Annotated in this window: 55 protein-coding genes and 1 tRNA gene (1 of these 56 cut by a window edge); 49 read left to right on the top strand and 7 right to left on the bottom strand. The window is 67.6% G+C overall.

Translation table 11 applies throughout. From position 1 onward, the window contains the following. On the top strand, nt 1-534 hold a 534-nt coding region (locus ASC56_RS30260), incomplete at its 5' end, for a hypothetical protein (protein ID WP_234377115.1). A gap of 198 nt (nt 535-732) precedes the next feature. Here the strand turns inward: ASC56_RS30260 and ASC56_RS40755 are convergent. Then, the gene (locus ASC56_RS40755) at nt 733-978 is read right to left on the bottom strand and encodes a hypothetical protein (RefSeq protein WP_159039723.1); all 246 of its coding nucleotides are present in this window, start codon (nt 976-978) and stop codon (nt 733-735) included. Nucleotides 979-1,405: 427 nt separating this feature from the next. Here ASC56_RS40755 and ASC56_RS30265 point away from each other — a divergent pair, with 427 nt between their 5' ends. The 5 genes from ASC56_RS30265 (at nt 1,406) to ASC56_RS30285 (ending at nt 12,404) form a co-directional block, all read left to right on the top strand. After that, the gene (locus ASC56_RS30265; protein WP_055494779.1) at nt 1,406-2,080 is read left to right on the top strand and encodes a hypothetical protein; all 675 of its coding nucleotides are present in this window, start codon (nt 1,406-1,408) and stop codon (nt 2,078-2,080) included. 549 nt (nt 2,081-2,629) lie between these two features. Next, the gene (locus ASC56_RS30270) at nt 2,630-5,785 is read left to right on the top strand and encodes an FG-GAP-like repeat-containing protein (RefSeq protein WP_159039724.1); all 3,156 of its coding nucleotides are present in this window, start codon (nt 2,630-2,632) and stop codon (nt 5,783-5,785) included. A gap of 798 nt (nt 5,786-6,583) precedes the next feature. Continuing rightward, a complete protein-coding gene (locus ASC56_RS30275; protein WP_055494781.1) occupies nt 6,584-8,155 on the top strand; it encodes a class I SAM-dependent DNA methyltransferase in 1,572 nt (523 codons plus the stop codon). 343 nt (nt 8,156-8,498) lie between these two features. Next, nucleotides 8,499-9,323, top strand: coding sequence for a restriction endonuclease subunit S (locus ASC56_RS30280; RefSeq protein ID WP_159039725.1), 825 nt, complete (start codon nt 8,499-8,501; stop codon nt 9,321-9,323). 3 nt (nt 9,324-9,326) lie between these two features. Then, nucleotides 9,327-12,404: a type I restriction endonuclease subunit R gene (locus tag ASC56_RS30285; protein ID WP_055494783.1), complete on the top strand. Its 3,078-nt coding sequence runs from the start codon at nt 9,327-9,329 to the stop codon at nt 12,402-12,404. Nucleotides 12,405-12,506: 102 nt separating this feature from the next. Here the strand turns inward: ASC56_RS30285 and ASC56_RS30290 are convergent, their stop codons facing one another. Next, the gene (locus ASC56_RS30290) at nt 12,507-14,585 is read right to left on the bottom strand and encodes an AIPR family protein (RefSeq protein ID WP_055494784.1); all 2,079 of its coding nucleotides are present in this window, start codon (nt 14,583-14,585) and stop codon (nt 12,507-12,509) included. 265 nt (nt 14,586-14,850) lie between these two features. Between ASC56_RS30290 and ASC56_RS30295 the strand changes: the two genes are divergently transcribed. Next, nucleotides 14,851-16,296, top strand: coding sequence for an NF041680 family putative transposase (locus ASC56_RS30295; protein ID WP_055494785.1), 1,446 nt, complete (start codon nt 14,851-14,853; stop codon nt 16,294-16,296). A 186-nt stretch (nt 16,297-16,482) separates the two neighbouring features. Beyond that, the gene (locus ASC56_RS30300) at nt 16,483-17,013 is read left to right on the top strand and encodes a hypothetical protein (RefSeq protein WP_055494786.1); all 531 of its coding nucleotides are present in this window, start codon (nt 16,483-16,485) and stop codon (nt 17,011-17,013) included. Nucleotides 17,014-17,255: 242 nt separating this feature from the next. Here the strand turns inward: ASC56_RS30300 and ASC56_RS30305 are convergent, their stop codons facing one another. After that, nucleotides 17,256-17,642, bottom strand: coding sequence for a hypothetical protein (locus ASC56_RS30305; RefSeq protein ID WP_055494787.1), 387 nt, complete (start codon nt 17,640-17,642; stop codon nt 17,256-17,258). Nucleotides 17,643-18,280: 638 nt separating this feature from the next. Here ASC56_RS30305 and ASC56_RS30310 point away from each other — a divergent pair. From ASC56_RS30310 to ASC56_RS40760, 3 genes are all read left to right on the top strand, one after another. After that, on the top strand, nt 18,281-18,517 hold the full coding sequence (locus ASC56_RS30310) for a type II toxin-antitoxin system Phd/YefM family antitoxin (protein WP_055494788.1): 237 nt from the start codon (nt 18,281-18,283) through the stop codon (nt 18,515-18,517). A gap of 3 nt (nt 18,518-18,520) precedes the next feature. Further along, on the top strand, nt 18,521-18,766 hold the full coding sequence (locus ASC56_RS43235; RefSeq protein WP_004983405.1) for a type II toxin-antitoxin system RelE/ParE family toxin: 246 nt from the start codon (nt 18,521-18,523) through the stop codon (nt 18,764-18,766). Nucleotides 18,767-19,527: 761 nt separating this feature from the next. After that, nucleotides 19,528-20,331 (top strand): tetratricopeptide repeat protein, encoded by an 804-nt coding sequence (locus ASC56_RS40760; RefSeq protein WP_159039726.1) that lies wholly within the window; start codon nt 19,528-19,530, stop codon nt 20,329-20,331. 372 nt (nt 20,332-20,703) lie between these two features. On the opposite strand, the gene ASC56_RS42220 is transcribed toward ASC56_RS40760, so the two are convergent. From ASC56_RS42220 to ASC56_RS30320, 3 genes are all read right to left on the bottom strand, one after another. Beyond that, nucleotides 20,704-21,090, bottom strand: coding sequence for a hypothetical protein (locus ASC56_RS42220; protein ID WP_079102795.1), 387 nt, complete (start codon nt 21,088-21,090; stop codon nt 20,704-20,706). Continuing rightward, complete coding sequence (locus tag ASC56_RS30315) at nt 21,087-21,434, bottom strand: hypothetical protein (protein ID WP_055494789.1); 348 nt, start codon at nt 21,432-21,434, stop codon at nt 21,087-21,089. The genes ASC56_RS42220 and ASC56_RS30315 overlap by 4 nt, the downstream gene beginning before the upstream one ends. Before the next feature lie 144 nt (nt 21,435-21,578). Further along, complete coding sequence (locus ASC56_RS30320; RefSeq protein ID WP_234377116.1) at nt 21,579-21,992, bottom strand: ATP-binding protein; 414 nt, start codon at nt 21,990-21,992, stop codon at nt 21,579-21,581. Nucleotides 21,993-22,207: 215 nt separating this feature from the next. On the opposite strand from ASC56_RS30320, the gene ASC56_RS30325 reads away from it, so the two are divergent. The 15 genes from ASC56_RS30325 (at nt 22,208) to ASC56_RS30395 (ending at nt 33,070) form a co-directional block, all read left to right on the top strand. Continuing rightward, a complete protein-coding gene (locus ASC56_RS30325) occupies nt 22,208-22,522 on the top strand; it encodes a putative quinol monooxygenase (RefSeq protein WP_055494791.1) in 315 nt (104 codons plus the stop codon). Then, a complete protein-coding gene (locus ASC56_RS30330; protein WP_234377117.1) occupies nt 22,503-23,741 on the top strand; it encodes a helix-turn-helix transcriptional regulator in 1,239 nt (412 codons plus the stop codon). The genes ASC56_RS30325 and ASC56_RS30330 overlap by 20 nt, the downstream gene beginning before the upstream one ends. 321 nt (nt 23,742-24,062) lie before the next feature. Then, nucleotides 24,063-24,419: a hypothetical protein gene (locus ASC56_RS30335; protein ID WP_055494792.1), complete on the top strand. Its 357-nt coding sequence runs from the start codon at nt 24,063-24,065 to the stop codon at nt 24,417-24,419. After that, complete coding sequence (locus ASC56_RS30340; protein WP_055494793.1) at nt 24,419-25,795, top strand: FtsK/SpoIIIE domain-containing protein; 1,377 nt, start codon at nt 24,419-24,421, stop codon at nt 25,793-25,795. The genes ASC56_RS30335 and ASC56_RS30340 overlap by 1 nt, the downstream gene beginning before the upstream one ends. Nucleotides 25,796-25,879: 84 nt before the next feature. Then, nucleotides 25,880-26,089: a hypothetical protein gene (locus tag ASC56_RS30345; RefSeq protein WP_055494794.1), complete on the top strand. Its 210-nt coding sequence runs from the start codon at nt 25,880-25,882 to the stop codon at nt 26,087-26,089. A gap of 22 nt (nt 26,090-26,111) precedes the next feature. Further along, nucleotides 26,112-26,726 (top strand): DUF2637 domain-containing protein, encoded by a 615-nt coding sequence (locus ASC56_RS30350; protein WP_055494795.1) that lies wholly within the window; start codon nt 26,112-26,114, stop codon nt 26,724-26,726. A gap of 11 nt (nt 26,727-26,737) precedes the next feature. Continuing rightward, entirely contained in the window at nt 26,738-26,929 is a 192-nt protein-coding gene (locus ASC56_RS30355) for a mobile element transfer protein (protein ID WP_055494796.1), read from the top strand. A 10-nt stretch (nt 26,930-26,939) separates the two neighbouring features. Continuing rightward, nucleotides 26,940-27,134: a hypothetical protein gene (locus tag ASC56_RS30360; protein ID WP_055494797.1), complete on the top strand. Its 195-nt coding sequence runs from the start codon at nt 26,940-26,942 to the stop codon at nt 27,132-27,134. 14 nt (nt 27,135-27,148) lie between these two features. Then, nucleotides 27,149-27,394 (top strand): hypothetical protein, encoded by a 246-nt coding sequence (locus tag ASC56_RS30365; RefSeq protein ID WP_055494798.1) that lies wholly within the window; start codon nt 27,149-27,151, stop codon nt 27,392-27,394. Between the two features lie 130 nt (nt 27,395-27,524). Further along, nucleotides 27,525-28,847, top strand: a complete 1,323-nt coding sequence (locus tag ASC56_RS30370; RefSeq protein WP_055494799.1) for a replication initiator — start codon at nt 27,525-27,527, stop codon at nt 28,845-28,847. Beyond that, a complete protein-coding gene (locus ASC56_RS30375) occupies nt 28,823-29,017 on the top strand; it encodes an AlpA family transcriptional regulator (protein ID WP_055494800.1) in 195 nt (64 codons plus the stop codon). The genes ASC56_RS30370 and ASC56_RS30375 overlap by 25 nt, the downstream gene beginning before the upstream one ends. Continuing rightward, nucleotides 29,014-30,387 carry a tyrosine-type recombinase/integrase gene (locus ASC56_RS30380; protein ID WP_055494801.1) on the top strand — a complete coding sequence of 458 codons (1,374 nt, stop codon included), beginning with the start codon at nt 29,014-29,016 and terminating at the stop codon, nt 30,385-30,387. Before ASC56_RS30375 ends, ASC56_RS30380 begins: the two co-directional genes overlap by 4 nt. A 208-nt stretch (nt 30,388-30,595) precedes the next feature. Then, complete coding sequence (locus ASC56_RS30385) at nt 30,596-30,817, top strand: antibiotic biosynthesis monooxygenase (RefSeq protein WP_107309385.1); 222 nt, start codon at nt 30,596-30,598, stop codon at nt 30,815-30,817. 356 nt (nt 30,818-31,173) lie between these two features. Further along, nucleotides 31,174-31,647 (top strand): YcxB family protein, encoded by a 474-nt coding sequence (locus ASC56_RS30390; protein WP_159039727.1) that lies wholly within the window; start codon nt 31,174-31,176, stop codon nt 31,645-31,647. A gap of 820 nt (nt 31,648-32,467) precedes the next feature. Next, nucleotides 32,468-33,070: a hypothetical protein gene (locus ASC56_RS30395; RefSeq protein WP_234377118.1), complete on the top strand. Its 603-nt coding sequence runs from the start codon at nt 32,468-32,470 to the stop codon at nt 33,068-33,070. 225 nt (nt 33,071-33,295) lie between these two features. On the opposite strand, the gene ASC56_RS30400 is transcribed toward ASC56_RS30395, so the two are convergent. Continuing rightward, nucleotides 33,296-33,367, bottom strand: a tRNA-Arg gene (locus tag ASC56_RS30400). Nucleotides 33,368-33,470: 103 nt separating this feature from the next. On the opposite strand from ASC56_RS30400, the gene ASC56_RS30405 reads away from it, so the two are divergent. The 23 genes from ASC56_RS30405 to atpD form a co-directional block, all read left to right on the top strand. Then, a complete protein-coding gene (locus tag ASC56_RS30405; RefSeq protein WP_079102797.1) occupies nt 33,471-34,004 on the top strand; it encodes a response regulator in 534 nt (177 codons plus the stop codon). Between the two features lie 379 nt (nt 34,005-34,383). Then, complete coding sequence (gene nrtL, locus ASC56_RS30410) at nt 34,384-35,547, top strand: ArgS-related anticodon-binding protein NrtL (RefSeq protein WP_055494805.1); 1,164 nt, start codon at nt 34,384-34,386, stop codon at nt 35,545-35,547. A gap of 16 nt (nt 35,548-35,563) precedes the next feature. After that, the gene (gene lysA, locus ASC56_RS30415) at nt 35,564-36,955 is read left to right on the top strand and encodes a diaminopimelate decarboxylase (protein WP_055494806.1); all 1,392 of its coding nucleotides are present in this window, start codon (nt 35,564-35,566) and stop codon (nt 36,953-36,955) included. A 167-nt stretch (nt 36,956-37,122) separates the two neighbouring features. Continuing rightward, complete coding sequence (locus tag ASC56_RS30420) at nt 37,123-38,415, top strand: homoserine dehydrogenase (protein WP_055494807.1); 1,293 nt, start codon at nt 37,123-37,125, stop codon at nt 38,413-38,415. 6 nt (nt 38,416-38,421) lie between these two features. After that, nucleotides 38,422-39,480 carry a threonine synthase gene (gene thrC / locus ASC56_RS30425; protein WP_055494808.1) on the top strand — a complete coding sequence of 353 codons (1,059 nt, stop codon included), beginning with the start codon at nt 38,422-38,424 and terminating at the stop codon, nt 39,478-39,480. 239 nt (nt 39,481-39,719) lie between these two features. Then, the gene (thrB, locus tag ASC56_RS30430; protein WP_055494809.1) at nt 39,720-40,637 is read left to right on the top strand and encodes a homoserine kinase; all 918 of its coding nucleotides are present in this window, start codon (nt 39,720-39,722) and stop codon (nt 40,635-40,637) included. A gap of 407 nt (nt 40,638-41,044) precedes the next feature. Next, nucleotides 41,045-43,039, top strand: coding sequence for a transcription termination factor Rho (rho, locus tag ASC56_RS30435; protein WP_055494810.1), 1,995 nt, complete (start codon nt 41,045-41,047; stop codon nt 43,037-43,039). Nucleotides 43,040-43,352: 313 nt separating this feature from the next. After that, nucleotides 43,353-44,486: an LCP family protein gene (locus ASC56_RS30440; protein WP_055494811.1), complete on the top strand. Its 1,134-nt coding sequence runs from the start codon at nt 43,353-43,355 to the stop codon at nt 44,484-44,486. Nucleotides 44,487-44,634: 148 nt separating this feature from the next. Beyond that, nucleotides 44,635-44,856, top strand: a complete 222-nt coding sequence (rpmE, locus tag ASC56_RS30445) for a 50S ribosomal protein L31 (RefSeq protein WP_043443887.1) — start codon at nt 44,635-44,637, stop codon at nt 44,854-44,856. A 135-nt stretch (nt 44,857-44,991) separates the two neighbouring features. Then, on the top strand, nt 44,992-46,059 hold the full coding sequence (prfA, locus tag ASC56_RS30450; protein ID WP_055494812.1) for a peptide chain release factor 1: 1,068 nt from the start codon (nt 44,992-44,994) through the stop codon (nt 46,057-46,059). Nucleotides 46,060-46,086: 27 nt separating this feature from the next. Then, the gene (gene prmC / locus ASC56_RS30455; protein ID WP_055494813.1) at nt 46,087-46,932 is read left to right on the top strand and encodes a peptide chain release factor N(5)-glutamine methyltransferase; all 846 of its coding nucleotides are present in this window, start codon (nt 46,087-46,089) and stop codon (nt 46,930-46,932) included. Nucleotides 46,933-46,987: 55 nt separating this feature from the next. Continuing rightward, a complete protein-coding gene (locus ASC56_RS30460; protein ID WP_055494814.1) occupies nt 46,988-47,635 on the top strand; it encodes an L-threonylcarbamoyladenylate synthase in 648 nt (215 codons plus the stop codon). Beyond that, nucleotides 47,632-48,309, top strand: a complete 678-nt coding sequence (locus ASC56_RS30465; protein ID WP_055494815.1) for a protein-tyrosine-phosphatase — start codon at nt 47,632-47,634, stop codon at nt 48,307-48,309. Before ASC56_RS30460 ends, ASC56_RS30465 begins: the two co-directional genes overlap by 4 nt. 109 nt (nt 48,310-48,418) lie before the next feature. Further along, nucleotides 48,419-49,660 (top strand): serine hydroxymethyltransferase, encoded by a 1,242-nt coding sequence (gene glyA, locus ASC56_RS30470; RefSeq protein WP_055494816.1) that lies wholly within the window; start codon nt 48,419-48,421, stop codon nt 49,658-49,660. Nucleotides 49,661-49,787: 127 nt separating this feature from the next. After that, on the top strand, nt 49,788-51,125 hold the full coding sequence (locus ASC56_RS30475) for an MraY family glycosyltransferase (protein ID WP_055494891.1): 1,338 nt from the start codon (nt 49,788-49,790) through the stop codon (nt 51,123-51,125). Between the two features lie 297 nt (nt 51,126-51,422). After that, complete coding sequence (locus ASC56_RS30480; protein ID WP_055494817.1) at nt 51,423-51,860, top strand: hypothetical protein; 438 nt, start codon at nt 51,423-51,425, stop codon at nt 51,858-51,860. 273 nt (nt 51,861-52,133) lie between these two features. Next, a complete protein-coding gene (atpB, locus tag ASC56_RS30485) occupies nt 52,134-52,904 on the top strand; it encodes a F0F1 ATP synthase subunit A (RefSeq protein WP_055494892.1) in 771 nt (256 codons plus the stop codon). Between the two features lie 76 nt (nt 52,905-52,980). Next, nucleotides 52,981-53,220, top strand: a complete 240-nt coding sequence (locus tag ASC56_RS30490; protein WP_055494818.1) for an ATP synthase subunit C — start codon at nt 52,981-52,983, stop codon at nt 53,218-53,220. Nucleotides 53,221-53,259: 39 nt separating this feature from the next. Continuing rightward, a complete protein-coding gene (locus ASC56_RS30495) occupies nt 53,260-53,808 on the top strand; it encodes a F0F1 ATP synthase subunit B (RefSeq protein ID WP_055494819.1) in 549 nt (182 codons plus the stop codon). Continuing rightward, on the top strand, nt 53,805-54,620 hold the full coding sequence (locus ASC56_RS30500) for a F0F1 ATP synthase subunit delta (protein ID WP_055494820.1): 816 nt from the start codon (nt 53,805-53,807) through the stop codon (nt 54,618-54,620). Before ASC56_RS30495 ends, ASC56_RS30500 begins: the two co-directional genes overlap by 4 nt. Before the next feature lie 115 nt (nt 54,621-54,735). Then, nucleotides 54,736-56,328, top strand: coding sequence for a F0F1 ATP synthase subunit alpha (atpA, locus tag ASC56_RS30505; RefSeq protein ID WP_055494821.1), 1,593 nt, complete (start codon nt 54,736-54,738; stop codon nt 56,326-56,328). Between the two features lie 21 nt (nt 56,329-56,349). Beyond that, the gene (locus ASC56_RS30510; RefSeq protein ID WP_055494822.1) at nt 56,350-57,267 is read left to right on the top strand and encodes a F0F1 ATP synthase subunit gamma; all 918 of its coding nucleotides are present in this window, start codon (nt 56,350-56,352) and stop codon (nt 57,265-57,267) included. Then, nucleotides 57,267-57,406: the 5' portion of a F0F1 ATP synthase subunit beta gene (gene atpD / locus ASC56_RS30515; RefSeq protein WP_055494823.1), read on the top strand. It continues 1,297 nt past the right edge of the window; the window shows 140 of its 1,437 coding nt (coding positions 1-140); its start codon is at nt 57,267-57,269; its stop codon lies off the right edge, out of view. Before ASC56_RS30510 ends, atpD begins: the two co-directional genes overlap by 1 nt.

Raw genomic sequence — 57,406 nt, forward strand, 5'->3', positions numbered from 1 at the left:
AATGAGCGGATGACGGACACGAGCGCATCCTTGGGACCGTTGGAACTGCTCGACGGTCGCTGGGTGATAGGAGACGCCGGCAAGCGCCATTGGGTGGAATTCCGAAGGGACGGGTTGTACCAGCACGAGCCTGACTCGGAAGGACAGCTGATCCTGTGGCCCCGGATCATGCTGGGCATGAACCTCACCATGGGCAGCAAATCCCCCGCCAGGGGGTCGAACGGCTTCGGGGGGCTCCTCGGCGGCCTGCCCGGCCCCTGGCGGGGGCGCGGCAGCGGCTACCTGCACATGACGCTGCGCCACCCCTACGAGAACTGGATCGCCCGCTTCGACCGGCACCCCCGCTACTATCCCGGTGCCCACCTCGTCTTCCTCCAGGCGCTGACGGTTCAGGTCATCGACGCCGGGCAAGCGCAGCTCCTGGGCGACCCCGAGTGGCTGGGCCGTGTGGTCGCACGGTTGGCGCCGCAGCGGCCCCGGGGTTGGCATGGCATGAGGGAAGCAGTGTCGCGGGCCATGGAGGCGGAGGCATAAGGGCTGCCTGAGACGTAGGACGGGTGGTGGCCGTGTTGAGTTCGACTGGATGCACCGCAGAGGCGCGTCGTACTGCTCTGGTCGGCTGTTGATGAGGAGGTACCGCAACTCGTCGCGCTGCAAGCCGCACGCTGTCCACGTGGTCGGGCACCACCCTTATGGACACCATGATCCGCGCCGGACAGTCCTCCGAGAAGCTCAGTCGATAATCTCGGACCGTTCTCGAACTTGATCGTCCAACTTGCCTTCTTCCAGGTCGCTCAGCGCGGCTGCATATCCGGCCATGACTGCCTCGTGTACGACGTCGTAAGGGTCTACGGGGATCGCGATGGCCGAGCAGACATTCGCGGCTGCGTCGTACGCGGGTCGATAGTGCGCGTCACGGATACCGCCGCCCAAGTGGCTGACAAGACTGCGTAGGTCTTCCCTGTGGTCATCGCTCACGCCGACGTCACTACCCTCGCGCCATGGTCGAGAACCGCACTGCCGTGGGCGCCTCGACCGATCAAGGCTCCGAGCTTGGGAAGCTGCGAGCATTTGAGGCGTCTTCGGGCGCTGAGCTGGGCGAACGGTCGGACTTTGGCCCAGGCGGCGGCGCGCTCTTTCACCGTGATTCCCCGCTGTTCCCCCCTCGATCTGGTGCGGTTGTGGTGCGGGGGTGCCGTACCGCAGGCCTGGTATCCGTCCATGCATGCTCGCCATGGTGTACCACCCCTACGATGGGACGATCACCGTTTGGGCGTTCGCGCTGTCGGTTCTGATCGTGCTGGCACTGGGCTGGTACGTCCGTCATCGCAGATAGCTGTGCTCCTGGCGTCGCCTCCCATACGCTGTGGCTCACGGCACGCCGCCGTCATGGCCAGGGGGGAGCATGATGGAGCAGCTTCGGAAGCTTGTTGTCCGATACGGCGATTGCGAACAGAAGCCCGTGCGCTTCCGTCCAGAAACGTGGCGCTGGCGGTTGGAGTCGCACGGAGCGGCGCACGTACTCGATATCGGCGTTGGATGTGCGAGCGGGCCGAGCGGTGACCGTCTCATCAGCCGGGGCGACCTGGCCCATCTCCGTGACCGCGTTGGTGACGACGATCCCGACAGCCTGCGTGACCTGTTCGTGGCCGTCATGATCTGGGGCTCGGGCACCACGAACGGACGTGGGCCGCGGTACACGGAAGCGGCTCTGTCTGACCCGCGGATGCCTACTGTCCTCCGGACCACACGCCAAGCGGTCCGAGACGGCGACCTGAATGGGGCCTATCAGCAGTTCGTCCTCGCGGGGGTGGGGCGGTCCTTCTTCACCAAGTGGTTCGCGGCCGTGGATGACCGCGACGCAACGTGCGATCGCGCCTTGATCCTCGACGACCGGGTCTTTCATTCGCTCAATGCCCTCGGATGGATCAGTTGGAAGGCGGCCGGCACACGCCACTGGCCCACCCGATACGCCGCCTACGTCAGCTCCATGCACGGCTGGGCCTCATCTCTGGGTGTCACGGCGGACTGGCTTGAGTGGCTTCTCTTCCATCTGAACGGTCGCGTAGACGAGCCCTGAGATTGGGAAGCTGAGGTGATCTAGGGCTCGCTGCTGGGCTGACCTGCGGCGGAAAGGTATCGGCGCCTGGCGGGCGGGTCCGTTGATTCCCCGGTGTTCCCCGCGGTTCCCCGTACGACCTGGCACACGTCTGGCACGACCTGTTCGTCCCGAACTCTCGGCCGGATGGTCATTGCGGTCCACGACGCTGGTCGTGAGGCCATCGACGGGCATTGATCGCCACCTACGGTTGCGGTGGTTGCTGTACTTCGGTGCTGTACCGCAATTGCATCCCGCCCGTGGACAACTCGGCATGAGACCTACGAATCGCGTGGCCTGCGTCGATCGGTGATTGCTTCCCCCAGCGCCGGCCCGTTGTGGCGGGGACCAGGATTTGCGCGTTATCGGACCAAACCGCCCCCACAGGAGCACCGTTGTCCACCTCCGTCATCCCGGCCAGCAGCCGCCGCCCGCTGATGGCTTAAGCTCGCGGCCTACTCCGTGACCGCGGCCCGCGTCGCCGCGACCGGAGCCCGCTGGTTCTTCTTGCAGGACGATGGGGTGGGACACATGACTTTTCGACGGAGGCTCAGATCCGGGTCGGCGGCGCTTGTGGTCGCCGCGGCGATAGCCGGTGCGGTTCCCGGGCACGCGCTGGCGGTGACGAGCGGCTTGCCGACCGAGGTCACGACGCTGCCCGCGCCGCAGCTCGCAGCGTTCCGGGGGGACATGCCGCTGGTGGCGGGTGCGAGTGGCTTCCTGCACCAGGAGCAGGGGCTGCCGGGCTACACGTGGACCGACTACGCGTCCGGGACGGACACCCCGCAGCCGCAGCTGACCGCCGTGCCGCTGACCAACACGAACTTCTTCTCCGCCGGTGGCGACCACGTCGCCTACCAGAACGGCGCGACGTTGGGCGTCGGTGACCCGACCGTGGCCGGCAGCTGGGTCAGCTACGACCTCTCCTCCCTCGGCGGCACCTTGCTGCACACCGTCGTCGCCGTCGGCGCGAACGGGACCCGCGCCCTGGTGCGGGAGACCGGCGGTGCCCATCTGCTCCAGCTCAACGCGGACGGCACGTCCACCGAGGTCGCCATGACCGGCCTGCCGTCGAGCACCGACTACATCAACGACGCCGTCGGGTACCAGAGCGTCGGCGACTACGTGACGGTCCGCAGCACCCCGAAGCCCGGCGTCACCGGCACCACCGCGTTCTACCTGGTGCGACTGGACACGGGCGCGGCAACCGCGGTGACGGCCGTCACCCCGCGCAGCGCCGTGGCCCCGACCGTCCACGGCGACTACCTGACCTGGCCCTCGAACGGCGGCATCTCGCTGGTCACGGTCGCCGACGCCCTCGCGGGGAGCACGGTCACCCCGACGCAGGTCCTGGCACCGGCCGGTTCCGGCATGCTGCTCGACTACGACGTCGTCGGCCAGCAGGTCGTCATGATGACCCGGGTCTCGTCGGGCGCGCTTGTGCTCAACTCCGTCCCGATCGCGGGCGGCCCGGCCACCCAGCTCGACGCCACGGTGACCGAGCCTGCTCCCAGTGCCAGGGTTCCCGACTATCTGCCTAAGGGCCCCGGGGGCGCTCTTGTTGTTGGCGGCACCAGCACCAGCCAGGCCGTGCAGCGGCTCACCGCGGCAACGGACGGAAGCGTGAACGTCACCGTCGTGCGGCAGTTGCCGCCCCCGGCCGAGACCACCGCGACGCTGTCGATGGCGCACGGTCAGGTGCGCCAGGTCCTCACCGTTCCGCAGCTCAACGCCGCCACGCGCTTCGCGATGGCGACCACACCGCTGACCGGCTCCGGCAGCACCATCGGCAAGACGACAACCGGCTACCTGAGCGACGGCGGCCAGCCGCTCCAGGCCGGTCCCTGCACGGTGGACGCCTTCTGCGTGCGTGAGACGGACGGCAACTCCTACGGGCCGGTGTACACGACCACCACGGCGACCTCCGCCCGGGTGTTCATCAGCGGCCTCAGCCCGGAGACCTTCTCCTCGCCCGACACCCGCGTCGTGGACGCGGACAGCGAGTTCGTGCTCATCGACTCGGCCGGCTCCCAATACCTCTGGGAGCCAGGTCAGAGCGCGATGATTCCGCTGGGGCCGGCGAGCGGGGCGACGGTGTGGATGGGCACGCTCTGGCGGGCAACCGCGCCCGGCCAGATCCAGGCCAGCACGCCCCACACGGGGCTGGGAAGCGCGCCCGCCCTTCAGCGGACCATCAGCACGGGGGCGTCCTGCACGCCCAGCGAGGTGCAAGTGGCGCAACACTGGCTCTACTGGAGCTGCGGTAGCAGCGGCCCGGCCGGGGTATACGACCTGGCCACCAACGTGAAGTTCAGCGTCGACGCCGGCCCGGTGCTGCTGGGTGACGGCTATCTGGTGCGTCACGACGCGGCAAGCGGTGAGCTGCGGCTGACCGACGTGCACGCGGACTCCGTCGGCGCGACCTCTGTGCTGGCCACTCTCTCGCAGGCCGCTGGGGCGAGCGACGACCGGGGCATCGACTGGACTGTGGACCGCACCGGTGGTGACGTTGCCTACACAGGCTCGGACAACATCGTCCACGTGCTGAGCACGGGTGTGCCCGCGTCCCCGGTCGCGGCCAACGCGGGGGCCTGGAGTAACTCCATCACGCCCGGCCAGGCGTGGAACTTCCGCTTCGAGGCCAGCCGTCCGCTGGCGAGCTGGCAGTTGGTGATCCGCCGGGCGACCACCGGTCAGGTCGTCTACAGCTACACCGGTGGCCCGACCGCCGCTCAGGGCTCTACGAGCTGGAACGGCATCCTCCAGGCCAAGACGGCCGCCTTCAACGGCTCCTACGACTGGCAGCTGCTGGCCGTCCCCGCGGACGCGCCCGGCGCCGCTGCGACGCAGGCGGCCTCCGGCACGATGGGTGTCTTCTACGGCCGGATGCCCTTCCACTCCTACGGCGAGAACGGCCGGTCCACCATGCTCGGCGTACTGAAGCAGTCCGCCTTCGGGTACCGCAACGGCTACGGCATGGACTACGAGGGCAACGGCCATGGCGGCTACTCCAGCCCGGTCGCGTCGAGCTACTGGAACCTCGGTACCGGCTCCGGTCAGCTCAACGCGGTCGTGCCCTTCGGCGACATCAACGGCGACGGCTTCAACGACATTCTCGTCCGGACCAGCGGTGGCGAGTTGGAGTACTACCCGAACCAGGCGGCGGGCGGCGTCCTCAACAACACCTCGCCGAAGGCGATCGGCGGGGGCTGGAACATCTACAACCGGCTGGTCTCGGTCGGCGACCTGAACCGGGACGGCCACGACGACCTGATCGCCCGCGATGCTTCGGGCGAGCTGTGGATGTACCCGGGCACGGGCAGGGGCGGCTTCGGTTCCCGGGTCGCGCTCGGCGGGGGCTGGAACACCTATACCCGGATCGTCGGCGTCGGCGACGTGAACGGCGACGGCAACGGCGACCTGCTGGCGGTCGACACCGCGGGCGGGCTCTGGCGCTACCTGGGCAACGGCAAGGGCGGCTTCAACTCCCGGGTGAAGATCGGGACGGGCTACCAGATCTACACCGCGATGGTCGGCGTCGGCGACATGAACGGCCACGGACTCAACTCGGTCGTCGCCCGCGACACCTCCGGCGTGCTGTGGCGGTACGACTTCACCGCCTCCGGCTCGCTGCTCTCGCGGGTCCGCATCGGCAACGGATGGAACATCTTCTCCGACCTCTACTGATCCTCCGCCGCTAGGGGCCGTCCGGTCCCGCCACTGAAACCAGGCCGCCAACCCCGACCCTCCCGCGCGGACGACCCGCGCGGGAGGAGCCGGTCAGGGACGGCTGTCAGCCTTGGTCGTCGATGAGCACCCTCCGACGGCCCAGGGATAACCCCCGGGGCCGTTAGCGTTACTCGCTTTCAGGCCCGCTTGATGCGAACTACAGGCTAGGCGGCTGAGGTCTGCTGGGCTGGTCAGCCAGACTGTGAGAGACACGGGCGATTGGGGCCGGACGGTGGAGTTGCTGCACTTCTCTGCCGTACTCCAACGGCTCCGGAGGGCGCTTCTGGGTTGCAAGATGGTACAGGTCAGAGCCATGCTTACGACTTGCTGAGCGGGGGCTCTCCACGGATGGTCCACGATGCCTGCCTGCCCCAAGGACCGTGCAAGCTGAGAGTGTCCGGGGCCAGCACTCCAGGCTCAGGGTGCCGGGCGAACATGCTGTCCGGTTGCGGGCAGGGCATGGAGTCGAGAGTAGGCAGGATCCCAGCGGGGCGACCACCGAGAAGTCCCGGAGTGCGGCTTAGGTGAGCAGCCCGCTGAAGGGGGAAGAACTGGCGCTGCTGCGGCGTGGTTTGGTTGGGCCGTTTGCCATCTTTCCAAGTCATGGGGAGGGATATCGTTGGCGAGCTACCCGTACGAGCAATCGGCAGGACACGCCTTACGTGTGCGTGCCGGGCACGCCCGGAATCAGGTGACCCGCCGGACACCACGACCTTCGGGTCGCCACCCTCTGACGAGCAAGGTAACAACCGACTGATGGCAGTGACTCAGCAGGAGATCGAGAACCGGTTGTGGGACGCCGCCGACGAGCTGCGCGTGGCGATGCCCGAAGCGCAGTACTCGTCGGTCGTCTTCCCGTTGATGTTCTGGAAGTACTTGTCGGACACCTGGGAGCACCACCACCAGGAGTTCCTGGACGAGAATGACCTGAACGGCCTCTCCGTCGAGGAAGCCCGCGAGATCGAGTACCGCGACTACCAGTCGTTCGAGATCCCGCTCATCTACCCCGACACCGTTGCCGAGCGTCGTGCGTCTTGGTCGTCCATCCTGGCCACTATCACCCAGCCCGGCCTCGGCCAGCGGGTCCGTGCCTCCCTGCAGGCCATCGAGACGGCCAACCCCGGCAAGTTCTCCCGCCTGTTCGGTTCCATGACCTGGACCTCCGAGGAGGTGCTGTCGGGGGAGGTACTGGCGGCGGTCATGCAGGCGATGAACCGCACCCCGAAAATGCACGAGGGCAACATGTCCTACGACGTCCTCGGCGGGGCGTACGAGTATCTGCTGAAGAGGTTCTCCGACGGGTCTGGCACCCGCGCCGGCCAGTTCTTCACCCCGCGCGAGGTCGTCGAACTGCTCGTCGAAATCCTGGACCCCCAGAACTTCGAGTCGGTGTACGACCCTACCTGTGGTTCGGGCGGCATGCTGATCGCCTCGGCGAACCTTCTGAAGTCTCGTGGCGGGCGCGGCTACACGCTCAAGCTGTACGGGCAGGAGGCCGTTTCCGACACCGCCGGTGTGGCCCGCATGAACCTCTTCATGCACAACCTCACCCAGTTCCAGGTCGAGGTCGGCGATACCTTGAAGGACCCGCGCTTCAAGAAGCCGGACGGGTCCGTCGCGCAGTTCGACGTGATCCTCGCCAACCCGCCCTACAGCCTGAAGTGGAAGCCTTGGAAGAATGACCCACGCGCCATTGGTGGCGTAGCTCCTCCGAAGTTCGCGGATTGGGCGTTCGTGCAACATATGATCGCGTCGATGGACCCGGAGAACGGTCGCGCCGGCGTCGTGTTGCCTCACGGCGTCCTCTTTCGCGGCGGCGAAGAAGAAGCCATCCGTCGGCGAGTCCTGGACAATGACCTTCTCGAAGCTGTCATCGGCCTGCCTGCCAACCTCTTTTACAGCACACCGATCCCGACCTGCATCCTCGTGTTCCGTGCCTACGGCACCAAAGCTGACGAGCGACAAAAGGGGGTGCTGTTCATCGACGCCTCCACGAGGTTCACCAAGGCCAAGAACCGCAACGTTCTGACCGAGGCGGACATCGCCGATGTTGTGACCGCCTACCACTCGAGTTTCGATTCCGACGGCAACCCGGTTGACTCTGACGGCGACGCCGGACTCGCAGCACGCTTCGTGCCCATCACGGAGATCATGGCGAACAGGTACGACCTCAACATCGGCAGGTACATCAAGCAGGCCGCAGCTGAGGCCGGAGACCTCGGTACCCTCATTGATGCCTACAACATCGCCAGAGCCGAGCGGCAGAAGACCGAGGCTCGCATGCTCGCCGCCCTTGCCAACGCTGGGATCGAGGGCTTCGATGAGTGAGTGGGAACAGGCGTGTTTGGGCGACCTTGTCGAATCATTTCGCGTGAGAGTTGACCCCGCAGAACTCGGGGACGCTACGGTCATACATTTCAGTATCCCTGCTTTCGACGACCGGATGACTCCGACTGTCGAATCTGCGAGCGGAATTCGCAGTCACAAATTTAGCGTCGATGAAGACAGTGTTCTTGTCTCAATGTTGAACCCGAGAATTCCTCGAGTGTGGCTCGCTGCGGGAGCTAAGAATGCTCTAGCCTCGACTGAATTCGCTGTTCTTCGCCCGAACAATCCTCGGATGACCCTTCCCTTTCTCTATTGCCTCTGTCGGTCGAGTAGTTTCACGTCGATGCTTGACGAGAGATCGACTGGCACCACAGGAAGCCGGAAGAGATCGAAAGCAGCCGATGTGTTGGCGTATACCTTCTTCTTGCCACCGCCGCGGGTGCAGGAGCAGATTGTCGAGGTCATCAGGGCAGTCGACGACCAAATGGCCGCGCTAGATGTAGAGGCGGAGGCGCTGAATGGTGTGTATCAGGCGGCGACATCTCGGCTGTATTGCACCGCTGAGGGGGGAGAGGCAGACTCTCGGTTCCTCGGCGATGTGATGCACCTCGATGTCGTGCGGACCCCGATGGAAGCCGGAAAGACTTACCATCTTGCTGGAGTACTCAACGCCGGTAAAGGGCTTGTAGATAAGGATGAGTTCGACGGGGCTGATACCGAGTACAGCGCTATGAATATCCTTCGGGAGAATCAGGTGGTGATGCGGAAGCTGACTGCTTGGGAGGGGCCGATCACAGTGGTTCCTCCAGAGTTCGACGGCTTCGTGGCGAGCAACGAGTTCCCGACTTTCACACTTACCAGTGACGTTGCCCCAGGGTGGATGAAGCACGTCTGTCGAACACCTCGGCTGTGGGCTGAGATGAAAAATAGGGTCGTCGGGACCGTGCAGCGCCGTAAGCGGCTCAACCCTGACCAGCTCCTGTCGGTAGCACTTCCCGTCCCGTCCCGGCCAGAGCAGGAAAAGGTAGCGGAGGCACTGGACGCGATCGAGAGGGAAGTCACCGCGATCCACGAGGAGGCCGCCCGTCTTCGTGGGGTCCGGGCACGGCTGCTGTCGGGGCTGCTGGACCGCAGCATCGACATTAGATCCGCTGAGTTGGGGGCTTGAGGCGTGGCGAAGGGCATTCGGGAGCGTGAGTTCCAGAACCTGATGATCCAGTGGTCCCTTCCTATGGGCTGGGGCTTTACAACGGGCAGGGCGCTGCCGCGCGAGACGACGCAGACGGTGGTCGTCAGCCAGCTGCGGGACGCCATTCTTCGGCTCAACCCGGACGTGATCGACGGGCTCGACGTGGACGCGGTGGTCGAGGAGATCGTCGCCACGGTCAACGCCGTCGAGGGCGGCCTGGTGCGGGCCAACGAGCAGGTGCTACGCCTGCTGCGCGGCCAGAAGGAGTTCCGGGACGCCGACGGCGCGTGGCACGCCCTGAAGGTCATCGACTTCGAGCACCTGGCCGCCAATACGCTGGTGGTGTCGGACGAGGTGACCATCACCGTCCCGGGCAAGACCTCCCGCCGGTTCGACCTCGTGTACTGGGTCAACGGCCTGCCCCTGGTCGTGGTCGAGGTGAAGTCCCCGACCGCGAAGTCCGGGTGGGCGGATGCCGCCCGTGAGATCAACGACGTGTACGCCACCGAGTACCCGTGGTTCTTCACCCCCAACGTCTTCGCCGTCGCCTCCGACGGGCTGAAGCTGCGGTTCGGCGCCGCCGGCGCGCCCACGAACCTGTGGCAGCCGTTCCGGTCCACCGCCGACGACGAGAACCTGTCCGGGCAGGCCGACGTGCAACGCTCCGTCGAGCTGCTGATGAACCCGGCCACGATCCTGGACATGCTCGCCAACTTCGCCCTCTTCGACACCTCCGGGGGCGGGGTGGACAAGAAATACCTGCCCCGCTACCCGCAGATGGAGGCCGCGCACCTGATCCACGAGCGGGTGCTGGATGGCGGGTCGAAGGGCCTGATATGGCACCACCAGGGGTCCGGGAAGACGCTGCTGATGGTGTTCGCCGCCTCGCTGCTGCTGACCGACACCTGCACCGAGTCGCCCACGATCATCCTGCTCTCGGACCGGACTCAGCTCGTTAGGCAGACCTCCGGGGTTTTCACCTCCGCGATGGGGGACGCCTACTTCCACCAGCCTGCCACCGGCCAGAAGTTGCGTTCCCTGCTGGCCGACGACGTGCGCGGCGTCATCTCCACGACCGTCCACAAGTTCGCCGACGCCGGCAAGAACCTGTCGACCCGGGACAACATCATCGTGCTGGTCGACGAGGCACACCGCACCCAGTCCGCCAGGGAGAAGTCCCTGGCCGGGCAGATGCGCGCAGCGTTGCCGCACGCGAAGTTCTTCGGCATGACCGGCACCCCCGTCCGCAACCTCGCCACCGACACCTTCGCCCTCTTCGGCGAGGAGAGCGACCCGGGCAGGGTGCTGCACCGGTACTCGGTGTCCAGGTCCCTGCTGGACGAGGCAACCGTCCCGGTCATGCTGGACCCGCACCCGGTCGCCTTCGAGATAAACGACCAGGCGTTGCAGGCCGAGTTCGACCAGTTCGCCGACGACTTCGACCTTGACGACCCCGACCGCGAGATCCTATCCCGCAAGTTCGGGCGCCTCACCAGCGTGTTCACCAACCCCGAACGCATCCACGCGGTCTGCCAGCACATCGTGGACCACTACCTGGCCGGCGCCTACCGCAACGGCCTCAAGGCCCAGGTCGTCGCCTTCAACCGTGAGCTGGCCGTGGCGTACACGGACAAGATCAACGAGCTGCTGGCCGGCTTCGAGGCGTCCCAGGTGCTCGCCGAGGTCGGGAAGCATGACCGGATCACCGCCGAGGTGAACATCTCCGTCTCGGACTCCAAGGACGAGGACCGCGCCATGCGGCCGTTCCGGCTCTCGGAGGCCGAGGAGGAGGAGCAGAAGCGGCGGTTCCTCACCCCGGACGACCCGCTGTGCTTCTTGGTGGTGACCGCGAAGCTGATGACTGGGTTCGACGCCCCCAACGAGGGCGTCCTCTACCTGGACAAGCCGCTGAAGGCCCACACCTTGTTCCAGACGATCACTCGCCCGAACCGCACCTGGGTGTCCCCGACCGGGTTCGTGAAGACCTCCGGCGTGGTCGTGGACTACATCGGCTTGGCCGAAGAGGTCCAGCGGGCCGTCGCCGACCCCACCGCAAAGGGGGCTAACAAGGGTGGCGGGTTCGTCACCGACCTGTCCGAGCTGGTCGCCGAGTTCCGTACCACCTTCGCCCGCATCGAAGACCTCCTCGCGGACGTGGACGGCCTGGACCTCACGGTCCACGGCTACGAGTCCGTGCGCGCCATCAACGTCTTCCTGGACGCCAACCCTGGCGCCGCCGAGGTGTTCACCAAGGACTACCGGCTCCTGGCCCGCCTGTATCCGCTCATCAACACCGACAAGCGGATCGCCAAGTATCGTGACGGTTTCGGGCTGTTCGGGTCCGTGTACACGACCCTGTTCAAGAAGTCCTCCGACGAGGAGAGGAAGGAACGGCTGGCCGAGCTGGGGCCGATGGTCCTGGAGATCATCAACGCCCACGTCCACTCCTTCTCCGTGGTCGCCTCCCAGGAGGAACCCCTCGTCCTGGACGCCCAGGGCATCGCCATCCTCAAGGAGCTGCTGGCCCTCGTCCGCCCAAAGCCAGACAAGGACGACGGCGAGGACAAGACGCCGCCGTCCGCGGCGGAGATCCTGGACCACATCAAGGCCGCCCTCGACAAGGGCGTCGACCCGGGGTCCGCGAAGTACACCGCCCTCGCGGAGCGGATCAAGCGGCTGCGGGACCAGATCATCCAGAACTCCCAGGACGCCCTCGGGTTCCTGTCCGAAGCACTCCGGGTCGCCCGCGCCATCGTGGACGCCCAGAAGCACCCCGACGAAGCCGTCGTCGTGCTGGACGACGACCACGTGGGCGTCCTGTCGCGGATCATCCACGACCACGCGCCGCCCGGCCTCACAGTCACGGAGAGGAACCTAGCCGAGGAGATCGACCAGGTGGTCACCCGCACCCTCGCCCAGTCATGGGACAACGCCGACGCCCGCAACCGAGGCGTCCGCCGCGCCACTGCCACGGTCTTCCGCCATTACACGCTGAAGCCGGTGGGGGAGCCGTACGACTCCACCGTCGCCTACATCGAAGCTCACTACCTCGTTGACTGACGAGTACGAGAAGGCCCGGACCCGCCCTGGGCCTTCGTCGCCTCGGCTGCCAGTTCGGATACCCTCAGCTGGCTTCGTGTCCTGCGAGGTTAGGCAACACGCTCATTCTTCCTCTTCTTCTGCTTCCTGGCGCAACCGGTCGGCGATGTCCACTAGGGAACCGCGCTGGGGAACGAACCAGCGCCGCGTGCCCTGAAGCGGTTTGCTCTGGTAACCGGCCTCCACGAGCATCTTCTTGGCCAGACCGGTCGGCGAGTATGCGACACCGTCCACCGCCCATACCAGGCAGTTGCGGCGCTGCCGGGTCCAGGTCGCACGAGCCCGGCGTGCATCCGCCGTGAGCCAGGGGGTGAGCTGTTGCTGTTCGCGGCCCGGGACTGGGCGGAACTCGACGAGCGTCCCTTCCTCGAGCGCGTTGTTCTCGAAAATCACGGAGACTGCGTTGGCTTGCCGTGCGTGCCGTTCACGCTCGGACGCGCGGTACACCGATGAGAGGGGCGGAGGTTGATTGTCCCCCTGCAGGGTTGCCAGCGCTGAACCAGCGACATCCGAATACCGTTCAGCATTGCGGAAGATGCTGCTCACCTGACTCTTGTGTCCGTAACCCGTGTCGATCCAGTGGATCAGCGTGGCTACAGCGGCGTCCACGAGCTCGGCGACGCACGCCGGTACCGTCGGCCAATCTGATTCGGAAATTTCCTGCCAGCCTCGGGGCAGGCACTGGAAGGTCACGTGGGCGATGAGCAGTCGCCCAAGGTCGGCGAGTGTGCCAGCGCGCCCCTCCCACTGCGGGCGTTGTGCCTCGATCTGCCGCTCAACCTCCCGGAGCACCAGGATGGTGCGCCAGGTCTTCACCGCGTCGGTGCGGTGGAGCGGAAATAGCCGGTGGTGCTGCCTCGGATCCCAGAGAAGATCGATGTCCACGTTGGCTTGGAAGGATAGTTCCGGAGAGGCGTGAGCACAGGCGAGCGCGGTTGCGGCCTCCCTGAGGGTGCAACCGTCGTCCTTCGACTGTGGAGGTTCTTCGCCCCGGCGCAGGACGTAGGTCTTCCGCAGCCGAAGCAGAAAGTCGTCGCGGAGCTGCTGCTGCACCTTCTCCAGGGCGATGAAGTCCTGGGGCTCCACCCTGTTCTGGGTGTTGGTCGTTCGGGTGACGTCGTGGTCGAAGCCCTCCGGGCAGTCCGTCAAGGAGATGATGCGGACGCCGATCCGTGCGCGTGTGGCGACCTCCGGGGTTTGCTGGTAGGCCTCGTGGACGGAGGCGACCGTCTGCGCGCCGTTGACAATGCTCGCACCCTCCATTTCCAGGTCCCCCCGAGGGCCCATGATCACCTTGTCGCATAGCACCGTGATCCCGTTGTTGAAGTACCAGAAGTACTCGGGCCTTCTACGAAGGGTCTCCACAAGGGTGCGATTTACCGCCGTGACACCGAGTGGATTGCGGATATTCCGCTGGAAGAGCCGGTGGTGGTTGTCCTCGTACCAGCGTGCGACCTCCGCGCCTCCTATCGTGCCGTGGTACGCCAGGATGGGATCCTTGATCGGACTGACATCGACCGCCGAGGCCGACGCCTTCAGCTTGATCTGGGGTTCGGCGATTCCGGAGCGCAGGATGCGGATGAAGTCGGGCAGTCGCAGGGGGCGCAGGCGCAGCGAGTCCTCGTATTCCGCGCAGAACCGGTCGAGCACCTCCTTGGCCTCGGCCCCAATCGGCTGGGTCCCTGCCCAGGCCGGCAGCAGGGTGATCTGTACTCGCGGATTGCTGAGTGCCCGTTCCAGATCGGGGATGAGCGGCGTCAGCTTAGCGTTGAAGCACTGGTACTCCCGAGCAATCAATAATTCCAGACCGTTCTTCAGGTCGAGAGCAGCGTTCTTAGAGAAGGTGGCTGTGCCGTCGCTACTCCACTTCGCCTGTACCACCCAGACCTGGGGCTCTTCTGAGGCGAGATCCACCGCCACGGCGTCGATGCCCTGGTCGCTAAACGAGTCGATGACGAACTCGGCGCAACGCTGCAGCGGATAGCCGGTGAACTCGCGGATCGCCAAGGCAGCCAGGGAACGGGAGAGAAATGAGTTCCGCTGGATTCGCTGCTCAAACTTGGACAGATCCTCAACCGGGACGATCCCAGTGAACTGCTCATCGAGGGCGTGTTCGAGCTGCTGGGCGTGCAGAGCGGTCACTGTGCTCCTGTCGGTGGCTGGCGGCCATGCTGGGACGGTGGCGAGGGGTTTGCCCACGTCTCATCAGCCATTCAGGTTGCTTGCCGAAGAGTCAGCACGTCAAGCACTTTGCCGCACTGCGTAGCTACGATGGGACTGAGCTTGGCGTTTAACGTCGCAGGTCACCCGACCTGCTGATCTGCGGTTCTTTCCGGGACAGCGGAGGCGGCCGTTCTCCACGCTTCGAGATGTCGAGTCACGAAGTACAAGAGAACGGCCGCTGTGTATGAGTCTGTCTGTCTATGCGCCCGCAGGCGAGGCGTTGGACGTGTTGTCCCGCTTCCGGGTCGAGTTCTATGAATGCCTCTACGCTCGCGCGGATGCGCTCTTCGAGCTCACCGACGCGGTGCTGTGCGCGGACGGGCCGGTGAAGACCCTGGTCGAACTGTCGCTGGCGGTCGAGCACCGGCGCGGCCATGGTGCGCTGTACGCGGCGTTGGACCGCGGTTGGCTGGAGCCGACGCGCCTGCGCCGCACGCTCGCCGGTCTGCCGCTGCCGAGAGCGGCAGACGGCCGGATCGTGCTGGCCGTGGACGTGAGCAACGGGCTCCGTCCTGATGCCCCGACCAGCGACGAGCGGCTGTTCTGCCACGTCTACGGACGTGGTGAGCGCAAGACGGACCAGTTCGTGCCGGGCTGGCCGTACTCCTTCGTTGCCGCGCTGGAATCCGGCCGCACCTCCTGGGTCGCGCTGCTGGACGCCGTACGCCTGGGACCCGCCGACGATGCGACGCTCGTCACCGCCGCCCAACTGCGCGATGTTGTTCAGCGGTTGACGCAGGCCGGGCACTGGCGGCCGGGCGACCCGGAGATCCTCATCGTGATGGACGCCGGCTACGACGTCACCTACCTCACCCACGCCCTGGCCGACCTGCCGGTGACGCTGCTCGGGCGCCTGCGCTCGGACCGGGTCATGCTCCGAGACCCGGGCCCGACCCGTTCCGGTCCCAAGGGCGGGCGACCCCGCCGGCATGGCGGTGTCCTCACTTTCGCCAAGCCCGACAGCTGGCACGAGCCCGACGTCACCACAGCTACGGACACCACCCGCTACGGCAAGGCCGAGACGATCGCCTGGGACCGGATGCACCCCAGGCTCACCCACCGAGGCCCCTGGCTGAACCACGCCAAAGAGGAACTGCCCACCCTGCACGGCACGTTGATTCGTCTCAATGTCGAGCGCCTGCCGGGCGACCGGCACCCGAAACCGGTGTGGCTGTGGTGCTCCGCCAACGCCGCCACACCGGTGGACGTGGACCGCTGGTGGCAGTCCTTCCTTCGCAGATTCGACCTGGAGCACACCTTCAGGCTCCTGAAACAGACCCTCGGCTGGACGGCACCGAAGGTCCGCCACGCCGACAGCGCCGATCTGTGGACCTGGCTCATCATCGCCGCCCACACCCAACTCCGCCTCGCCCGCCCCCTCGCCGAGGACCTGCGCCGTCCCTGGGAGCGACCCGCCTCACCCCGTCGCCTCACCCCCGCTCGCGTCCGCCGCGGGTTTCGCAACGTCCACGCGACGGCGGCCCGTCCGTCGGCCGCACCGAAACCGTCCAAGCCGGGTCCGGGACGGCCTCCCGGCTCGAAGAACAGGCAGCGGGCCACACTGCACGAGGTCGGCAAGACGGTCAAACGTGCTGAGTCGATCAAGGAACACCAAGCCCGCCGAGGATAAACGCCAAGCTTAGGAGTTCGATCCATGTTCCGTCTGGCCGTAGAGTCCTGCGGTGGTTTGGTCCACCGGGGGCATGCAAATGTGCTGGTACCCGGCAGTGTTGATGTCATCGGTGGATGTCAGTCTGATTCGACGGCCGCCCAGGCCGGTGGTCCGCTAGGGCCCGGCTATCGACAGAATGGGGCCATGGACGCTGGATTGACTGCACTGCTCGGCGCCGCCGTGGGCTCACTCGCCACCCTCGGCTCTGCGATGGTCACCGGGCGCGTGGCGGCTCGCTCGCAGTTCGCTCAGTGGCGTCGGCAGCACCGCCGGGATGCCTATGCGAACTACCTGGCTGCGGTGTACGACCGCGATGTCGCCTTGGACGCGGTGCGAGACACGCTGCGAGGGGACCGACCGGACCTGCGCGAGGTTGACGAGAGGATGGAGCGCTTCGATGCTCAGGTCCGCAGCGTTCACCGGGCTGCCGAGTTCGTCATCCTCGAAGGTCCGCAGTCCGTGGCGGAGGCGCTCTATTGTGCGGTCCATGCGTCCGATGACCTGGCCGAGGTCATGCGGCGGATGGCGCGTGATGCCCATGCGGGTGACACATCCCGCAAGGCTGCAGACACCGCGCTGGTCGCTGAGCGCGAGCACCTGCTGTACCAGGCCGTGAAGGGCCTCCGCGCAGCGGCTGCAGACGTCCTCGGCGACAGTCGGATACGCGTCTCGTAGTCGTATGGCCGGCGGAGTTCAAGCCCCGACGGCTGGCGGGTACCCACGGTGCTGCGCTCTCAGCTTGGGAAGCTGAGGTGATCTACGGATGGTTGCTTGGCTGACCTGGGTGGTAGCTCTATCCGCGCTCGGCCGCTTGTCGGCTTGGTGCCCGCTGTTCCCCGTGATTCCCCGCACGATCTGGCACGAGTCTGGCACGCTGCGACTCGGCTCCTATCCGCGTCGCAGCATGCGTCATACCATCAAGCGTTAATGATCTTCTGAACTTCGCGAAGCTTCTCTTCCGCGGTGAGTGACGAGTAGTCGCCGCTCACCAGCCCGTCCAAGGTGCTCCGAACGTTGTTCGAGTGGGGGTGCAGAACAGCGTCCAAGACGCGGGCGCGCTCGCTACCGTCACGCGTATACACCCACACTTGCTGTTCCTTGCGCGGTTCTGTGTTGCATCGGGGATCAAGGACGGCAAGCGGGAAGTACCCGAGACCCGAAGCTTCGAGTTTACGAGCGATGGAGCTGAGAACGTGCTTGCCGAGTCTGTCGAACCCCAATGCGGTCCGTAGGCGTCCCAAGTTGTCTTGCATCAGCCCGCCCTCGTCTTCACACGCCTCAGCGGTCTCCTGAAGATCAGCCACTGCACCCTCCCCTGGTGTGGCACTTGGTTGGAGAGCATATAGGGATCAAGGAAATAAAATGCTCGATCCCTGGAAGCTCATGGTTGCCAGCCTCCCCGTGACGAGGCGCGTAACCGCTGGCGCAGGCTGGGGTCGGGCATACGGCTCCGGAGTGAATGCGCCGATCACTACGCATAGCTCTCTGACCGGCGGCGGAGTCCATCGAAGGGCGCCAGCGACACAGACTGTGTCGGAGGTGTGTCGTCGGCCGCGAAGATCCGCCGCTGTACGCCCTCGTTGCCCTCAAGGCTGCCGTCACCGCACCTGCCTCCGGAAGGCGCTTTATGTCCCCAGACGGTGTGCAGGCCAGAGGCACGTTGGCACTGTAAGTCCTGGCCCTGGTCCTTGGATGGTTCAGAGATCCGTGACGGTATCCCAGGTCCTCGATGGCCCGGATGCCCTTGCCCGGCGCTGGGTGGTGAAGATGTCTGACAGTTGGGCGCCCAGTGTGGCTTCTGCAGCCGGCAACACGCCGCTCGCGACGACGCAACCCATACGGCACCTACCAGACGCGCAAAGCCCGTCACGCTCAGTGTTGCGCTCTTGATGTTCTGCCCGGACTTCTGTACAGTCTCAAGAACACAACGCGAGGAGGGCCAATGGATGCGGCACCGCTGACAGATGCCCGTGACCGCTTGAGCGAGATCGTCGACAACGTTGCGGCGTCAGGGGAAGCCTTCGTGATCACGAAGCACGGCAAACCCATGGCTGTCATCTTGGGTGCAGATGAGTACGAGTCGCTGATTGAAACGCTCAATGTGCTTTCCGACTCTGACACCATGGACGCGATCAATGAGGCTCGGAGCGAGGCTGAGGAGTTCGCGGAGAAGGAGTAGTAGATGCCTACGCTGAGTCGGCGAGCGCAGAAAGACCTTGAGCAGCTTCCGGATGCCCTGAGAGTGAAAGCACTCAACATTATCGATCGCTTGGATTCGGAACCCGGCTTGGGTAAAAAGCTGTTGGGGTCTCTGGCGGGTATTCGATCCGCTCGGCTCGGACGGTCGCATCGAATCTTGTACGAAGTCAAGAACACGGGAATCGCTCATGTCTTGACCATCTCACAGAGGCGGGACGCCTATCGATGACACCACAGATGCCCGCCAGTGGACCGGAAAGAGAGATATTCCTTCGGGCTTTGAGGCTCTTCAGTGACGCGTGTCGTCCTCCAGATCTTCTTCGTGAGTGCCCTTATTCAGTTGATCTCCCCGAAGGGGGAAGAGGGTGCGCAGAAGAATGTATAGAAATACTGGACCGATATGGCGAGCCTGAGCAACTCAGTCCGATTGAGTTCGGTCACGGAATTGCTGCGGTACCGCTGAAAAGCAACCGAGAGGCTACACCGAGTCCCGTCTCTAATCGCCCTTTCGATGCGGCGGAAATCCGCCTACGAGATAAAGCGATACCCGATCTGTCCAAGTGGTCCACCAGTACTCTCGTCATCGAGCTGCGCGAGAACTTCATACCTAGCCCGCAGGCTCTTACGGTACCGGCGCGGGGTGATCTATGTAGACGGATCTGTGCTGAGATCGATCTGCGTGGGCTGTCGTCGAACGATCTTATTCGTTATGGCCTAGGTAGTAGTCTAGTGCACACCATTCCGATCGCCGTCACGGCCCCAGCGTTGATGGCGGTGGATCAGAGGTTCGCGGAGCGAAACGGATTTCGCCAAGGAACTCCACTCCCCGAGGCTCCACCTGGCTGGGTGCAGTTGGCGGATTTGATCGCTGCCGACACAAATGCCACCGGTCTCGCCCCCTTAACCGGGTCCCCTACCCCGCGAGCCCAGGCACGCCGAAGGATGAATGCAGCTTTAACCTCTGCCTTCACAAACAAGCTTCACGGATGGGTGGAAACTGCAGACCTTCAAGCGCTCATCGACTGGGAGGCGCCGGCAGTCTCTGACTTCCTGGACTTTTCCTTGCCTGAGTCGACGAAAGCTAGAAAAATGGCCTTCGTGCGGAGTCGTTGGCTCATGGATCGCCTCACGGAAACCTACCTCTCTGACTGGCGTTTCACTTCGCTTCAGCTGGAATGGCGATATTCCCGAGGTGAGCAAGAGCCGCCGTGCGGCCGCAAGGTGATGCGGGAAAGGTATATTGAGCGCAACGAGTTGGCATTCGCTCTCTCGGATGCCGCTTCCCGTCGGGACAGTACTAACGAGAAATCTGCTGCGCTATATTCTATGGCGCTGCAGCTCGTGAAGTCCGAGCAGGTTGCCTCCGCAGCGGAAGTTCTCAAACTGGCGCTAAAGGGTGATCCGGAGAACCCCAAACTGCTGAATTCTCTGGGGTTCTGCATGCTTGCTGAGGAGCCGCAAGTAGCGATCGAGTACCTTGAGCAGGCGCGTTCACTGGGCTACAAGAACACCGTCAACACTTGTAACCTGCTTTACGGACTCCTTCGTACGGGGAAATATGCTGCGGTGCTGGAGCTGTCCGAAGCGGCGTTGGTGGACTGGCCGAAACTTGATCGCACCACGTCTGTGCTTTGGGACTTCAAATCCGAAGAGCCCAAGATACTTAGGAATGCATGTTCTCGGTGTTATGTGAAAGACATTGGGCTATATGTCGTTCGTAGCCACGGAGATGCAAGCAGTCGTCTCCGCTGGGACGAAATGACGCGCAACATGCACGACCCTTCCGTTCAATAGTGATGGTTGGTTAGCCTGCGCGCAGGACCGGTCCGTAAACCGCAAGGTCGGTGGTGCGGCTTTGGGCTGGAGCCGATTTGGCGCGAGTGATCATGGCCCATGACGCTAGCCAGCGGATCGGGCAGGTTTGTGATCCTGCCCGTTAGTGCCCGATTTTGGGCCATGATCTGCGAGGCTCGCGCCAAATTGGCTGCCTAAAGCCGTGGAGCCGACCGGCCTCAGCCACAGAGAGTTTTTCCTACCTCTGCCCACTGCACGCAGCGCGCCGCCGGGCGCGGCCAGCCGGGGCGGAGACAGGAGGCAGGCCGCGCCGCAGAGGCGGCGCGCGCCCGCGCCGTGCGCGGGCCTTGAACCCGTGAAGAAGGTTGTAACTCAGTCGGTGGCGTGGGGCGTGTGGGGTTGGAAATCTTCTACGCAGGCTGGGAGTTCGACGCCTTGGCGGTATGCGAGCGGCAGGAAGAGCACTGGTCGGATCGTCCATGTCACGCGGGTACCAGCCTGAGTGATGGTGACCGTGCAGGGCTCCGCGCTTAGGAGGGCTCGCCTCGTGCGGATGCGGCCCTCGTACAGCCAGGTCCATGCCTCGTCGGAGGCATCCGGGTCGAGCGCCGGTGAAATTGTGCGGAGTGCCATCGCGACCCATCTGTCAGCCTGGGGCGCAGAGTAGGCATCGAAAGATGCCAGGAGTGTAGGCCGATTCCCCTCGGTGAGGTCTTCCGTCCAGCACTGGCACCAATAGCCGCGGGCGAGTCCCTTCATGATGCTGCTCCTCGGGGATTGGCCACGAGCACGTAGCGGGTGCTGTCGTCGTACAGGGTGAGTTGGTAGGCCGTTCCTGCGGCCAGATACGCGAGGGCTCGTTCGTTCTCCGGTTCGTCGGTGAGCCAGTGGCGGCCTGGCTGTGCGTATGCGGCGTCGAGCTGGTCCGTGATCTGACTCGTACGCTCCCGAACCCAACGCAACGCCAGGCGGGGGCTCGTAGCGCCGTGCGATCCCAGCGGGATGGAGCAGTCCTCGTGCAGGGGGTAGGCGGTGGCCCAGCACTGGTATGAGGCGAGCTGCCCGCCTGCCTGCAAGTTTTCAGCGGCGGCCGGCGTCAGCATGGGTGTCCTCCAGGGCTGAGCTGCGTGAAGAGTTCCTCGGTGACTGCGTAGCCGCCATGGCCGTCGTGGACCCGGCGTGTGATCGCGCTGACCCTCCGTGGGCTGCCTGTGACTTGTCGGCCTGGTGGTCGTCTTGCTCGGGCTTCACGAACACGGTGCCGACTCCCGGAGCTCTGCCCGGCCGCGCAGTTCGGCGGTGACGGTGCGCCCGGAGTCGTCGCCCTGGACCACAACGCGGTCGGCGAGAGCGGAGACCATGCCGAGTCCGCGGCCGTGGGTGGAGTTGGGGGATGGATGCTGGATCGCGGGACTGGTCTTGGCGTCTCCGGAGTCGGTCACCGCGATGGTGACGGCCAGCTCGGAGACGGTGAGCGTGACGTGAAAGGTGCCGGCGTCGTCGCCGCTGGCGGTGTGCATGAGGGCGTTGGTGCCGAGTTCGGTCACGATCAGCGCGGCGTCTTCGGAGTGGGGGTGCTCGTCCAGCGTGGCGCGGGTCCAGTTGCGCGCGGCGCGGAGTTCTTGAGGATCCCCAGGGAAGGTGTGTCGGTGGGTGGGCATGGCGTCCTCCATGGCGGGTGACCTGCTGTCTTCCGTGTCAGCCGTGCCGACTGGCTGACACGGCCCATGCAGAGCCGTACAATTAGTACTAGCACCGTACCGAATGTGCGCGTACCGAGAGTGTGGGTTCGTACTTTTCGTGCGGGCGACCCGGCGCATAGCGTTCGGCGTGCGGTCTGGTGCTGACTTGGATGCCGATGGAGAGAGGACCTCGCATGTTCGGTCTGTTTGTGCGCTTTACCTGCAAGGACGAAGAGGCGGCGGCTGCGTTCGATGACCTCGTGGCGCGGACTGGGGAGCAGATCCGTGCGAACGAGCCCGGCACGGTGATCTACACCGTGCACCGCGTTGACGGCCGTCCGCTGGAGCGCGTGTTCTACGAGCTCTACCGGGACAAGGACGCCTTCGAAGAGCACGAGTCGAAGGACTACGTGCAGGCCTTCCTGTCCGAGCGGGACCGGTACCTCTCGGCCACGGAGGTTGATCGCCTGGACTTCGTGTCCGGCAAGGGTGTGGACGTTGAGTACTGAGTATCAAAAGGCGCTCGGCCGCAAGATCGCCTTCAACCGCAAGCGCCGGGGGCTGTCACAGAAGGAGTTCGCCGGCCTGCTGGGGCGCTCGGAAGCGTGGGTGTCCCAGGTGGAGCGGGGCGTGCGCCGCATCGACCGGATGACCGTGCTGGAGAAGGTCGCCGACGTCCTGGAGATTCCGGTCGCCGAGTTGGCGGCCGAGGCCCCCATCGTGGCGTCGGTGGCCGAAGGTGAGCCGCCCGGGGCGTGTCGGCTCCGGATGGTGCTGAGCGCCGCGCACTCATTGAAGGCGGTCCTCGGTCAGCAGAACGCTTCCCCCGATATCCCGGCGCTTCGCGCCGAGGTCGACCGCGCCTGGTCGCTTACACACCAGGGCAACTACGCCGACCTGGCCGAGTTGCTCGAAGAGCTCGTCCCCGGGTTGGAGTCGGCCACCCGCTCGGTTCCAGAAGCGGAGCGTCCCGAGCTGTTTCGGCTACTGGCGGTCATGTATCACACGTGCAGCGGCGCGCTCGCGAACATGGGGGAGCCTGAGGCGGCCTGGATCGCTGTCGACCGTGCCGTGGTCGCTGCCGAGCGGGCGAATGATCCGCTGCTGATGGCGGCCGGTGAGTTCCGGTTGTCGCTGGTCTTTCTCGGCGCGCGGCACTTCGAGCAGGCGGCCCAGGTGTCCGGGAGTGCGGCTGAGGCTCTGCGATCTCTGGCGGAGTCCGGACAGGTCGAGGCGGTGGCGCTGCGTGGTGCGCTGACCCTCCAACGGGCGGTCGCTGCCGCTCGGTTGAACCTGGCCGATGAGGCGTACGGGTATCTCCGTGAGGCTCGTGAGATGGCCGAACAGGTCGGCGATGGGCGCAACGACTACAACACCGAGTTCGGGCCGACCAACGTTGGCTTGCACGAGGTGGCCGTCGCGGTCGACCTGGGGGATGCCGGAGTCGCTCTGCGGGCCGCGCAGGCCGTCGACGAGTCGGGGCTGTCCGCGGAACGGCAGACGCGCTTTCAGATCGATGTCGCCAGGGCCTACGCCCAGCGCCGACAGGTCGCTGACGCGGTCTCAGCCCTGCTGAGGGCACGTGAGCTGTCGCCCGAGATGGTGCGGGCCCTGCCGATGGTGAAGCAGCTCGCGGCGGACCTGCTGACCATGGCCCAGCCGCCCTCTGAGGAACTTCGCGCCTTGGCGGCGGAGTTGGGCGTACACGAAGTACGGACTGGTACCTGAAGTACTAGACAGTACTTCGAGTACGGGTTACTGTGGTTGGTGTCGGCACGCCCCTTCGCGTCCAGCGGAGTTGGTGGTGTGGACATGCGAACGGGCCGGAGCAGGAAGGCAGACCTGCACCGGTGCGTAAGCGGAAGGGCCACAGAAAACAGATGTGGCCTGAGCGGGAGGCAGCCCACTCAGGCCGGGTGCGTCTTTGGCATCAACGCTCCTGGAGCGTATCGCGCCCAGTCGGTATGAGGTCAACCTCCCGTTGCGTAGTCATTCGTCACTGAATGCAGCCGTACGCGTGTGCGGCGCAACGCAAGGGAGAGCATTTCTGTGCGTGTAATCCGTGTGGAGACTTCGGCGGCCACCATCCTGCTGACCGAAGCCCCGGAACCCAAGGTTCGGGACCGCCAGACCGGAGAGATCGCCAAGGACGCCACCAGCGGCGAGGCGCTCATGACGATCGGCGCCGTCTACATCGAGGACGGCGAGTCCTCGCTCATCAAGGTCACCGTGCCGGAAAGCGGCATCACCGAGGGCCTGACCCTCGGTGCCCCGGTCTCGCTTCCGGGTCTGGTGGCCCGGCCGTGGGAGACCATTTTCAACGGTCAGCAGCGGCACGGCATCGCCTTTCGCGCCGCCGCCGTCACACCGGCCGCCTTCCCGGCTTCGGCTGAGGCCTCGGCCTGATGTCGGACTGGTTGACGCTGCTGGAGGTAGGTGGCCCCCTCGCCGGGCTCGGTGGCGGGGCCGCCTACACCCGGGCTCGTCACCCGGGCGTCTACTGGTCTACGGTCGGCTTGCCGATATCGACGGCCCGGCTCCTGGGCTCGTACGGCTCCGTCATGGAGGCGTGCGGCCTGACCGACCAGCCCTCCCGGCTGCGGGCTCTGGCAGTCAAGGCAACGACTCGCCGTGAGATCCGGCCTGTGCCTCCTCGCCGGGGAGTCATCCGGCCCACCTCGACAGGCTTGCGGCTTCGGCTGCGGCTGGCTCCGGGGCAGGAGCCGGCGGATGTCGCCGCATCGGCGGAGCGGTTGCGGCATGCCTGGGGCGTTCACGCCGTGTACGTGACGGACGTGAGGCCGGGGGTGGTGGAACTGCGGCTCGTCGGCTTCGACGTGCTGCGCAACGTCCGGATGCCCAGAAAGGCGGGCGGCGGACTCCTCAAAGTACCGGTGGCCCTGAGGGAGGACGCGACGGCCTTCGTTCGGGACTACCGGACCATCCCGCATCAGCTCACTCTCGGCGCAACGCTGTCGGGGAAGTCCATGTACCAGCGGCACCTGGTCACCGGGCTGGCACAGCAGCCGGTCGCGCTGGTCGGAATCGACTGCAAGCGGGGGGTGGAGCTCGCGCCCTTCGCCCCGCGGCTATCGGCACTGGCGACCGATCCCCAGCAGGCGGCCGAGCTGCTGCCGGTCCTCGTGAAGGAGATGGAGGAGCGGTACGACCTGATCAAGGCCCGGCAGAACGTCGCGCCCGACACCCAAGACGAGGAGATCACGTCGGACATCTGGGGCCTGCCCGAGAAGGAACGGCCCGTGCCGATCGTGCTGTTCGTCGACGAAGTGGCCGAACTGTTCCTCGTCGCCACGCGCAAGGACGAGGAACGGCGCGACGAGATGGTCACCCAGCTCATCCGCCTTGCCCAGCTCGGTCGCGCGGCCGGGATCTACCTGGAGGTGTGCGGGCAGCGGTTCGGGGCTGAACTAGGTAAGGGCGCGACCATGCTGAGGGCACAGCTGACCGGCCGGGTCTGCCACCGCGTCAACGACGAAGCCTCCGCCAAGATGGCGCTCGGCGACATCGCCCCCGAAGCGGTGTACGCCGCCTGCGCCATCGCCCCCGAACGGCCCGGCCTGGCCGTGGCCGGTGACACCTCCGGCGGCTGGTCCCGCATTCGCACGCCGTTCCTGTCCCTCTCCGACGCTGCTGAAATCTGCCGGGAATCGGCGCACCTGGTGCCTGACCTGCCCTCGCTCGAACCCTTCCGGCCCGCGGTGCCGCTCCGTCCGGCTGACGCCCCGGCATCCCTGCTCAAGCCCGTCCCGATCGCCGAGTAGGCCGCTCACCACGCCCCAACGGCCGGCACGTCCGTCTCGCGCCAAGTCCCTACCCCGCCATGCCCAGAAACCGAGGGAGCCACCTTGTCCCGCCCAACCATTCCCGACGTCACGGCATTGATCGCCGACCTGGCCGACCACCGCAAATTTGGCGTCGGCGACTACTCCGAACTCATGAGCCGTAAGGCGGACCTGCTGGAACGCATCGCCGCCGACTGGCCCGGCGACACCGAAGCGGCCGAGGTCGCCGCCACTGCCCGCGCTCGGGCCGATGAGCTCAAGTCCACTGACTGACCGCACTGGAGGGAATTGAACCGTGCGCGCCCACTTGGCCCGCGTCGATGCGGTGCTCATCCAAGCGGTGATTGCCGCCGCGCTGTCCTTCGCCCACCTGCACGACCTGGCCTCGGCCGCAGGGCAGCACGGGTGGAAGGCGTGGGCGTACCCGGTCTCGGTCGACCTGCTGTTGGTGGCGGCCTGGCGACGACTGCGCTCCGGCGGGGCGAAAGCCGCCGGGTGGTGCTGGTTCCTCGTCGCGCTGACCGCTTCACTCGGCGCCAACGTCGCCACCGCCGGCCTGCTCGACCTGGGCACCGTACCCGCCTGGCTCCGCATCCTTGTCGCCGGATGGCCCGCGGTCGCCTTCCTCGGCGGCACCCTCCTCGCCCACACCCCACACGGAGCGACCGAAGATCCCGCACCGGTCATCCCCGAGCCGACCGGCCCTGAGCCTGAACCGCGACCTGCGCCTGAACGGCGACCGGCCAGCGCCCGTTCCCCGGTGCCGGTCCCGGCCGCCCTCGTCGACCACGCCCGAAAGGTCGCCGCCGAGCACCGTGCACGGACCGGCGCGGCCATCGACACCCCGACCCTCCGGGCACGGCTCGGCGTCCCGGCGCAGCTGGCCGAAGCCATCGCCGCACAGCTCTGAGAGGAGCGCACATGCCCGCCAACCGCCGATTCCGCAACGTCGTTCGCATCGGACCCGTCCAGGTCGGCACGTACTACGACGGCCGGGGCCGTGAGAAGCACACCGCCGCCTGCACGGCGCCGCGCTGCGGCTTCTCCACGGACTACGACTCCCGCGCCGCCGCCGAGCTGGCTGCCCGCACCCACCGCTGCGCCGCCCGCTGAGGAGATCGCCGTGACCGTCTCACTCCCGCTCGTCTTCGTCCTGGGCGTCATCGCCTGGGCCGCGATCAAGTTCCTCGGCATCCGCCTGTGGGTCGCCGTCGTGATCGCCCTGTTCGGCTTCTGGCTCTCACACACCTTCCTCGCCCCCGCCATCGAGTCCGGCACCCGCTCCGGGGTCGGCGTCGTCAACGGCACCCGCAAGTGACAAGGAGGTCCGCCATGTTCCGCCCCAAATTGCCCGATGTCCCGACGCTGCCGACGACGCCCCTCGTCTACCAGCAGACGAAGGCTCCGGTGCCCTCCATGGGCCGGTCGCTCACCCCCTACGCGGGCGCGGTCGTCGCCGTGGTCGTCGTCGGCGTGGTGCTGACCGCGCTCCTGGCGGCCGTCGCCGTCTCAGCCGTGTCCGTGGCCATCGCCGCCGTTGTCCTGCGCTCCCTGCTCAACGGCACCAACAAGCGCTGACCGGCCGCCGGGGCGGCAACACCCGCCAAGCATCCCGCCGCCCCGGGGCCCGTCCTCCCAACCGCCGAAACAGCCGAAAGGAGCACCCATCATCACCCGGCACACTCCGCCCCCGCTGCGGGAACTCTCCATGCTGGCCTCCCTCGGCACCATGCCCGAGCTGGCCCACCAACTCTCCGGCCTGGGTGGCTGCACCCACCCCGTCCGCCTCGACGGCCACCGCACGGAGTATGCGGTCAACAAGGAAACCGGCGAGATTGGCAACGTCCTGCGTCACCTGGACTCTGCCGCCCTTCCTGCCGGTCAGCTCCTCGTCCGTTGCAACAACCGCCGCGCAACCCGCTGTGCGGCCTGCGCCGAGACCTACCGCCGCGACACCTATCACCTGATCACTGCCGGACTGCGTGGCGGCAAGGGCACGTCGGAGCGGGTGGCGACCCATCCGCGCGTCTTCGCCACGTTCACCGCCCCGGGCTTCGGCCCGGTCCACAACCGCCCCTCTGGTGGACGGGACTGCCGCTGCGGCATCCGCCACGACGAGCAGGACCCGGCCCTGGGCACGCCCCTCGACCCGGACAGGTACGACTATGAAGCGGCCGTTCTTTGGAACGCGCACGCCGGCGCCCTGTGGCGGCGCTTCTCGATCTACCTCCGTCGGGAGGTCGCCAAGCGCGCTGGCCTCACTCAGCGGGCGTTCCGGCACCATGCCCGGGTCTCCTTCGCGAAGGTGGCCGAGTACCAGAAGCGCGGTGCCGTCCACTTCCACGCCGTTATCCGCATCGACGGCCCCGAGGGCGGAGACACCGCACCCCCGGCATGGGCCACGGCCGAGCTGCTCACCGACGCCATCCGGGCCGCCGCCGCCACCGCCGCGCGCGTCGACGGGCCGGAGATCGACGGCCGAACGCACCGCTTCGTCTTCGGCCGTCAGCTCGATGTCCGCCCGATCCGCTCCGCCGACTTCGACGACGGCCAGGAGCTGACCGAGCGAGCCGTAGCGGCATATATCGCCAAGTACGCTACGAAGGGTGCCGAGACGGCCACCGGCACCCTGGACCGGCCGATCAGGTTCCTCGCCGAGCTGGCCCAAGCCCGGATCACTGATCACGCCCGGCGCATGATCCGCACCGCCTGGGCCCTCGGTGCCCGTCCTGAACTGGCAGGCCTCCGCCTGAGGGCCTGGGCTCACATGCTCGGCTTCCGCGGCCACTTCTCCACAAAGTCCCGCCGCTACTCCACCACCCTCGGTTCCCTCCGCGAGGCTCGCGCCGACTGGCGCCGGGCCCAAGCGGCTCCAGCCGCCCCGCAGGACAGCGAAACGACGCTGGTCCTCGCCCACTGGGTCTTCGCCGGCACTGGTCTCAGCGCTGCGGAGACCTGGCTCGCCACATCCATCGAACCCGCCCCCGGAACGGAAGGAGAGCCGACATGGACCGCCGACACGACGAGCTGATGACCGTGCACCAGGTCCTGGATGAGCTGGGCGGGGTTTCTCGGCGGACCTTCTATCGATGGCGCGAGTTGGGTCTGGGACCGGCCGCGTTCAAGCTGCCCAACGGTGAGCTTCGAGTCTGGCGGAGCGATTTCGCGACGTGGCTGCGGCAGTTGGAGGCGGCGGCGTGAAGTCTCTCGATGTGAAGGTGTGGGGCGTCCGGAAGAGGAACACCAAGAAGTCTTCCTACGACGTCAGATGGACCGTGGCTGGGAACGTCTTCTCCGAGCAGTTCCGCACCAAGGCGCTTGCGGACCACTACCGCTCGAAGATCCTCCACGCCACCCACGCAGGCGAAGAGTTCGACACGGTGACAGGGCTGCCTGACTCGTTGGTCGAGAAGGCGCCTTCGATGACCTGGTATGCCTTCGCCTTGAAGTACCTCGCCATGAAGTGGCCGCACGCTGCGCCGAACACGCGAGACGGGATCAACGAGTCCCTGACCGCCGTAACGGTGGCCCTCCTCGACGAGCGTCCGGGACGGCCGGCTGACGAGGTGCTGAGGAAGGCGCTCCGCAACTGGGCCTTCGTTCTTCCTGGCCCCGATGATCGCGAGGTGCCGCCCGAGGTCGCCAACACCCTGCACTGGGTGGCCAAGGCTTCGCGCCCTCTCTCAGACCTCGGCGACGCGGCGATTGGCAGGGCTGTCCTGGATTCGTTGAAGCTCAAGCTCGACGGGACGGCGGCTGCGGCGGAAACCGTACGGCGCAAGCGGCGCACGCTCGTCAACGCGATGCACTACGCGGTGGACCTGGGCGAGTTCAAAGAAAACCCGATCACTGCGATTCGGTGGAAGAAGCCGAAGGTCGCCGGGGAAGTAGATCCCCGCGTGGTGGCCAATCCGGAGCAGGCTCGCGCTCTGCTGACTGCGGTCTCTTACGTTGGCGGGTACGGCCGTGCTCGCGGCCGTCGACTCGTCGGGCTGTTCGCCTGCATGTATTACGGCGCCTTACGCCCGGCCGAAGCCGTCGGCCTCACGAGGGCAGACCTGAAGCTGTCCGCGGACGGCTGGGGTACAGCGCTGCTGAACCGCACCCGCCCCAGCGTCGGCAAGCTGTGGACCGACTCCGGAGAGACGCATGACGACCGCGGACTGAAGAACCGACCCGTGGAGGAGGTCCGGCCAGTGCCGATCCCGCCCCAGCTCGTCACGATCCTCCGGGAGCACTTGGCCACGTTCGGCGCTGCGGATGACGGGCGGCTGTTCAAGAATGAGCGCGGGGGAGTGGTCGGCTCGTCCACGTACTACCGCGTGTGGCAGGAAGCGCGAGAGCTGGCCCTCCCGCCGGCCGTGGTCGCCTCTCCGCTCGCTGCTCGACCGTACGACCTCCGGCACTCGGCGCTGTCCACGTGGCTCAACTCCGGTGTGGATCCTACTGAGGTGGCCGAACGCGCCGGCAACAGTGTTGAGGTCTTGCTGAGTCGCTACGCCAAGTGCATCGACGGCCGACAGGACATCGCCAACCGCAAGATCGAAGAGCTGTTGCGCGAATACGAGTGAGCACATGCGTCGCCCGGCTCAAGGTCCCTGGACGATCCGGGGACCTTCGCCTTGTCGCGGAGCTCCCTGAGGCCGATGTCAGAGATGGTCGTCTACGCACCGACTCTGGTCACCCTGTGAGCTCCTCGCCAGGTCGGCCCGATGGGCGTCCCGCGAGGGCCTCATGATGGACGGGCGCCGACCAGACGCTGATGAGAGGGAACCTGGCATGTTTGGACTGTTTATCCGATTCACCTGGAAGGACGAAGCCGCGGCGGCCGCATTCGATGACCTGGTTGCACGGACTGGTGAGCAGATTCAGGCGAACGAACCTGGGACAGTCATTTACTCGGGACACCGCGGTGATCGCCGTCCGCTGGAGCGTGTGTTCTACGAGCTCTACCGGGACAAGGCCGCTCTGGCGAGGGCGTGGAGTGCTGAGCGCTACTGATCGAACAGCTGCTGCGCGAGTACGAGTGAGGGTCCCGCACCGCGCTGGATCCGGAGGTGATCGCCCTGGTCCGGAGAGGCGTTGAACAGCAAAAACGCCGCGATTACGATCACGGGCGAACGGGACTTCGGAACCACGACTGCTGATCACGACGCTACACCGGCTGGTGACGCTCGGCCGCACGGTTCCGGTCACCGCGACGCGTGTCCCTGATGTGCCGCGCGCGTGCCAACGCCCAACAAAAGCCCAGTTCAGTGGCTGACAACCGCATGCAAGATGCGATTAGGGGGTGCGAGTGTCGGTCGGTCCACCTGGCTGAGATGATGCGCTGCCGAGTGATCAACTGGGGAGGGCTCATGAACGTCACTACCACCTACGATCAGAACGTCGACGAAAGCTATCGCGGCGTGAAGGCCGGCCTCCGCGCGAGACGGCGCCTGTGGTGGTCGTGCTCCGCGGTTGTGCTGGTCGGCGGCATAGCCGAGCTCACGCTTGGACAGATCCCCTTCGGCACCGCCGCAGTCACCTTCGGTGTCCTGTTTCCCCTGCAGTTCACCGTGCGTGCGAAGCGGTCCATCGCGAAGGCATTGCGCCGAGTCCCCGGACCGATGGAAGTGGACTTCAGCGAGGACAAGGCGGTCCTCAGAAAGCCGGGCAGCACGTCCGAGGTGGCGTGGCATCGCTTCGTCAAGCTGGCTGAGACACCGGAGTTCTTTCTTCTCTACGTCACGAAGCGGATTGTTGTCCCAGTCCCGAAGCGCGCTTTCACGCCAGCCGAGGTCGCAGAGTTGAGTGCCTTTCTGTCCGCCATGCCCAACTACGCCAGCTAAGCCGCCGCAGGCTGACCCTCGGTCGCCTGAGACAGACAGACTGCCAGTCACGAACACTCAGGGTCAGCGGCTGTCGTTTACGGGGGTCGCCGCGACGCTGGCAGCCGCGACCGTGGGGTCATCGGCTAGGGGTTGCGCTGCACTTCGTCGGTTCGAAGTAGCACTTGAACGCCTCGTCATTGGCGCTGCTGATCTCCGGGCCCGAGGGTACGGGTTCCGTGATGTCCGAGGGCAACGGGCTCTGGCACCACTGCGACGTCGGATGATGTGCACACCACGTGCCCGGCTTGAAGCTCGGGGCCGGCAGCTTAGGTGCGCTCTCCGAGGACGAGGCCGAAGGGGATGCGGCTGGTTTCCCCCTCGGGGCGCTGCCGTCGACGGTCGGCACGGCTTTGCCGCTGTGGCAGGCGGCGGCGAGCAGGATGGCGGGAACGAGCAGGACGATACGGCGCACGAATCCCCCTTGGCAGTGCGGAAGTTGCCTGCGGACACAGTGGCAGCTGCGCACGGACTGTGGACCGTGGTTGGGCAGAACGTGAAAGAGGCGGGCCCTATCCAAAAGCCCGGCAGTCCCGACCACCCTCAATGGCGGGACCGAGGAAGCCCCGGCAGGCGGGTCCATCCCGGTCGGGGCTCATCACCGGGATCGCGTGCCGGGGGTTCTGTGGGTCCTGAGGCCGCATGGCAGTGTGTGCTCGTGCGCCCTTCCGTTGTTGATCTGCCAAGAGTCTTGGCCACATGCTGGCTGTACTGGATCGCTGTACCCACGGGTGATCAAGCAGGGGTCATGGAACTGATGGGGCTTGTCCAGCCTCGTCCCGTGACGTTCGCCGAAGCCGAGGAGATCATCGATGATGACGGCCACGGAGGGTCGGAGGGCAATCCCGACGGGATGGCTCGGGTGTACGTCAGCCCAGAACTCGACGGGTGGACCTTGGTCATCGGTCCGTGGTGCGACCCTTGCGATGTTGAGCGCAGCGACGACGTGCTGCACCTGTGCCGGGACCTGAGCGCCCGCTACGGCCAGGCGCAGGCGTACTACTACGGGGCACAGGGCGATGGTTCGGCCTGGCTCGTTGCTCAGGACGGTGTCGTGCTGCGGCGCTACTGCGAGACCGGAGAAGCGGAGAACGCCTACTTGACGCTGGGAGAGCCCCTGCCCCTCGAACGGGCTCGCCGAAAGCAACTCGGATTGCCGGCGGTATGGGACGAGGCGACGGAATCAGACGAGGACGAGGACGAGTGGAAGTGGGCCGCGTTCGACCTCGCTCCCGAGATCGCCGCGGCTCTGGGTGTCAGCCCGTTGAAGCTGACGGCGGAGACGCGCGTTGAAGGTAACGGGGTCATCGCTTTCACCCTGAACGCGACAGAGGTTCAAGCTGAGTCCCTGCGCTTGGACGCCGAGGCCGACCTGTCCGCCTGATGGCTTCCCTAGGTCGTGGACCCGGCAGGCGCCGGGCCGGTAGATGTTCCACGGGGCTCGGTCTTTTCCGGTGCTGACCCGGGCTGATGCCCCAAGATCCTGTCCACGAATAGTCCACAGACCCCGTCCTAGGGCTGCTCAGGGCCGCATACGCCTGCACATACACGAAGACCCCGGCCTCAGCGTTTCCGCTGGTGACGGGGTCTTTGGGCACCTCATGCAGGGTGCCCCCGGCAGGATTCGAACCTGCGCACACGGCTCCGGAGGCCGTTGCTCTATCCCCTGAGCTACGGGGGCGTGTCGGGCGCGGTGTTTGCGGCGACGGGTAGAACCCTACCAGCTCTTTCGGGGTCTTCATGAACGGTTTCCCGGGGGGCTCGAGGCGGCTCGCCCGGACGGGGTGGAAGTCGGGAAAACCCGGACGCGGCACCCTGTGCCGACCTACTCTCGAGTTGTGTCAGGCGCGTCCGGCCGGGTTCTTGTTGTGGACGACAACAAGGTCATCCGGCAGCTGATCAGGGTCAACCTCGAGCTGGAGGGTCTTGAGGTCGTGACCGCGGCCGACGGTGCCGAGTGTCTGGACGTCGTCCATCAGGTGCGGCCTGACGTGGTCACCCTCGACGTCGTCATGCCGCGGCTGGACGGATTGCGGACCGCCGCGCGGCTGCGGGCCGACCCCCGGACCCGTGGGCTTCCCCTCGCCATCATCAGCGCCTGTACTCAGTACGAGGTCGAGAGCGGCCTCGACGTCGGCGTCGACGCGTTTCTCGCCAAGCCCTTCGAGCCGTCCGAACTCGTCCGGCTCGTGAGGGAGTTGATGGAGCGTCGTGAGCCGCTCGGGGAGGGGGCGTCCGCCTGCGGGAGCGGTCTCGAAGTCGGCGACGGGCATGTAGGGACCGTCGGACCTCCTGCCCAGACCAGGCCTCCCGCTTAGACGGGGCCTCCCGGCCAGACGCGGCCTCCCACGCAGGCTGGGCCTCTGCGGCGTGCGGTGCAGGTGGGCACCCGGACGGCTGAGTTCCGCCGACAGTGGTTGAGCGCCATCCACAGTCCGCTGAGCGTCGTCCACGGCTGGCTGAGCGCCGGCAACACCTGGTTGAACGCTTCCGGGTCGGCAGATGTCGTCGGACAGCTCCCCGCCCCGCCAGCCCCATCTCACGCCAGCACCATCCCCGGCCAGCCCCATCCCACATCGCACCCCACCCACCCCACCCACTCCGTTCACACCGTCAACCCCACCAGCTCCCTCCACACCTCCCACCCCACCCAAACCAGTTCGCATACCTACCCCCCTCCTCCCATACCCTTGTGCCGTGACCCCCGTCGAGCTCTCCCGTACCGTGCTGTGCGCGGTGCGTCGTGCTGTCGATGACGGGGAGCTGAACGTGTCCGTGCCCGCACGTGCCGTGGTCACTCCGCCCGGGCCCGGTGGCCGTGGTGACTACGCCACCAACATCGCGCTTCAGCTGGCCCGTCCGGCCGGGCGTGCGCCGCTCGATGTCGCCGAGATCCTGCGCCCCCGCATCCGCGAAACCAACGGCGTCGCCGATGTCGAGATCACCGGGCCCGGTTTCCTGAACATCCACCTCGAACCGGCCACCGCCACCGCCGCCCTCGTGCGCGAGATCCTCGACCGCGGTATCCACAACAGTGGTCACCCCGCGAGCGACCACCACAGCGGTAACACGAGCGCCGACCCCGGCCCTCACAGCGGGAACCCCGACCCGATCAGTGGAAACACCGGCAACCCCAGCAACACCAACCCCGAGAACCTCAGCAACATCAATCCCAGCAGCAAGCCCAGCAACACCAAGCCCAGCACCCCCCCCTACGGCCACACCGCCACCCTCGCCCACCACGTCATCCCCCTCCGCATCCCTTATGACATCCGCGCCGAAGTCGTCGCCGACACCCTCGTGCGGATCATCGCCAGCCAGGGGGGGCGCGTCGAGGTCGATCACGCGCGTCCCGGTGAGCAGGTCGACCTGCGGCCGGTTCCGGCGCCGGAGGACCCCGCTCCGCTCGGGCCCGACGCCGCTCGCTGGGCGCTGCTGTACCCCGCCGCCCACGACCGGCCCCGGATCACCGCCGACCATCTGCTGCAGCGCGAGAGCAACCCCCTCTTCCGGGTCCGTTACGCCCACGCCCGCGCGCGTGCCCTCGGTCGTAACGCCGCGCGCCTTCGGTTCGACGGCCTTCCCGGCGACGTACCGGACGCCACGGCCCTGGTGCGTGCCCTCGCCGAGTACCCCCATGTCCTCACCCTGGCGGCGGCCCACCGTGCGCCCGACCGGCTCGCCCGGCACCTCGTCGCGGTCGCCGACGCCCTGCTCGCCTTCCAGCACACCGTGCTCCCGCTCGGCGACGAGAAACCCTCGGCCGCCCACCGCGCCCGGCTGGCCCTCGCCGAAGCGGCCGGGACGGTGCTGGCCGGCGGCCTGTCCCTGCTCGGCATCAGCGCCCCCGACTACCTCTGAGGAAGCCCACACCGTCATGAGCCGTTCCGCACACCCCGCCGGGCCCCGCCACGCCGATGTCCTGCCCGAGGGGCACTACTCCGCCCCGCCCGCCGACCTCAACGCCCTGGACGCGAAGGTGTGGGCCCAGACCGTCGGCCGCAACGCCGACGGCGTCGTCACCGTCGGCGGCGTCGACGTCAAGACGCTCGCCGAGCGGTTCGGCACCCCCGCCTACTTCATCGACGAGGCCGATTTCCGGGCCCGGGCGCGGGCCTGGCGCACCGCCTTCGGGGCGGGCGCCGATGTCTTCTACGCGGGCAAGGCCTTCCTCTCCCGCGCCGTCGTGCGCTGGCTCGACGAGGAGGGGCTGAATCTGGACGTGTGCTCGGGAGGCGAGCTCGCCACGGCCCTCTCCGCCGGTATGCCCGCCGACCGTATCGCCTTCCACGGCAACAACAAGTCCACCGAGGAGATCACCAAGGCGGTCGAGAGCGGGGTCGGGCGGATCGTCCTCGACTCCTTCCAGGAGATCGTCCGGGTGGCGCACATCGCCTCGTCCCTCGGCAGGCGGCAGCGGGTGCAGATCCGGATCACCGTCGGCGTCGAGGCGCACACGCACGAGTTCATCGCCACCGCTCACGAGGACCAGAAGTTCGGGATCCCGCTGGCCGGCGGTCAGGCCGCCGAGGCCGTGCGCCGGACACTCCAACTCGACGGGCTGGAACTGATCGGCATCCACAGCCACATCGGATCGCAGATCTTCGACATGTCGGGCTTCGAGGTCGCCGCGCACCGGGTCGTGGGTCTCCTCAAGGACATCCGGGACGAGCACGGCGTCGAGCTGCCCGAGATCGATCTCGGGGGCGGCCTCGGAATCGCGTACACCAGTGACGACGACCCCCGTGAGCCGCACGAGATCGCCAAGGCGCTGACCGAGATCGTCGGTCGGGAGTGCGACGCCGCGCGGCTGCGCACCCCGCGCATCTCCGTCGAGCCCGGGCGCGCCATCGTCGGGCCGACCGCCTTCACGCTGTACGAGGTCGGCACCATCAAGCCCCTCGACGGGCTGCGCACCTACGTCTCCGTCGACGGCGGCATGTCCGACAACATCCGCACCGCGCTGTACGACGCCGAGTACAGCGTCGCCCTCGCCTCCCGGACCTCCGACGCCGAGCCCGTGCTGGTCCGTATCGTCGGCAAGCACTGCGAGAGCGGCGACATCGTCGTACGGGACGCGTTCCTGCCCGGCGACCTGGCGCCCGGCGACCTCATCGCGGTGCCCGCCACGGGCGCGTACTGCCGGTCGATGGCCAGCAACTACAACCATGTGCCCCGCCCGCCCGTCGTCGCCGTGAACGACGGCGAGGCCCGGGTGATCGTCCGCCGCGAGACGGAGGAGGACCTCCTTCGCCTCGATGTGGGGTGACGGTCCCGGGGCGGCTCCCGAGGGGCCCCGAGCCCGGCGGAAGATCTTCCTGTCTTTCGCCGCCGACAAAATGAAATAGACGTCTCACGATCCGGACGAGGGGCAGAAACTCCCGTCCGGTGAGTGAGACTGGGCAAACCGTAGACCGTATGAGGAGACGAGGTCGGATGATGCGTACGCGTCCGCTGAAGGTGGCGCTGCTGGGCTGTGGGGTTGTCGGCTCAGAGGTGGCGCGCATCATGACGACGCACGCCGACGACCTCGCGGCCCGCATCGGCGCTCCCGTGGAGCTCGCCGGCGTGGCGGTGCGGCGGCCCTCCAGGGTCCGGGAGGGCATCCCGGCCGATCTCATCACCACCGACGCCACCGCTCTCGTCAAACGCGGCGACATCGATGTGGTGGTCGAGGTCATCGGCGGGATCGAGCCCGCTCGGACGCTGATCACCACCGCCTTCGAGCACGGTGCGTCCGTCGTGTCGGCCAACAAGGCGCTGCTCGCCCAGGACGGGGCCACGCTGCACGCCGCTGCCGAGGAGCACGACAAGGACCTCTACTACGAGGCCGCCGTCGCCGGTGCCATCCCGCTGATCCGGCCGCTGCGCGAGTCCCTGGCCGGGGACAAGGTCAACCGGGTGCTCGGCATCGTCAACGGCACCACGAACTTCATCCTCGACAAGATGGACTCGACCGGTGCCGGTTACCAGGAGGCCCTCGACGAGGCCACCGCCCTGGGGTACGCGGAGGCGGACCCCACCGCCGACGTCGAGGGCTTCGACGCGGCCGCCAAGGCCGCCATCCTCGCCGGTATCGCCTTCCACACGCGCGTGCGCCTCGACGACGTCTACCGCGAGGGCATGACCGAGGTCACCGCCGCCGACTTCGCCTCCGCCAAGGAGATGGGCTGCACCATCAAGCTGCTGGCGATCTGTGAGCGCGCCGCCGACGGGGGTTCGGTCACCGCGCGCGTGCACCCCGCCATGATTCCGCTGACCCACCCGCTCGCCTCCGTGCGCGGTGCGTACAACGCCGTCTTCGTCGAGTCCGACGCAGCCGGTGAGCTGATGTTCTACGGCCCCGGCGCGGGCGGCTCGCCGACCGCCTCCGCCGTGCTCGGCGACCTCGTGGCCGTCTGCCGCAACCGGCTCAGCGGCTCCACCGGGCCCGGCGAGTCCGCGTACGCCCAGCTGCCCGTGTCCTCGATGGGCGAGGTCGTCACGAGGTACCACATCAGCCTCGACGTCGCCGACAAACCAGGTGTTCTCGCCCAGGTCGCCACCGTGTTCGCCGAGCACGACGTCTCGATCGATACGGTTCGCCAGCAGGGCAAGGACGGTGAGGCCTCCCTCGTCGTCGTCACCCATCGTGCGTCCGACGCGTCCCTGGCCGGGACCGTCGAGGCGCTGCGCAGCCTCGACACCGTGCGGGGTGTCGCCAGCATCATGCGGGTTGAAGGAGAGTAACCAGCAATGACCCACCAGTGGCGCGGAATCATCGAGGAGTACCGGGACCGGCTGCCGGTGTCCGACAGCACGCCGGTCGTCACCCTCCGCGAAGGCGGTACGCCGCTAGTGCCCGCGCGGGTGCTCTCCGAGCGCACCGGCTGTGACGTCCATCTCAAGGTGGAGGGCGCCAACCCCACCGGGTCCTTCAAGGACCGCGGCATGACCATGGCCATCTCCAAGGCCAAGGAGGAGGGCGCCAAGGCGGTCATCTGCGCCTCCACCGGCAACACCTCCGCCAGCGCCGCCGCCTACGCCGTACGCGCCGGCATGGTGTCGGCCGTGCTCGTGCCGCAGGGCAAGATCGCGCTCGGCAAGATGGGCCAGGCCCTCGTCCACGGGGCGAAGATCCTCCAGGTGGACGGCAACTTCGACGACTGCCTCACGCTCGCCCGGTCGCTGTCCGACAACTACCCGGTGGCGCTGGTCAATTCGGTCAATCCGGTGCGTATCGAGGGACAGAAGACCGCGGCCTTCGAGATCGTGGACATGCTCGGCGACGCGCCGGACATCCACGTCCTGCCGGTGGGCAACGCGGGCAACATCACCGCCTACTGGAAGGGCTACCGGGAGTACGCCGCCGACGGCGTCGCCCGGCGGACCCCGCGCATGTGGGGCTTCCAGGCGTCCGGCTCCGCCCCGATCGTGCGCGGCGAGGTCGTCAAGGACCCGTCGACCATCGCCACCGCGATCCGCATCGGCAACCCGGCGTCCTGGCAGTACGCCCTGGCGGCGAGGGACGAGTCGGGCGGCGTCATCGACGAGGTGACGGACCGTGAGATCCTCCGCGCCTACCGGCTGTTGGCCGCCCAGGAGGGTGTCTTCGTCGAGCCCGCGTCCGCCGCGTCCGTCGCCGGGCTGCTGAAGGCCGCCGAGCGGGGCGAGGTCGACCCGGGTCAGACCATCGTCTGTACGGTCACCGGCAACGGCCTCAAGGACCCCGACTGGGCCGTCGCGGGCGCCCCGCAGCCGGTCACGGTCCCGGTCGACGCGGCGACGGCGGCCGAGCGGCTCGGGCTCGCGTAACGCGGCCGTCCGCGGGGGACAACCCTGTGGGCATCCCGCAGAGGGGGCACAGGGGGCTTACGACACGCATCGTGCGCCTCCTGTGCGCCCTATGTCGCCACAGAACCTTCCTTCGATAGGCTGTACTGAACCCGCCCGCCGCATATGCCGCGGTGCCTCGCCGCCCCCGCGGCCTTCGGGTCTTCCGCCGTATCGAATGTCATTCGACCATCACGCAGCTCAAGGAGAGTCATCGAGCGATGGCCGGTCCAGCGTTCCGCGCCGCCGCCGTCCGGGTGCGCGTCCCCGCCACCAGCGCCAACCTCGGCCCGGGCTTCGACGCCCTCGGCCTCGCGCTGGGGCTCTACGACGACGTGGTCGTCCGGGTGGCCGACTCCGGGCTGCACATCGACATCGCCGGTGAGGGCAGCGAGACACTCCCGCGCGACGAGAGCCATCTCCTCGTACGATCCCTGCGCGCTGCCTTCGATTCCCTGGGTGGGCAGCCGCGCGGCCTGGAAATCGTCTGCGCGAACCGCATTCCGCATGGCCGTGGCCTTGGCTCCTCCTCCGCCGCGATCTGCGCCGGAATCGTCGCCGCCCGCGCCGTGACGATAGGCGGCGACAGTCGGTTCGACGACGCCGCGCTCCTGGAGCTCGCCACCGAGATCGAGGGCCACCCGGACAACGTCGCGGCCTGCCTGCTCGGCGGTTTCACGCTCTCCTGGATGGACCGCGGCGCCGCCCGCGCGATCCGCATGGACCCCGCGGATTCCATCGTTCCGGTGGTTTTCGTACCCGCGAAGCCCGTCCTGACCGAGACCGCGCGCGGACTGCTCCCGCGCTCCGTGCCGCACGTCGACGCCGCTGCCAACGCGGGCCGTGCCGCCCTGCTCGTCGAGGCCCTGACCAGGCGCCCCGAGCTGCTGCTGCCCGCCACCGAGGACCGCCTCCACCAGGACTACCGCGCCCCGGCCATGCCGGAGAGCGCGGCGCTGGTGGAGCGGCTGCGGGCCGACGGGATTCCCGCGGTGATCTCCGGCGCGGGGCCCACGGTCCTGGCGCTGGCCGACGACGAGAGCGCCGACAAGGTGGCCGACCTGGCGGGCGAGGGCTGGGCCGCCAACCGGCTGGACCTGGACAGCCAGGGAGCGAGCGTGCTGCCGCTTGCGCCCTGACACACGGTTGCCGGATTTCGAGAGGGGGAATGTTTGTTGGATCCGGTAGTGTTAACCTCAAGTCTGCACCCGACCCCGCCATGGCGAGGTGCTTCATGTCCCCGTCCGGGACAACCATTCTTCCGGGAGCCTCCCAAGCCGCACTGTGTTTCGTATCCCGTACCTGAGCAGTACGTGGTACGTGGACACTGAGCGGATTGCCGAGCACGCTCCGGAATCGGCGTGACCGAGCCGCGTGACACAAAACCGAGTGCCACGGCTCTGGGAAGCGCCATCACCAGATATCTCTTCCGCCGCTTTGGCGGACCACCGCCCCGGCACGGTCCACACAGACGGGACCGAAGCCGGACAGCACAACCGGTCGCCGAGCCAGACAGGCCGACGTCCGCTCCAGGGAAGGACCCTTCGTGAGCGACACCACCGATCTGATGGGCGCACGTGTCGAGGAGACCGCTGCCGCGCCCGCCACGGACGCCTCCGCGCCTGCCACCGGTGCCGGCTCCCGGCGGCGCCGCGGTACCGGCCTCGAGGGCATGGTGCTGGCCGAGCTGCAGCAGGTCGCATCCGGCCTCGGTATCAGGGGCACCGCGCGCATGCGCAAGAGCCAGCTGATCGAGGTCATCAAGGAGGCGCAGGCTGGGGGTACCTCCCAGGCCCTCTCGGGCTCTGCGGGAGGCGACGCCACGGCCGCCAAGGCCGATGCCGCCACCGAGGCCAAGCCGAAGCGCCGGGCCACCTCCCGGACCCGCACCGGCGACGACGCCGCTGCGGCCGAGTCCAAGGCCGACAGGCCCGCCGAGCAGCCCGCTGCCCCGCAGCAGATCGAGATCCCCGGCCAGGGAGCCGGTGACGACGTCCCGGCCGAGCGCCGCCGGCGCCGCGCCACCGCCGAGGCCGGCAGCCCCGAGACGGTCGCCGCCGAGGCGACGAGCGAGCCGAAGGCCGAGACGCCCGCCCAGCAGGCCCAGCCGCAGGGCGACGCCGGTGAGGGCGGCGAGGGCCGCCGCCGCGACCGCCGCGAGCGTGGCCGCGAGCGCGACCGCGACCGCCGCGGCAAGGGCGACGACCAGCAGCAGGGCCAGGGCGGCCAGCAGCGCCAGCAGCAGCAGAGCCAGCAGCAGGGCGGCGGCCGTCAGGACCGCCAGGAGCGCCAGGACGACGACGACTTCGAGGGCGGCCGCCGGGGCCGTCGCGGCCGCTACCGCGACCGCCGTGGCCGCCGTGGCCGCGACGACGTCGCCGAGCCGCAGCTCGCCGAGGACGACGTCCTGATCCCGGTCGCGGGCATCCTGGACATCCTCGACAACTACGCCTTCATCCGTACGTCGGGTTACCTGCCGGGCCCGAACGACGTGTACGTCTCCCTGGCCCAGGTCCGCAAGAACGGCCTGCGCAAGGGTGACCACGTCACCGGCGCGGTCCGCCAGCCGAAGGACGGCGAGCGCCGCGAGAAGTTCAACGCGCTGGTCCGCCTGGACTCCGTCAACGGCATGGCGCCCGAACACGGCCGTGGCCGCCCGGAGTTCAACAAGCTGACCCCGCTGTACCCGCAGGACCGGCTGCGCCTGGAGACCGACCCGGGCGTGCTGACCACCCGCATCATCGACCTGGTGTCGCCGATCGGCAAGGGCCAGCGCGGTCTGATCGTGGCCCCGCCGAAGACCGGCAAGACCATGATCATGCAGGCGATCGCCAACGCGATCACGCACAACAACCCCGAGTGCCATCTGATGGTCGTCCTCGTCGACGAGCGTCCGGAAGAGGTCACCGACATGCAGCGGTCGGTCAAGGGCGAGGTCATCTCCTCGACCTTCGACCGCCCGGCCGAGGACCACACCACGGTCGCCGAGCTGGCCATCGAGCGCGCCAAGCGCCTGGTGGAGCTGGGACACGACGTCGTCGTCCTGCTCGACTCGATCACGCGTCTGGGCCGTGCGTACAACCTCGCCGCGCCCGCCTCCGGCCGCATCCTGTCCGGTGGTGTCGACTCGACCGCGCTGTACCCGCCGAAGCGCTTCTTCGGCGCCGCGCGCAACATCGAGGACGGCGGCTCCCTGACGATCCTCGCCACCGCGCTGGTCGACACCGGCTCGCGCATGGACGAGGTGATCTTCGAGGAGTTCAAGGGCACCGGCAACATGGAGCTCAAGCTCGACCGGAAGCTCGCCGACAAGCGCATCTTCCCGGCGGTGGACGTGGACGCGTCCGGCACCCGCAAGGAGGAGATCCTGCTCGGTGCCGAGGAGCTCGGCATCGTCTGGAAGCTGCGCCGGGTGCTGCACGCGCTCGACCAGCAGCAGGCGATCGAGCTGCTCCTCGACAAGATGAAGCAGACCAAGTCGAACGTCGAGTTCCTGATGCAGATCCAGAAGACGACCCCGGCGCCGGGCAACGGCGACTGAGCCGGTCTTCATGGCACAGGGCCGTTCCCGTCTCACAGAGGGGAGCGGCCCTGTGCGTTTGTACCGCAGGTGCGGGTGTGGGTGCCGGAGGTGCGGTGTGCGAGATCTTTGCCACAGGGTGCCGGTTTCGAGCGGTATGGCGGCCCTGGAGGAATCCGCAGGTGAGCGCGGGCCGGATCGCCAGGCGGTGACCCGGTGTGCATGACGGCCCACGCAGCGGGCACGCTGCGTCGTGCAACCCTGTCTCCGGTTTCTCCGTCTGACCGAACGGAGCGACGATGGACCAGTACAGGCCGTCAGGACTGAGGAGCACATGCCTGCCGAGAGCACGCCGGACACCGGCATAGCCGACGAGGCCACGACCGGCCCGCGCCACGGGGCGAGCGGCCGCCGCCGGGCGGGCGGCAAGCGACGCAAGGCCCTGCTGGTCACGGCCTGGACCGCCGCGGGCATCGTCGTGCTCGGCGGCACCGGCGTCGGCTACCTGTACTTCAAGCTCAACGGCAACCTCAAGGGTGTCGACATCAATCAGGCCCTCGGCACCGACCGGCCCATGAAGGTCGACAACGGCTCCGAGAACCTCCTGGTCCTCGGCTCCGACACACGCTCCGGCAGCAACAAGGGTCTGGGCGGCGGTACCGACGACGGCACCGGTCGCTCGGACACGGCGATGATCGTGCACCTCTACAAGGGCCACCAGCAGGCCAGTGTGGTCTCCATCCCGCGCGACACCCTGGTCGACCGCCCCGCGTGCACCGACACCAAGGGCGTCACGCACACCGCCGCGCCGCGCTCCATGTTCAACGAGGCGTACTCCACCGGAGGGGCCGCCTGCGCCGTGAAGACCGTCGAGTCGATCACCGGTGTCCGTATGGACCACTACGTCGAGGTGGACTTCTCCGGCTTCCAGAAGCTGATCGACGACCTCGGCGGCGTCAAGGTGACCACCACCAAGGACATCAACGACACCAAGAGCCACCTCGACCTGACGGCCGGCATGCACACCCTCAACGGGCAGCAGTCGCTCGGCCTGGTCCGCACCCGGCACGGCGTCGGCGACGGCTCCGACCTCGGCCGCATCCAGCTCCAGCAGGCCTTCATCAAGGCCCTGGCCAACCAGGTCAAGGACATCGGCGTGCTGACCAGCCCGACCAAGCTGTACGACCTCGCCGACACCGCGACCAAGGCCGTCACCACCGACTCCGACCTGGCCTCCGTCAAGAACCTGGCGTCCTTCGCCAACGGGCTCAAGGGCATCAGCTCCTCGCACATGAACATGGTGACGATGCCGGTCGAGTACGACCCGGCCGACCCGAACCGCGTCCTCATGCAGAAGGCCAAGGCGCAGCTCGTGTGGGACGCCCTGAAGAACGACAGGCCGATCCCGGCGAGCGCCACCAAGGGCACGGTCACGGGCGGGGCCAAGGGCGTCGTCACCTCGTCGTAGTCCGGCGACCGGAGGCCGGGAATAGATCACCTGTGCCCCCGGTTTTGGGGGATGCGGCCAGTCCTGGCAGACTGGTACGTCGGCTCCGGTTCACGCCTCCGCATCCCGCGGCTGCGACCCGGCGCCCTCCCGAAATCTAGGAGACACCTTGAAGCGCGACATCCACCCCGCGTACGTCGAGACGCAGGTCAGCTGCACCTGCGGCGCGTCGTTCACCACTCGCAGCACGATCGAGTCCGGCACCGTCCGGGCCGAGGTCTGCTCCGAGTGCCACCCGTTCTACACGGGCAAGCAGAAGATCCTCGACACCGGTGGCCGTGTGGCCCGCTTCGAGGCCCGCTTCGGCAAGGCTGCCGCTGCCAAGAAGTAGCGAGCCCACAGCGCCGGTCTCCGGTGCTCCCGTCTTCGGGGGCGCCGGGACCGGCGCTTTGCGGTGCAGCCACTGTTCGACGTACATACGTCCCCACGCCCCGGCCGGGCGGGGGGCATCCCATGGGAGCCGGAGATGTTCGAGGCGGTCGAGGAACTGGTCGGTGAACACGCCGATCTGGAGAGGAAGCTCGCCGATCCGTCGGTCCACGCGGACCAGGCGAACGCGCGCAAGCTCAACAAGCGCTACGCCGAGCTGACCCCGATCGTCGCCGCGTACCGCTCCTGGAAGCAGACGGGCGACGACATCGATACCGCGCGCGAACTGGCCGCCGACGACCCGGACTTCGCCGCCGAGGTCAAGGAGCTGGAGAAGCAGCGCGAGGAGCTGACCGAGAAGCTGCGCCTGCTGCTCGTCCCGCGCGACCCCAGCGACGACAAGGACGTCATCCTGGAGATCAAGGCGGGCGCGGGCGGCGACGAGTCGGCCCTGTTCGCCGGCGACCTGCTGCGCATGTATCTGCGGTACGCCGAGCGCGTCGGCTGGAAGACCGAGATCATCGACTCCACCGAGTCCGAGCTCGGCGGTTACAAGGACGTCCAGGTCGCCGTGAAGACCCGCGGCCAGACCGAGCCCGGCCAGGGCGTGTGGGCCCGTCTGAAGTACGAGGGCGGGGTGCACCGTGTGCAGCGCGTGCCGGCGACGGAGTCCCAGGGCCGCATCCACACCTCCGCGGCCGGTGTGCTGGTCACGCCGGAGGCGGAGGAGGTCGACGTCGAGATCAACCCGAACGACCTGCGCATCGACGTCTACCGCTCCTCGGGACCCGGCGGGCAGTCCGTCAACACGACCGACTCCGCGGTGCGGATCACGCACATCCCCACCGGGGTGGTCGCCTCCTGCCAGAACGAGAAGAGCCAGTTGCAGAACAAGCAGCAGGCGATGCGTATCCTGCGCTCCAGGCTGCTCGCCATGGCGCAGGAGGAGGCGGAGAAGGAGGCCGCCGACGCCCGCCGCAGCCAGGTCCGCACCGTCGACCGCTCCGAGAAGATCCGTACGTACAACTTCCCGGAGAACCGCATCTCGGACCACCGTGTCGGCTTCAAGGCGTACAACCTGGACCAGGTCCTGGACGGCGACCTCGACGCGGTGATCCAGGCCTGCGTCGACGCGGACTCAGCCGCCAAGCTCGCAGCCGCGTAAGGCATGTAGACAGACCGGAGGACCAGCGTGAACCTGCTTCTCGCGGAGGTGGCCCAGGCCACCCAGCGGCTGGCCGACGCCGGCGTCCCCTCGCCGCGCAACGACGCGGAAGAGCTCGCGGCCTTCGTGCACGGCGTCAAGCGGGGCGAGCTGCACTCCGTGAAGGACTCGGACTTCGACGCCCGCTACTGGGAGGTCATCGCCCGCCGCGAGGCGCGTGAGCCGCTCCAGCACATCACCGGGCTCGCCTACTTCCGGTACCTGGAACTCCAGGTCGGCCCGGGGGTGTTCGTCCCGCGCCCGGAGACCGAGTCGGTCGTCGGCTGGGCCATAGACGCCGTACGCGCGATGGACGTCGTCGAACCGCTGATCGTGGATCTGTGCACCGGCTCGGGCGCCATCGCGCTCGCCCTGGCGCAGGAGGTGCCGCGCTCCCGCGTGCACGCCGTTGAGCTGTCCGAGGACGCCCTCCAGTGGACCCGCAAGAACATGGAGGGATCCAGGGTCGACCTGCGCCAGGGAGACGCCCGCACGGCCTTCCCCGACCTCGACGGCCAGGTCGACCTCGTGATCTCCAACCCGCCGTACATCCCGCTGACCGAGTGGGAGTACGTCGCCCCGGAGGCCCGGGACTACGACCCCGAACTGGCCCTGTTCTCCGGCGAGGACGGCCTCGACCTCATCCGGCGCCTGGAACGCACCGCGCACCGGCTGCTGCGCCCCGGCGGCGTCGTGGTCATCGAGCACGCCGACACCCAGGGCGGCCAGGTGCCGTGGATCTTCACCGAGGAGCGGGGCTGGGCCGACGCGGCCGACCACCCCGACCTCAACAACCGCCCGCGCTTCGCGACCGCCCGCAGGGCGCTGCCGTGAGCACCCCCCAGACTCTCTTTCCGCAGCAGTACGTGTACGAGGAGGCCAGCTGAAGATGGCACGGCGATACGACACCAACGACGCGACCGACCGGGCGACGGGTCTGCGTGAGGCGGCGTCCGCCGTCCGCCGTGGCGAGCTCGTGGTGCTGCCGACCGACACGGTGTACGGCATCGGCGCCGACGCGTTCTCCTCGGAGGCCGTGGCCGACCTGCTTCAGGCCAAGGGCCGGGGCCGCAACATGCCCACGCCCGTCCTCATCGGCTCCCCGAACACCCTGCACGGCCTCGTCACGGACTTCTCCGAGATGGCCTGGGAGCTGGTCGACGCGTTCTGGCCGGGCGCCCTCACGCTCGTCGCCAGGCACCAGCCGTCCCTGCAGTGGGACCTGGGGGACACCCGTGGCACCGTCGCCGTGCGCATGCCGCTGCACCCGGTCGCCATCGAGCTGCTGACGGAGGTCGGCCCGATGGCCGTCTCCTCCGCGAACCTGACCGGCCACCCGGCGCCGGAGAACTGCGCCGCCGCGCAGGAGATGCTCGGCGACTCGGTCTCCGTCTACCTGGACGGTGGCCCGACCCCCGGCAACGTCCCGTCCTCGATCGTCGACGTCACGGGCAAGGTGCCGGTGCTGCTGCGCCAGGGCGCGTTGTCGGCCGATGAGCTGCGCAAGGTCGTACCCGACCTCGAGGTGGCGAATTGACAGCCCCTGCCGCGGGGCGTGGCATAGGCAACGGGGACGAGGCGGGGAGCCCGGTGGCACCGGGGCCTCCCCGCGACACCTTCCGCATCCTTCACGTCAGCACCGGCAACGTGTGCCGCTCGCCGATCACCGAGCGGCTGACCCGCCATGCCCTGGCGGACCGGCTCGGTGACCCGCTGTGGGGTGGGCTGATCGTGGAGAGCGCGGGCACCTGGGGCCATGAGGGCGCGCCCATGGAGGCGAACGCCGAGGCGGTCCTCGCGGACTTCGGCGCGGACGCATCCGGGTTCACGGGGCGGGAGCTCCTGGACGAGCACGTCATCCGCGCCGACCTGGTCCTGACCGCGACGCGCGACCACCGTGCCCAGGTCATCTCCATGGGCCACTCGGCGGGACTGCGCACCTTCACCCTGAAGGAGTTCACCCGCCTCGTACGGGCCATAGACCCCGCGACGCTGCCGCCCCTGGAGGACGGCGTGGTCGCGCGGGCCCGTGCCCTGGTCCGTGCCGCCGCGGCGCTGCGCGGCTGGCTGCTGGCCCCGACGGCGGAGGCGGACGAGGTGTACGACCCGTACGGAGCGCCGCTGACGTTCTTCCGGTCGATCGGGGACGAGATCCAGCAGGCGCTGGACCCGGTGGTCACGGCCCTGACGGGCGTCGCGGCGCCCAGGTAGGCCCCCGCCGGGGTGCGGCTGCGCCCGGTGCGACGACTCGCGCCATACCGGGCGCCCCCCAGGACCGCGGCCTACATTGGACGTACGTTCCCGACGCCCGGAGCCCACCATGGCGGTCCCCCACACCCTTGAGGCCGATGTCCTGCGACGGCAGGACCCCGAGCTGGCCGAGATCCTCCTCGGGGAGCTCACCCGGCAGTCGACGACGCTCCAGCTCATCGCCGCCGAGAACTTCACCTCGCCGGCGGTGCTGGCCGCCCTCGGGTCCCCGCTCGCCAACAAGTACGCCGAGGGGTATCCCGGCGCCCGGCACCACGGCGGGTGCGAGATCGTCGACGTCGCCGAGCGCATCGCCGTGGAGCGGGCCAAGGCGCTGTTCGGCGCCCAGCACGCCAATGTGCAGTCGCACTCGGGGTCGTCCGCGATGCTCGCCGCGTACGCCGCCCTGCTCAGGCCCGGCGACACCGTGCTCGCCCTGGGGCTGCCGCACGGCGGCCATCTCACGCACGGCTCGCCCGAGAACTTCTCGGGCCGCTGGTTCGACTTCGTGGGCTACGGACTGGAGGCGGAGTCGGGCCTCATCGACCACGAACAGGTGCGCGCCCTCGCCCGTACGCACCGCCCCAAGGCGATCGTGTGCGGGTCCATCGCCTACCCGCGGCACATCGACTACGCCTTCTTCCGGGACGTCGCCGACGAGGTGGGCGCGTATCTCATCGCCGACGCCGCTCATCCGATGGGTCTCGTCGCCGGGGGAGCGGCGCCCAGCCCGGTGCCGTACGCCGACGTGGTCTGCGCCACCACGCACAAGGTGCTGCGCGGCCCGCGCGGCGGCATGATCCTGTGCGGCGGCGAACTGGCCGAGCGTGTGGACCGGGCCGTCTTCCCCTTCACCCAGGGCGGCGCCCAGATGCACAGCATCGCCGCCAAGGCGGTCGCGTTCGGGGAGGCGTCGACCGCGGCCTTCGCCGCGTACGCCCATCAGGTGGTCGCCAACGCCCGGCGGCTCGCGGCGGGACTGGCGGAAGAGGGGCTGGTGGTCACCACCGGAGGCACCGACACCCATCTGCTGACCGTCGACCCCGCTCCGCTCGGCGTCGACGGCCGCACCGCACGGGGGCGGCTCGCGGCGGCCGGTATGGTCCTGGACACATGTGCACTGCCCCACGGCGACGCCCGCGGACTGCGCCTGGGCACCGCCGCACTCACCACGCAGGGCATGGGCGAGACCGAGATGGCCTACGTGGCCAGGCTGTTCGCCTCCGTGCTGCGCGACGAGGTGGACGGCAGGAAGGCACGTGAAGAAGTCCGGGAGCTCACCGGCAGATTTCCGCCGTATCCCGGCCGGTGAGGGGTAGGCACAGCGGAGTACACAGCCACACGTGCAACCATCGTCGCTACCCGTTCGTCCCCATCCATATGCACGCAGAGCTAGGGTGTGGGGCTGAGGATGCCCAGCGAGACCTGTGGGGAAGCCCGTGCGTGAATACCTGCTGACGCTCTGCATCACGGCCGCGGTGACGTATCTGCTGACAGGGCCGGTACGCAAGTTCGCGATCGTGGCCGGAGCCATGCCGGAGATCCGGGCACGTGACGTGCACCGGGAACCCACTCCCCGGCTCGGCGGTATCGCCATGTTCTTCGGCCTGTGCGCGGGCCTGCTGGTCGCCGACCACCTCAAGAACCTCAACGAGGTCTTCGCCAGCTCGAACGAGCCCCGTGCGCTGCTGTCCGGAGCGGCGCTCATCTGGCTCATCGGCGTGCTGGACGACAAGTTCGAGATCGACGCCCTGATCAAGCTGGGCGGTCAGATGATCGCCGCGGGCGTCATGGTGATGCAGGGTCTGACGATCCTGTGGCTGCCCGTCCCGGGCGTCGGCCTGGTCGCGCTCACACAGTGGCAGGGCACCCTGCTGACGGTGGCGCTGGTCGTCATCACGATCAACGCGGTCAACTTCGTCGACGGCCTCGACGGCCTCGCCGCCGGCATGGTGTGCATCGCCTCGGCCGCGTTCTTCATGTACGCCTACCGCATCTGGTACGGCTTCGGGCTGGAGCCCGCGGCCCCGGCGACCCTGTTCGCGGCCATCCTGATGGGCATGTGCCTGGGCTTCCTGCCGCACAACATGCATCCGGCGCGGATCTTCATGGGCGACTCGGGGTCGATGCTGATCGGGCTCGTGCTCGCCGCGGGTGCCATCTCGATCACCGGGCAGGTGGACCCGGACTCGATGAACCTGTTCTCCGGCTCCGTGCGCGCGACCGTCCACCAGACCGTCCCCGTCTACATCCCGCTGCTGCTCCCGCTGACGATCATCGCGGTCCCGGCCGCGGACCTCATCCTCGCGATCGTCCGCCGCACCTGGCGCGGCCAGTCGCCGTTCGCCGCGGACCGCGGGCATCTGCACCACCGGCTGCTGGAGATCGGGCACTCGCACAGCAGGGCCGTGCTGATCATGTACTTCTGGTCGGCGCTCATCGCCTTCGGGGCCCTGGGCTACTCCGTGAACTCCGCGTCGATGTGGATCGTGCTCGGCATCGTGGTGCTGAGCGCGGTCGGTCTGATCCTGCTCCTGCTGCCGCGGTTCACGCCGCGTGCTCCCCGCTGGGCCGAGTCCTTCGTGCCGCCCCGCTACCGCCGTCGGCGCCGGGCCGTGGAGCCGGTGCCGGCCGCCGCGTACGGCACGGGGGAGGAGCGGCGGCCGGAGCGTGTGCACCGCACGCCGGTCGGGGCCGGGGTCCCGAGGGTCAACGGGGCCACCGCGATCAGTGGTCGTACGCGCCTGGAACGGCGCGAGACCGAGTCCTCGCGCTGACATTACAGGTAAGAATCTGACTAGCGCGTTGCCAAATCCTGGGGTTCCAAAGCGCCCTAATACCAGACAAGCCGACCCTCCATCCGCACAGACGGGCAGGTTCACTCTCATGTGTGACGGCAGGCACACCCCTAGGTAAAGACCGCATCAAATAGTTTGTGATACGGTTCACGAGAACCCCGGGACAGAGCCGAAGGACCCCAGTGCGACGGTCCCTCGGCGTGAGGATCCCGCTCGGCCCGGGACTACGCTCGTCCATGACGACACCCTGCCCCCTGTGAAAGCGGAGTTGCCGCCATGCCGTCCAATGACGCCCGGAACCTACTGCAGACCGCTGCGCCCACAGCGGCCGTCGGCGTGATCGCCGTCGCCGTCAGTGGTGCGGTCGCGGGAGGCAAGGGGGCGCTCGGCGCGGCCGTCGGCACACTGCTGGCCGTCCTCTTCATGGGGATCGGTCTGTACGTCCTGCAGTGGACGGCGAAGACGCTCCCGCATCTGTTCCAGGCCATGGGACTGATGCTCTATGTCGCCCAGCTCCTGCTGCTCCTGATCTTCGTGGCTCTCTTCAAGGGCACTTCCCTCTTCAATCCGAAGGCGTTCGCGATCGCGCTCGTCGTCGCGACGGTCGTATGGATGGCGGCGCAGGCTCGTGCGCACATGAAGGCCAAGATCTTCTACGTCGACCCGGACTCCGAGAAGAGCGAGAAGTACGAGAAGACAGGGTCCAGGTCGTGAGGGGTAGGGGCGGGATAAAGACGTGTGAGATCTCCTGCTATCGTCCGGTGCCAACTGCGGCATCGCGGGCGAGGGTAGCTGAGCTGACGCCTGCTCAATCGCGAGGCTTGATGCCCGACAGCCGCCCCCACATCCGTATCACCAGTCCGGTGCCGATCCGCGGCTGCGCGCCGCGCCGACACAACGAGGTTGCCGTACCCATGCGTCACGCCGAAGGAGCCCGCGGTGAGTGCTGACCAGACCCAGCTCGCCTTTGACTGGAGCTGCCGCATCCTGTCCGACAACGGCTGCGGCTTTCCGGCTCCGGGCCTGCACTCCTTCCTCTTCAAGCCGATCGCGACGATCGGCGGGTTCGAGTTCAACAAGGTGATGCTGCTCGCGCTTCTCACCTCGGTCGTCGTCATCGCCTTCTTCGGAGCGGCCTTCGGCAACGCCAAGGTGGTTCCGGGCAAGCTCCAGATGGTGGCCGAGGCGGGCTACGACTTCGTGCGCCGCGGCATCGTGTACGAGACGCTCGGCAAGCGCGAGGGCGAGAAGTACGTCCCGTTCATGGTCTCGCTGTTCTTCTTCATCTGGATCATGAACATCTGGTCCGTGATCCCGCTGGCCCAGTTCCCGGTCTCGGCGGTGATCGCCTTCCCGGCGGTTCTCGCCGCGATCGTCTGGATCGTCTGGGTCTCGCTGACGTTCAAGCGCCACGGCTTCGTCGGCTTCTTCAAGAACGTCACGGGCTACGACAAGACGCTCGGCGCGGTCCTGCCGCTCGTCATGGTCATCGAATTCTTCTCGAACCTGTTCGTCCGCCCGTTCACGCACGCGGTTCGACTGTTCGCCAACATGTTCGCCGGTCACCTGATGCTGGTGATGTTCACCGTCGCCTCCTGGTACCTGCTGAACAGCTACATGATCCCGGCCGCCGGCGTCTCGTTCGTGATGACCGTGATCATGATCCTCTTCGAGCTCTTCGTGCAGGCCGTCCAGGCGTACGTCTTCGTGCTCCTCGCCTGCTCGTACATCCAGGGCGCTCTCGCCGAGCACCACTGAGCCCCATCACGCACCCCACCCCTGATCGTCCGGTGGCCAACCCCCACCGGTCCGTAAGAGAGAAGGAAGTAACGGCATGTCCGCGACCCTCGAACTCGCCGCTGGCGTCCACGGCTCCCTCGGTTCCATCGGCTACGGTCTCGCTGCCATCGGCCCCGGCGTCGGCGTCGGCATCATCTTCGGCAACGGCACCCAGGCCCTGGCCCGTCAGCCCGAGGCCGCCGGTCTGATCCGTGCCAACCAGATCCTGGGCTTCGCCTTCTGTGAGGCCCTCGCCCTCATCGGCATCGTCATGCCGTTCGTGTTCGGTGTGTGATCGACCCCTTCACCGAACGCATCGACGAAAGGCACTGATGTGATCGCCAACCTGGCACAGATGGTCGCCGAGGAGCAGCAGAACCCGCTCGTCCCGGCCGGCCCTGAGCTGCTCGTCGGCACCATCGCCTTCGCCGTCGTGTTCTTCTTCTTCTGGAAGAAGGCTCTTCCGAACATCAACAAGGTTCTCGAGGAGCGCCGCGCGGCGATCGAAGGCGGTATCGAAGAGGCCGAGGCCATGAAGGTCGAGGCCCAGAGCGTCCTTGAGCAGTACAAGGCTCAGCTCGCCGAGGCCCGGCACGAGGCCGCGCGTCTGCGCCAGGAGGCGCAGGAGCAGGGTGCCGCCCTCATCGCCGAGATGCGCGCGGAAGGCCAGCGGCAGCGTGAGGAGATCGTCGCCGCCGGCCACGCGCAGATCGAGGCCGACCGCAAGGCCGCCGCGCAGGCGCTGCGGCAGGAGATCGGCAGGCTCGCCACCGAGCTGGCCGGCAAGCTCATCGGTGAGGCCCTCCAGGACCACACCCGCCAGAGCCGCGTCATCGACCGCTTCCTTGACGAGCTCGAGGAGAAGGCCGAGGCCGCGCGATGAACGGAGCGAGCCGCGAGGCCCTGGCAGCCGCACGTGAGCGTCTCGACGCGCTGGCGGACTCCACGTCCGTCGACGCGGCGCAGCTCGCCGACGAGCTGGCCGCCGTCACCGCGCTGCTCCACCGCGAGCCGTCGCTGCGTCGGGTCCTCACCGACCCGGCGCAGCCCGGCGAGGCCAAGGCCGGGCTGGTCGAGCGCCTGCTCGGCGGCCAGGTCAGCGGGGTGACCGTCGACCTGGTGGCCGGCATGGTGCGTTCGCGCTGGTCGCAGCCCCGCGACCTGGTGGACGCGCTGGAGGAGCTGGCGAACGACGCCGACCTCATCGCCGCCGAGAAGGCGGACGCGCTGGACGACGTCGAGGACGAGCTGTTCCGGTTCAGCCGGATCGTCTCCTCCAGCACCGAGCTGCGCGCCGCGCTCACCGACCGCGCCGCGAGCCCCGCGGCCAAGATCGAGCTGCTGCACCGGCTGCTCGGCGGTCGCGCCAACGTGACGACCGAGCGTCTGGTGACGCGCCTTGTGGTCGCGCCGCGGGGACGTAGCCTGGAAGCGGGACTCGAGTCCCTGTCCAAGCTCGCGGCCGCGCGCCGCAACCGCTTGGTCGCCGTCGTCACCTCGGCGGTCCCGCTGAGCGACACACAGAAGCGACGCCTCGGCGACGCGCTGGCCAAGCTTTACGGCCGCAAGATGCACCTCAACCTGGACGTGGATCCCGAGATCCTCGCCGGGGTCCGGGTGCAGGTGGGCGACGAGATCATCAACGGTTCGATCGCGGACCGTCTTGAGGACGCCCGCCGCCGCTTGGCGAGCTAGCAGCAACTCCATACGCAGTACTACGGCCCGAGTTGGGCCGTGCAGAGGATTCCTGGGGGTCGCCCCCAGACCCCCACAGAAACTTCGGGCCCAACAAGGAGAGCAGGGAACCCAGATGGCGGAGCTCACGATCCGGCCGGAGGAGATCCGGGACGCGCTGGAGAACTTCGTCCAGTCGTACAAGCCGGACGCGGCCTCGCGCGAGGAGGTCGGTACGGTCACCCTTGCCGGCGACGGCATCGCGAAGGTCGAGGGTCTGCCCTCGGCCATGGCCAACGAACTGCTGAAGTTCGAGGACGGCACCCTCGGCCTCGCCCTCAACCTTGAGGAGCGTGAGATCGGTGCCATCGTCCTCGGTGAGTTCAGCGGCATCGAGGAGGGGCAGCCGGTGCACCGCACCGGTGAGGTGCTCTCCGTGGCAGTCGGCGAGGGCTACCTCGGCCGCGTCGTCGACCCGCTCGGCAACCCCATCGACGGCCTCGGCGAGATCCAGACCGAGGGCCGCCGCGCCCTTGAGCTGCAGGCCCCCACGGTCATGCAGCGCAAGTCGGTGCACGAGCCGATGGAGACGGGCTACAAGGCCGTCGACGCGATGACCCCGATCGGCCGTGGTCAGCGTCAGCTGATCATCGGTGACCGCCAGACCGGCAAGACCGCCCTGGCCGTCGACACGATCATCAACCAGCGCGACAACTGGCGCACGGGCGACCCGAAGAAGCAGGTCCGCTGCATCTACGTCGCCGTCGGCCAGAAGGGCTCCACCATCGCGTCGGTCCGCCGCGCGCTGGAGGAGAACGGCGCGCTGGAGTACACGACCATCGTCGCCGCCCCGGCGTCCGACCCGGCCGGCTTCAAGTACCTGGCGCCGTACACCGGTTCGGCGATCGGCCAGCACTGGATGTACCAGGGCAAGCACGTCCTGATCATCTTCGACGACCTCTCGAAGCAGGCCGACGCCTACCGCGCCGTGTCCCTGCTGCTGCGCCGTCCGCCGGGCCGTGAGGCCTACCCGGGTGACGTCTTCTACCTGCACTCCCGTCTCCTGGAGCGCTGCGCCAAGCTCTCCGACGACATGGGTGCCGGTTCGATGACCGGTCTGCCGATCGTCGAGACCAAGGCCAACGACGTCTCGGCGTTCATCCCGACCAACGTCATCTCCATCACCGACGGCCAGTGCTTCCTGGAGTCCGACCTGTTCAACGCCGGTCAGCGTCCGGCCCTGAACGTCGGTATCTCGGTCTCCCGCGTCGGTGGCTCCGCCCAGCACAAGGCCATGCGCCAGGTCTCCGGACGTCTGCGCGTCGACCTCGCCCAGTTCCGTGAGCTGGAGGCGTTCGCCGCCTTCGGTTCCGACCTGGACGCCGCGTCGAAGGCCCAGCTGGAGCGCGGTCAGCGCATGGTCGAGCTGCTCAAGCAGAACCAGTACGAGCCGATGGCCACCGAGGACCAGGTCGTCTCCATCTGGGCCGGCACCAACGGCCGTATGGACGACGTGCCGGTCGCCGACATCCGCCGCTTCGAGAAGGAGCTCCTGGACTTCCTGCACCGCAAGTACCAGGGCCTCATGACCTCCATCAAGGAGGGTGCCAAGATGGCGGACGAGACCATCCAGGCGATCGACGAGGCCGTCGCGGAGTTCAAGAGGCAGTTCGAGACCTCGGACGGCAAGCTGCTCGGCGAGGACACCCCGGCCGCAGCCGCCAAGTGACGTAAGGAAGGGACCTGACTCATGGGAGCCCAGCTCCGGGTCTACAAGCGTCGCATCCGATCCGTCAGCGCGACCAAGAAGATCACGAAGGCGATGGAGATGATCGCCGCCTCGCGCGTCGTCAAGGCGCAGCGCAAGGTGGCGGCCTCCACACCGTACGCGACCGAGCTCACACGCGCGGTCACGGCGGTCGGCACCGGCTCGAACACCAAGCACCCGCTGACCACCCAGGCCGAGACGGTGACCCGGTCCGCGGTGCTGCTCCTGACGAGCGACCGCGGTCTGGCCGGCGCCTTCAACTCCAACGCGATCAAGGCGGCGGAGCAGCTGACCGACCGGCTGGAGCGCGAGGGCAGGCAGGTCGACACGTACATCGTCGGCCGTCGCGGTGTGGCCCACTACAACTTCCGTGAGCGCAAGATCACGGAGTCGTGGACCGGCTTCACGGACGAGCCCAGCTACGCGGACGCCAAGAAGGTCGCGGCTCCGCTCATCGAGGCCATCGAGACGGAGACGGCGGCCGGCGGTGTGGACGAACTCCACATCGTCTACACCGAGTTCGTCTCGATGATGACGCAGACGGCGATCGACTCCCGTCTGCTGCCGCTCAGCCTCGAGGAAGTGGCGGAGGAGGCGCCCGCCAAGGGCGAGATCCTGCCGCTGTACGAGTTCGAGCCGTCGGCGGAGGACGTCCTCGACGCCCTGCTGCCGCGCTACGTCGAGAGCCGTATCTACAACGCGCTGCTGCAGTCGGCTGCCTCCAAGCACGCCGCCACGCGCCGCGCGATGAAGTCGGCGACCGACAACGCGGGCGAGCTGATCAACACGCTCTCCCGTCTTGCCAACGCGGCCCGCCAGGCCGAAATCACCCAGGAAATCAGCGAGATCGTCGGTGGCGCCAGCGCCCTGGCCGACGCGACCGCGGGGAGTGACAAGTAATGACGACCACTGTTGATACGGCCGTTGCCACGGGCCGCGTCGCCCGGGTCATCGGCCCGGTCGTCGACGTGGAGTTCCCCGTCGACGCGATGCCGGACATCTACAACGCCCTGCACGTCGAGGTCTCGGACCCGGCGAA

The organism is Streptomyces sp. TP-A0356, from assembly GCF_001417775.1.
GTDB lineage: Bacteria > Actinomycetota > Actinomycetes > Streptomycetales > Streptomycetaceae > Streptomyces.

Excerpts from the sequence above, each read along its gene's own strand:
- ASC56_RS30270 (WP_159039724.1), top strand. The coding sequence starts at position 2,630 with ATGACTTTTCGACGGAGGCTCAGATCCGGGTCGGCGGCGCTTGTGGTC.
- ASC56_RS30265 (WP_055494779.1), top strand. The coding sequence starts at position 1,406 with ATGATGGAGCAGCTTCGGAAGCTTGTTGTCCGATACGGCGATTGCGAA.
- ASC56_RS30365 (WP_055494798.1), top strand. The coding sequence starts at position 27,149 with ATGTTCCGCCCCAAATTGCCCGATGTCCCGACGCTGCCGACGACGCCC.
- ASC56_RS30340 (WP_055494793.1), top strand. The coding sequence starts at position 24,419 with ATGTCGGACTGGTTGACGCTGCTGGAGGTAGGTGGCCCCCTCGCCGGG.
- ASC56_RS30490 (WP_055494818.1), top strand. The coding sequence starts at position 52,981 with ATGTCCGCGACCCTCGAACTCGCCGCTGGCGTCCACGGCTCCCTCGGT.
- ASC56_RS30355 (WP_055494796.1), top strand. The coding sequence starts at position 26,738 with ATGCCCGCCAACCGCCGATTCCGCAACGTCGTTCGCATCGGACCCGTC.
- ASC56_RS30390 (WP_159039727.1), top strand. The coding sequence starts at position 31,174 with ATGAACGTCACTACCACCTACGATCAGAACGTCGACGAAAGCTATCGC.
- ASC56_RS30500 (WP_055494820.1), top strand. The coding sequence starts at position 53,805 with ATGAACGGAGCGAGCCGCGAGGCCCTGGCAGCCGCACGTGAGCGTCTC.
- ASC56_RS30460 (WP_055494814.1), top strand. The coding sequence starts at position 46,988 with ATGGCACGGCGATACGACACCAACGACGCGACCGACCGGGCGACGGGT.
- ASC56_RS42220 (WP_079102795.1), bottom strand. The coding sequence starts at position 21,090 with ATGAAGGGACTCGCCCGCGGCTATTGGTGCCAGTGCTGGACGGAAGAC.
- ASC56_RS30320 (WP_234377116.1), bottom strand. The coding sequence starts at position 21,992 with ATGCCCACCCACCGACACACCTTCCCTGGGGATCCTCAAGAACTCCGC.
- ASC56_RS43235 (WP_004983405.1), top strand. The coding sequence starts at position 18,521 with ATGCCTACGCTGAGTCGGCGAGCGCAGAAAGACCTTGAGCAGCTTCCG.
- ASC56_RS30510 (WP_055494822.1), top strand. The coding sequence starts at position 56,350 with ATGGGAGCCCAGCTCCGGGTCTACAAGCGTCGCATCCGATCCGTCAGC.
- ASC56_RS30370 (WP_055494799.1), top strand. The coding sequence starts at position 27,525 with ATGCTGGCCTCCCTCGGCACCATGCCCGAGCTGGCCCACCAACTCTCC.
- ASC56_RS30315 (WP_055494789.1), bottom strand. The coding sequence starts at position 21,434 with ATGCTGACGCCGGCCGCCGCTGAAAACTTGCAGGCAGGCGGGCAGCTC.
- ASC56_RS30420 (WP_055494807.1), top strand. The coding sequence starts at position 37,123 with ATGATGCGTACGCGTCCGCTGAAGGTGGCGCTGCTGGGCTGTGGGGTT.
- ASC56_RS30295 (WP_055494785.1), top strand. The coding sequence starts at position 14,851 with ATGAGTCTGTCTGTCTATGCGCCCGCAGGCGAGGCGTTGGACGTGTTG.
- ASC56_RS30300 (WP_055494786.1), top strand. The coding sequence starts at position 16,483 with ATGGACGCTGGATTGACTGCACTGCTCGGCGCCGCCGTGGGCTCACTC.
- ASC56_RS30385 (WP_107309385.1), top strand. The coding sequence starts at position 30,596 with ATGTTTGGACTGTTTATCCGATTCACCTGGAAGGACGAAGCCGCGGCG.
- ASC56_RS30280 (WP_159039725.1), top strand. The coding sequence starts at position 8,499 with ATGCTTGACGAGAGATCGACTGGCACCACAGGAAGCCGGAAGAGATCG.
- ASC56_RS30325 (WP_055494791.1), top strand. The coding sequence starts at position 22,208 with ATGTTCGGTCTGTTTGTGCGCTTTACCTGCAAGGACGAAGAGGCGGCG.
- ASC56_RS30440 (WP_055494811.1), top strand. The coding sequence starts at position 43,353 with ATGCCTGCCGAGAGCACGCCGGACACCGGCATAGCCGACGAGGCCACG.
- ASC56_RS30275 (WP_055494781.1), top strand. The coding sequence starts at position 6,584 with ATGGCAGTGACTCAGCAGGAGATCGAGAACCGGTTGTGGGACGCCGCC.
- ASC56_RS30310 (WP_055494788.1), top strand. The coding sequence starts at position 18,281 with ATGGATGCGGCACCGCTGACAGATGCCCGTGACCGCTTGAGCGAGATC.
- thrC (WP_055494808.1), top strand. The coding sequence starts at position 38,422 with ATGACCCACCAGTGGCGCGGAATCATCGAGGAGTACCGGGACCGGCTG.
- ASC56_RS30375 (WP_055494800.1), top strand. The coding sequence starts at position 28,823 with ATGGACCGCCGACACGACGAGCTGATGACCGTGCACCAGGTCCTGGAT.
- atpA (WP_055494821.1), top strand. The coding sequence starts at position 54,736 with ATGGCGGAGCTCACGATCCGGCCGGAGGAGATCCGGGACGCGCTGGAG.
- thrB (WP_055494809.1), top strand. The coding sequence starts at position 39,720 with ATGGCCGGTCCAGCGTTCCGCGCCGCCGCCGTCCGGGTGCGCGTCCCC.
- ASC56_RS30480 (WP_055494817.1), top strand. The coding sequence starts at position 51,423 with ATGCCGTCCAATGACGCCCGGAACCTACTGCAGACCGCTGCGCCCACA.
- glyA (WP_055494816.1), top strand. The coding sequence starts at position 48,419 with ATGGCGGTCCCCCACACCCTTGAGGCCGATGTCCTGCGACGGCAGGAC.
- lysA (WP_055494806.1), top strand. The coding sequence starts at position 35,564 with ATGAGCCGTTCCGCACACCCCGCCGGGCCCCGCCACGCCGATGTCCTG.
- prfA (WP_055494812.1), top strand. The coding sequence starts at position 44,992 with ATGTTCGAGGCGGTCGAGGAACTGGTCGGTGAACACGCCGATCTGGAG.